At 72.5% G+C, this 55614-nt stretch carries 53 protein-coding genes and 3 riboswitches (2 of these 56 only partly in view); of the genes, 32 read left to right on the forward strand and 21 right to left on the reverse strand.

Annotated features, from left to right (window positions below):
* Positions 1 to 481, reverse strand: the 5' portion of a protein-coding gene (locus tag P3T35_RS05370) for an aminotransferase class V-fold PLP-dependent enzyme (RefSeq protein WP_101379987.1). 923 nt of this gene lie to the left of the window's left edge; the window shows 481 of its 1404 coding nt (coding positions 1-481); the start codon lies at positions 479 to 481; its stop codon lies off the left edge, out of view.
* 350 nt (positions 482 to 831) lie between these two features.
* Here P3T35_RS05370 and P3T35_RS05375 point away from each other — a divergent pair, with 350 nt between their 5' ends.
* The 4 genes from P3T35_RS05375 to P3T35_RS05390 all read left to right on the forward strand — a co-directional run bounded on the left by P3T35_RS05375 (position 832) and on the right by P3T35_RS05390 (position 5322).
* Entirely contained in the window at positions 832 to 1686 is an 855-nt protein-coding gene (locus P3T35_RS05375; RefSeq protein WP_101379986.1) for a cytochrome c oxidase subunit II, read from the forward strand.
* Positions 1683 to 3449 (forward strand): cytochrome c oxidase subunit I, encoded by a 1767-nt coding sequence (gene ctaD, locus P3T35_RS05380; protein WP_101379985.1) that lies wholly within the window; start codon positions 1683 to 1685, stop codon positions 3447 to 3449. Before P3T35_RS05375 ends, ctaD begins: the two co-directional genes overlap by 4 nt.
* Positions 3449 to 3865 (forward strand): cytochrome c oxidase subunit 4, encoded by a 417-nt coding sequence (locus P3T35_RS05385; protein WP_101379984.1) that lies wholly within the window; start codon positions 3449 to 3451, stop codon positions 3863 to 3865. The genes ctaD and P3T35_RS05385 overlap by 1 nt, the downstream gene beginning before the upstream one ends.
* 173 nt (positions 3866 to 4038) lie before the next feature.
* Positions 4039 to 5322 carry an Ig-like domain-containing protein gene (locus P3T35_RS05390; protein ID WP_280704396.1) on the forward strand — a complete coding sequence of 428 codons (1284 nt, stop codon included), beginning with the start codon at positions 4039 to 4041 and terminating at the stop codon, positions 5320 to 5322.
* A 32-nt stretch (positions 5323 to 5354) separates the two neighbouring features.
* On the opposite strand, the gene P3T35_RS05395 is transcribed toward P3T35_RS05390, so the two are convergent.
* The 5 genes from P3T35_RS05395 to P3T35_RS05415 all read right to left on the reverse strand — a co-directional run bounded on the left by P3T35_RS05395 (position 5355) and on the right by P3T35_RS05415 (position 10203).
* The gene (locus tag P3T35_RS05395; protein ID WP_280704398.1) at positions 5355 to 5735 is read right to left on the reverse strand and encodes a GntR family transcriptional regulator; all 381 of its coding nucleotides are present in this window, start codon (positions 5733 to 5735) and stop codon (positions 5355 to 5357) included.
* A 152-nt stretch (positions 5736 to 5887) separates the two neighbouring features.
* The gene (locus P3T35_RS05400) at positions 5888 to 7540 is read right to left on the reverse strand and encodes a cytochrome bc complex cytochrome b subunit (RefSeq protein ID WP_101379981.1); all 1653 of its coding nucleotides are present in this window, start codon (positions 7538 to 7540) and stop codon (positions 5888 to 5890) included.
* Positions 7537 to 8619 (reverse strand): Rieske 2Fe-2S domain-containing protein, encoded by a 1083-nt coding sequence (locus P3T35_RS05405; RefSeq protein WP_280704401.1) that lies wholly within the window; start codon positions 8617 to 8619, stop codon positions 7537 to 7539. Before P3T35_RS05405 ends, P3T35_RS05400 begins: the two co-directional genes overlap by 4 nt.
* Positions 8620 to 8627: 8 nt before the next feature.
* Positions 8628 to 9437 (reverse strand): c-type cytochrome, encoded by an 810-nt coding sequence (locus P3T35_RS05410; RefSeq protein WP_101379979.1) that lies wholly within the window; start codon positions 9435 to 9437, stop codon positions 8628 to 8630.
* Positions 9438 to 9582: 145 nt separating this feature from the next.
* The gene (locus P3T35_RS05415) at positions 9583 to 10203 is read right to left on the reverse strand and encodes a heme-copper oxidase subunit III (protein WP_101379978.1); all 621 of its coding nucleotides are present in this window, start codon (positions 10201 to 10203) and stop codon (positions 9583 to 9585) included.
* Positions 10204 to 10515: 312 nt separating this feature from the next.
* Between P3T35_RS05415 and P3T35_RS05420 the strand changes: the two genes are divergently transcribed.
* The 3 genes from P3T35_RS05420 to P3T35_RS05430 all read left to right on the forward strand — a co-directional run bounded on the left by P3T35_RS05420 (position 10516) and on the right by P3T35_RS05430 (position 13799).
* Positions 10516 to 10938: a hypothetical protein gene (locus P3T35_RS05420; protein WP_101379977.1), complete on the forward strand. Its 423-nt coding sequence runs from the start codon at positions 10516 to 10518 to the stop codon at positions 10936 to 10938.
* Between the two features lie 168 nt (positions 10939 to 11106).
* A complete protein-coding gene (gene trpD, locus P3T35_RS05425) occupies positions 11107 to 12180 on the forward strand; it encodes an anthranilate phosphoribosyltransferase (RefSeq protein ID WP_101379976.1) in 1074 nt (357 codons plus the stop codon).
* 80 nt (positions 12181 to 12260) lie between these two features.
* Positions 12261 to 12380, forward strand: a riboswitch (SAM riboswitch).
* Positions 12381 to 12431: 51 nt separating this feature from the next.
* Complete coding sequence (locus P3T35_RS05430; protein WP_101379975.1) at positions 12432 to 13799, forward strand: aminotransferase class V-fold PLP-dependent enzyme; 1368 nt, start codon at positions 12432 to 12434, stop codon at positions 13797 to 13799.
* A 46-nt stretch (positions 13800 to 13845) separates the two neighbouring features.
* On the opposite strand, the gene P3T35_RS05435 is transcribed toward P3T35_RS05430, so the two are convergent.
* Positions 13846 to 14127 carry an Lrp/AsnC ligand binding domain-containing protein gene (locus P3T35_RS05435; protein ID WP_101379974.1) on the reverse strand — a complete coding sequence of 94 codons (282 nt, stop codon included), beginning with the start codon at positions 14125 to 14127 and terminating at the stop codon, positions 13846 to 13848.
* The gene (locus P3T35_RS05440) at positions 14124 to 14897 is read right to left on the reverse strand and encodes a rhomboid family intramembrane serine protease (RefSeq protein WP_280704406.1); all 774 of its coding nucleotides are present in this window, start codon (positions 14895 to 14897) and stop codon (positions 14124 to 14126) included. The genes P3T35_RS05435 and P3T35_RS05440 overlap by 4 nt, the downstream gene beginning before the upstream one ends.
* A 171-nt stretch (positions 14898 to 15068) precedes the next feature.
* Here P3T35_RS05440 and P3T35_RS05445 point away from each other — a divergent pair, with 171 nt between their 5' ends.
* The 6 genes from P3T35_RS05445 to P3T35_RS05470 all read left to right on the forward strand — a co-directional run bounded on the left by P3T35_RS05445 (position 15069) and on the right by P3T35_RS05470 (position 22082).
* A complete protein-coding gene (locus P3T35_RS05445; RefSeq protein ID WP_101379972.1) occupies positions 15069 to 15314 on the forward strand; it encodes a hypothetical protein in 246 nt (81 codons plus the stop codon).
* 113 nt (positions 15315 to 15427) lie between these two features.
* A complete protein-coding gene (locus P3T35_RS05450; RefSeq protein WP_101379971.1) occupies positions 15428 to 16837 on the forward strand; it encodes an NYN domain-containing protein in 1410 nt (469 codons plus the stop codon).
* 199 nt (positions 16838 to 17036) lie between these two features.
* A complete protein-coding gene (locus P3T35_RS05455) occupies positions 17037 to 18062 on the forward strand; it encodes an NlpC/P60 family protein (protein WP_101379970.1) in 1026 nt (341 codons plus the stop codon).
* A 316-nt stretch (positions 18063 to 18378) separates the two neighbouring features.
* Positions 18379 to 18531: riboswitch (cyclic di-AMP (ydaO/yuaA leader) on the forward strand.
* Positions 18532 to 18534: 3 nt separating this feature from the next.
* Positions 18535 to 19626, forward strand: a complete 1092-nt coding sequence (locus P3T35_RS05460; protein WP_101379969.1) for an NlpC/P60 family protein — start codon at positions 18535 to 18537, stop codon at positions 19624 to 19626.
* A gap of 177 nt (positions 19627 to 19803) precedes the next feature.
* Positions 19804 to 20883, forward strand: a complete 1080-nt coding sequence (locus P3T35_RS05465; protein WP_180356413.1) for a C40 family peptidase — start codon at positions 19804 to 19806, stop codon at positions 20881 to 20883.
* A gap of 62 nt (positions 20884 to 20945) precedes the next feature.
* Positions 20946 to 22082, forward strand: a complete 1137-nt coding sequence (locus P3T35_RS05470; RefSeq protein WP_101379968.1) for a hypothetical protein — start codon at positions 20946 to 20948, stop codon at positions 22080 to 22082.
* A 14-nt stretch (positions 22083 to 22096) separates the two neighbouring features.
* On the opposite strand, the gene P3T35_RS05475 is transcribed toward P3T35_RS05470, so the two are convergent.
* Positions 22097 to 23479: a glycosyltransferase 87 family protein gene (locus P3T35_RS05475; protein ID WP_280704412.1), complete on the reverse strand. Its 1383-nt coding sequence runs from the start codon at positions 23477 to 23479 to the stop codon at positions 22097 to 22099.
* Positions 23480 to 23725: 246 nt separating this feature from the next.
* Here P3T35_RS05475 and P3T35_RS05480 point away from each other — a divergent pair, with 246 nt between their 5' ends.
* The gene (locus tag P3T35_RS05480; RefSeq protein ID WP_101379967.1) at positions 23726 to 24880 is read left to right on the forward strand and encodes a glycosyltransferase family 4 protein; all 1155 of its coding nucleotides are present in this window, start codon (positions 23726 to 23728) and stop codon (positions 24878 to 24880) included.
* A gap of 87 nt (positions 24881 to 24967) precedes the next feature.
* On the opposite strand, the gene P3T35_RS05485 is transcribed toward P3T35_RS05480, so the two are convergent.
* Positions 24968 to 26761, reverse strand: coding sequence for an AMP-dependent synthetase/ligase (locus tag P3T35_RS05485; protein ID WP_101379966.1), 1794 nt, complete (start codon positions 26759 to 26761; stop codon positions 24968 to 24970).
* Between the two features lie 327 nt (positions 26762 to 27088).
* On the opposite strand from P3T35_RS05485, the gene P3T35_RS05490 reads away from it, so the two are divergent.
* The 4 genes from P3T35_RS05490 (at position 27089) to P3T35_RS05505 (ending at position 30161) form a co-directional block, all read left to right on the forward strand.
* Entirely contained in the window at positions 27089 to 27523 is a 435-nt protein-coding gene (locus tag P3T35_RS05490; protein ID WP_101379965.1) for an SRPBCC family protein, read from the forward strand.
* A complete protein-coding gene (locus tag P3T35_RS05495; protein WP_101379964.1) occupies positions 27523 to 28701 on the forward strand; it encodes an ArsA-related P-loop ATPase in 1179 nt (392 codons plus the stop codon). The genes P3T35_RS05490 and P3T35_RS05495 overlap by 1 nt, the downstream gene beginning before the upstream one ends.
* A gap of 56 nt (positions 28702 to 28757) precedes the next feature.
* The gene (locus P3T35_RS05500) at positions 28758 to 29036 is read left to right on the forward strand and encodes a DUF5304 family protein (protein WP_101379963.1); all 279 of its coding nucleotides are present in this window, start codon (positions 28758 to 28760) and stop codon (positions 29034 to 29036) included.
* A gap of 180 nt (positions 29037 to 29216) precedes the next feature.
* Positions 29217 to 30161 carry an ROK family glucokinase gene (locus tag P3T35_RS05505; RefSeq protein ID WP_101379962.1) on the forward strand — a complete coding sequence of 315 codons (945 nt, stop codon included), beginning with the start codon at positions 29217 to 29219 and terminating at the stop codon, positions 30159 to 30161.
* A 61-nt stretch (positions 30162 to 30222) separates the two neighbouring features.
* On the opposite strand, the gene P3T35_RS05510 is transcribed toward P3T35_RS05505, so the two are convergent.
* A complete protein-coding gene (locus P3T35_RS05510) occupies positions 30223 to 30750 on the reverse strand; it encodes a hypothetical protein (RefSeq protein WP_180356412.1) in 528 nt (175 codons plus the stop codon).
* A 27-nt stretch (positions 30751 to 30777) separates the two neighbouring features.
* On the reverse strand, positions 30778 to 31560 hold the full coding sequence (locus tag P3T35_RS05515; RefSeq protein ID WP_101379961.1) for an alpha/beta fold hydrolase: 783 nt from the start codon (positions 31558 to 31560) through the stop codon (positions 30778 to 30780).
* A gap of 167 nt (positions 31561 to 31727) precedes the next feature.
* On the opposite strand from P3T35_RS05515, the gene P3T35_RS05520 reads away from it, so the two are divergent.
* From P3T35_RS05520 to P3T35_RS05530, 3 genes are read left to right on the forward strand one after another with little or no spacing between them, the layout of a single operon-like run.
* The gene (locus tag P3T35_RS05520) at positions 31728 to 32537 is read left to right on the forward strand and encodes a lysophospholipid acyltransferase family protein (protein WP_101384959.1); all 810 of its coding nucleotides are present in this window, start codon (positions 31728 to 31730) and stop codon (positions 32535 to 32537) included.
* Positions 32538 to 32575: 38 nt separating this feature from the next.
* Positions 32576 to 33730: a DUF5931 domain-containing protein gene (locus tag P3T35_RS05525; protein WP_280704418.1), complete on the forward strand. Its 1155-nt coding sequence runs from the start codon at positions 32576 to 32578 to the stop codon at positions 33728 to 33730.
* Positions 33731 to 33735: 5 nt separating this feature from the next.
* On the forward strand, positions 33736 to 34404 hold the full coding sequence (locus P3T35_RS05530; RefSeq protein WP_101379960.1) for a response regulator transcription factor: 669 nt from the start codon (positions 33736 to 33738) through the stop codon (positions 34402 to 34404).
* On the opposite strand, the gene P3T35_RS05535 is transcribed toward P3T35_RS05530, so the two are convergent.
* Complete coding sequence (locus tag P3T35_RS05535) at positions 34371 to 36329, reverse strand: anthranilate synthase family protein (RefSeq protein WP_101379959.1); 1959 nt, start codon at positions 36327 to 36329, stop codon at positions 34371 to 34373. The genes P3T35_RS05530 and P3T35_RS05535 overlap by 34 nt on opposite strands.
* Positions 36330 to 36618: 289 nt before the next feature.
* On the opposite strand from P3T35_RS05535, the gene P3T35_RS05540 reads away from it, so the two are divergent.
* Both P3T35_RS05540 and P3T35_RS05545 read left to right on the forward strand, forming a co-directional pair.
* The gene (locus tag P3T35_RS05540; protein ID WP_101379958.1) at positions 36619 to 37968 is read left to right on the forward strand and encodes a 3-deoxy-7-phosphoheptulonate synthase class II; all 1350 of its coding nucleotides are present in this window, start codon (positions 36619 to 36621) and stop codon (positions 37966 to 37968) included.
* A 131-nt stretch (positions 37969 to 38099) separates the two neighbouring features.
* Positions 38100 to 38429, forward strand: coding sequence for a (2Fe-2S)-binding protein (locus tag P3T35_RS05545; RefSeq protein WP_101379957.1), 330 nt, complete (start codon positions 38100 to 38102; stop codon positions 38427 to 38429).
* Positions 38430 to 38433: 4 nt separating this feature from the next.
* Here P3T35_RS05545 and bfr read toward each other — a convergent pair whose 3' ends face one another.
* Positions 38434 to 38916, reverse strand: a complete 483-nt coding sequence (bfr, locus tag P3T35_RS05550) for a bacterioferritin (RefSeq protein WP_101379956.1) — start codon at positions 38914 to 38916, stop codon at positions 38434 to 38436.
* Between the two features lie 216 nt (positions 38917 to 39132).
* Between bfr and P3T35_RS05555 the strand changes: the two genes are divergently transcribed.
* Positions 39133 to 39762: a sulfite oxidase-like oxidoreductase gene (locus P3T35_RS05555; protein ID WP_101379955.1), complete on the forward strand. Its 630-nt coding sequence runs from the start codon at positions 39133 to 39135 to the stop codon at positions 39760 to 39762.
* A 62-nt stretch (positions 39763 to 39824) separates the two neighbouring features.
* On the opposite strand, the gene pknB is transcribed toward P3T35_RS05555, so the two are convergent.
* The 4 genes from pknB to thiO form a co-directional block, all read right to left on the reverse strand.
* On the reverse strand, positions 39825 to 41792 hold the full coding sequence (gene pknB / locus P3T35_RS05560) for a Stk1 family PASTA domain-containing Ser/Thr kinase (protein ID WP_280704478.1): 1968 nt from the start codon (positions 41790 to 41792) through the stop codon (positions 39825 to 39827).
* A 95-nt stretch (positions 41793 to 41887) separates the two neighbouring features.
* Positions 41888 to 42706: a thiazole synthase gene (locus P3T35_RS05565; RefSeq protein WP_101379953.1), complete on the reverse strand. Its 819-nt coding sequence runs from the start codon at positions 42704 to 42706 to the stop codon at positions 41888 to 41890.
* A 4-nt stretch (positions 42707 to 42710) separates the two neighbouring features.
* Positions 42711 to 42920: a sulfur carrier protein ThiS gene (gene thiS, locus P3T35_RS05570; RefSeq protein WP_180356411.1), complete on the reverse strand. Its 210-nt coding sequence runs from the start codon at positions 42918 to 42920 to the stop codon at positions 42711 to 42713.
* Positions 42917 to 44071 (reverse strand): glycine oxidase ThiO, encoded by a 1155-nt coding sequence (thiO, locus tag P3T35_RS05575; RefSeq protein ID WP_280704425.1) that lies wholly within the window; start codon positions 44069 to 44071, stop codon positions 42917 to 42919. Before thiO ends, thiS begins: the two co-directional genes overlap by 4 nt.
* Positions 44064 to 44176: riboswitch (TPP riboswitch) on the reverse strand. Its footprint overlaps the gene before it by 8 nt.
* A 112-nt stretch (positions 44177 to 44288) precedes the next feature.
* Between thiO and P3T35_RS05580 the strand changes: the two genes are divergently transcribed.
* The 3 genes from P3T35_RS05580 (at position 44289) to thiE (ending at position 46501) form a co-directional block, all read left to right on the forward strand.
* Complete coding sequence (locus P3T35_RS05580; protein WP_101384956.1) at positions 44289 to 45437, forward strand: FAD-dependent oxidoreductase; 1149 nt, start codon at positions 44289 to 44291, stop codon at positions 45435 to 45437.
* Between the two features lie 69 nt (positions 45438 to 45506).
* Positions 45507 to 45854, forward strand: coding sequence for an Rv2175c family DNA-binding protein (locus tag P3T35_RS05585; protein WP_101379951.1), 348 nt, complete (start codon positions 45507 to 45509; stop codon positions 45852 to 45854).
* Positions 45851 to 46501, forward strand: coding sequence for a thiamine phosphate synthase (gene thiE / locus P3T35_RS05590; RefSeq protein ID WP_101379950.1), 651 nt, complete (start codon positions 45851 to 45853; stop codon positions 46499 to 46501). The genes P3T35_RS05585 and thiE overlap by 4 nt, the downstream gene beginning before the upstream one ends.
* A gap of 72 nt (positions 46502 to 46573) precedes the next feature.
* On the opposite strand, the gene P3T35_RS05595 is transcribed toward thiE, so the two are convergent.
* Entirely contained in the window at positions 46574 to 47680 is a 1107-nt protein-coding gene (locus tag P3T35_RS05595) for a polyprenyl synthetase family protein (RefSeq protein ID WP_280704430.1), read from the reverse strand.
* A 122-nt stretch (positions 47681 to 47802) separates the two neighbouring features.
* Between P3T35_RS05595 and metF the strand changes: the two genes are divergently transcribed.
* Positions 47803 to 48717, forward strand: coding sequence for a methylenetetrahydrofolate reductase [NAD(P)H] (gene metF, locus P3T35_RS05600; RefSeq protein WP_101379949.1), 915 nt, complete (start codon positions 47803 to 47805; stop codon positions 48715 to 48717).
* Between the two features lie 72 nt (positions 48718 to 48789).
* A complete protein-coding gene (locus tag P3T35_RS05605; RefSeq protein ID WP_101379948.1) occupies positions 48790 to 49623 on the forward strand; it encodes a hypothetical protein in 834 nt (277 codons plus the stop codon).
* Between the two features lie 11 nt (positions 49624 to 49634).
* Here the strand turns inward: P3T35_RS05605 and P3T35_RS05610 are convergent, their stop codons facing one another.
* Complete coding sequence (locus P3T35_RS05610) at positions 49635 to 51029, reverse strand: NAD(P)/FAD-dependent oxidoreductase (protein WP_101379947.1); 1395 nt, start codon at positions 51027 to 51029, stop codon at positions 49635 to 49637.
* Positions 51030 to 51174: 145 nt separating this feature from the next.
* Here P3T35_RS05610 and P3T35_RS05615 point away from each other — a divergent pair, with 145 nt between their 5' ends.
* The 3 genes from P3T35_RS05615 to P3T35_RS05625 all read left to right on the forward strand — a co-directional run bounded on the left by P3T35_RS05615 (position 51175) and on the right by P3T35_RS05625 (position 53118).
* Complete coding sequence (locus P3T35_RS05615) at positions 51175 to 51666, forward strand: SAV_6107 family HEPN domain-containing protein (protein ID WP_180356410.1); 492 nt, start codon at positions 51175 to 51177, stop codon at positions 51664 to 51666.
* Between the two features lie 45 nt (positions 51667 to 51711).
* A complete protein-coding gene (locus tag P3T35_RS05620) occupies positions 51712 to 52464 on the forward strand; it encodes a methyltransferase domain-containing protein (RefSeq protein WP_280704434.1) in 753 nt (250 codons plus the stop codon).
* Between the two features lie 261 nt (positions 52465 to 52725).
* Positions 52726 to 53118 (forward strand): DUF3040 domain-containing protein, encoded by a 393-nt coding sequence (locus P3T35_RS05625; RefSeq protein WP_101379946.1) that lies wholly within the window; start codon positions 52726 to 52728, stop codon positions 53116 to 53118.
* Between the two features lie 123 nt (positions 53119 to 53241).
* Here P3T35_RS05625 and P3T35_RS05630 read toward each other — a convergent pair whose 3' ends face one another.
* On the reverse strand, positions 53242 to 55614 hold the 3' portion of the coding sequence (locus P3T35_RS05630; protein WP_101379945.1) for a DUF3488 and transglutaminase-like domain-containing protein. Its footprint extends 48 nt past the window's final position; the window shows 2373 of its 2421 coding nt (coding positions 49-2421); the start codon falls outside the window, past its right edge; it ends in the stop codon at positions 53242 to 53244.

A 55614-nucleotide genomic window follows, 5' to 3' on the forward strand; every position in this document is an offset into this window, starting at 1 on the left:
GCTGCACCGTGCCCACCTCGTGGTTGGCCGACTGCAGCACGGCGAGCGCGGTGTCCGGCCGCACCGCGGCGGCGAACTCGGCGGGGGAGACCCGGCCCTGCCGGTCCACCGGCACCGCCGCCACCTCCCCGCCGTCCGCCTCGAACCGCTCCGCGGTGTGCAGCACGCTGGAGTGCTCCACCGCCGAGTGCACCAGGTGACGGCCCGTCCGGCGGCGCCCGCGCAGCGCGCCGAGCATGCCCAGCTGGACGGCCTGGGTGCCGCTGGCGGTGAAGGAGACCTCGTCGGGGCGGGCGCCCAGCGCCTCGGCCACGGTCTCGCGGGCGGCGTCGAGCAGCATCCGGGCCTGCCGCCCGGAGCGGTAGAGCCGGGCCGGGTCGGCCCAGCCCTCGTCCAGGGCGGCGGTCAGCGCCTGCCGGGCGACGGGGTGCAGTGGGGAGGTGCTGGCGGTGTCGAAGTAGACGTTCTCAGTGGGCGGCACATCCGACACGCTATCCGGCCCTCACGGCCCGTCAGCCGAGCCCCGCGACGGTGAGGATTTTGTCCGCTTCGTCCCCACCCGACGGACCGTCACCCGGTCGGCTCTGCGGCATCACTCGATGGGGTGTACGGGCCCGGAAAGCCCGCGATGACCTGGGAGTCCGCACCTGCCGGGGCTGATCGGGTAGGCGGGCGGCGCGTTACCGGGACCTGCTCGTCAGGTCCACATAAGCCTGGAGTAGGGTTTGGCCCGCATAAGCATTCAAACCGTGCCCGTGGGCGGGTCGCCGGGGAGGCTCAGCGTACTCCCGGGGCGGCGCGATCGCGGGCGAGACTTCGGGAAGGCGCTACGTGAGTCCCAACGGCTCCGACCGCTCGCCGCGGCGCACGATGCGGCGGAAGCTGCCTCAGGCGCTGGCACTGGGCCTCGTCATCGCGACCGCTACTGGCTGCTCGTCCAACGACCTGCCCAGGCTTGGCATGCCGAGCCCCGTCACCTCCACTGGACACCTCGTCCTTCAGATGTGGCAGGGGTCCTGGATCGCGGCGCTGGCAGTCGGCGTACTGATGTGGGGTCTGATCCTCTGGAGCGTGATCTTCCACCGGCGCAGCCGCACCGGTATCGAGATCCCGCCGCAGACCCGGTACAACGTGCCGATCGAGGCGCTGTACACGGCGGTCCCCATCGTCATCGTCTCGGTCCTCTTCTACTTCGTCGCCCGCGACGAGGCGAAGCTGACCTCGGTCTCCGCCAAGCCGCAGCACTACGTCAACGTGGTGGGCTTCCAGTGGAGCTGGGCGTTCAACTACGAGAACACCGAGAACCCTGACCCCAACAGCCAGACCGCCGCTTACGACGTGGGCACTCCCAAGGACGTGCCCGTGCTCTGGCTGCCCGTCAACGAGTCGGTGCAGTTCCGGCTGACCTCCCGCGATGTGATCCACGACTTCTGGCCCGTCAACTTCCTCATGAAGATGGACGTCGTGCCGGGCGTGGTGAACAAGTTCGAGGTCACCCCGACCCAGATCGGCGAGTTCGACGGGAAGTGCGCTGAGCTCTGCGGCGTGGACCACTCCCGGATGCTCTTCAAGGTGAAGGTCGTTTCGCACGACGACTACGTGAAGCACCTGCAGGACCTGCGCGCCCTGGGCCAGGCCGGCGCGGTGCCCTCGGGTATCACGAGCATGGGAAGTGAAGAGAAGTGACCCTCCTCAACGAACCCGCCGCGGCCGGCGGGGCCGGGGGCACCGTCGCGGCGGGCAAGGTCAAGCGCCCCCGTACGCCCGGCGCCACCATCATCAAGTGGCTGACCACCACCGACCACAAGACGATCGGCACGCTGTACCTCGGTACCTCGTTCGCGTTCTTCCTGATCGGTGGCATCCTGGCGCTGGTGATGCGCGCCGAGCTGGCTCGTCCCGGGACTCAGATCCTGTCGAACGAGCAGTTCAACCAGGCGTTCACCATGCACGGCACGATCATGCTGCTGATGTTCGCCACCCCGCTCTTCGCGGGCTTCGCGAACTGGATCATGCCGCTCCAGATCGGTGCGCCCGACGTCGCGTTCCCGCGGCTGAACATGTTCGCCTACTGGCTCTACCTGTTCGGCTCGCTGATCGCGGTCGGCGGCTTCCTCACCCCGCAGGGTGCGGCCGACTTCGGTTGGTTCGCCTACTCGCCGCTGTCGGACGCGGTCCGCTCGCCGGGTGTCGGCGCCGACATGTGGATCATGGGTCTGGCCTTCTCCGGCTTCGGCACCATCCTCGGTGCGGTCAACTTCATCACCACCATCATCTGCATGCGCGCCCCCGGCATGACGATGTTCCGGATGTCGATCTTCGTCTGGAACGTCCTGCTGACCGCCGTGCTGGTGCTGCTGGCCTTCCCGGTGCTCGCCGCCGCGCTGTTCGCCCTGGAGGCGGACCGCAAATTCGGGGCACACGTATTCGATCCGGCCAACGGTGGAGCCTTGCTATGGCAACACCTGTTCTGGTTCTTCGGTCACCCTGAGGTGTACATCATCGCGCTGCCGTTCTTCGGCATCGTGTCGGAGATCATCCCGGTCTTCAGCCGCAAGCCGATGTTCGGCTACTCCGGCCTGATCGCCGCGACCATCGGCATCGCCGGCCTCTCGGTGACGGTGTGGGCACACCACATGTACGTCACCGGCCAGGTGCTGCTGCCGTTCTTCTCCTTCATGACCTTCCTGATCGCGGTCCCGACCGGTGTGAAGTTCTTCAACTGGGTCGGCACCATGTGGAAGGGCTCGCTGAGCTTCGAGACCCCGATGCTCTGGACGGTCGGCTTCCTGGTCACCTTCCTCTTCGGTGGTCTGACCGGTGTGCTGCTCGCCTCGCCGCCGATCGACTTCCACGTCTCGGACTCGTACTTCGTCGTCGCCCACTTCCACTACGTGGTCTTCGGCACCGTCGTCTTCGCGATGTTCGCCGGCTTCCACTTCTGGTGGCCGAAGATGACCGGCAAGATGCTGGACGAGCGCCTCGGCAAGATCACCTTCTGGACGCTGTTCATCGGCTTCCACACCACCTTCCTGGTGCAGCACTGGCTCGGCGCCGAGGGCATGCCCCGCCGCTACGCCGACTACCTGGCCTCGGACGGCTTCACCACCCTGAACACCGTCTCGACCATCGGTTCGTTCCTGCTCGGTATGTCGATCCTGCCGTTCCTCTACAACGTCTGGAAGACCGCCAAGTACGGCGAGAAGGTCGAGGTCGACGACCCGTGGGGTTACGGCCGTTCGCTGGAGTGGGCGACCTCGTGCCCGCCGCCGCGGCACAACTTCCTCACCCTGCCGCGGATCCGCTCCGAATCCCCGGCGTTCGACCTGCACCACCCGGACATCGCCCAGCTGGACTACCTGGAGCTGCACGGCCACACGGCCAAGCACCTGGAGGGCGTCATTCCGGCCGAGTACGACAAGCCGGGCAAGAAGGAGGGCGGTGCCTGATGAAGGAACAAGGCAAGATCTTCGCGGGCTTCGCCGCCTTCATCCTGATCATGGCGATCGTGTACGGCGTCTGGACCGACTCGAGCAAGGGCCACCCCGAGGCAGCCGGCACCACGGCACTCTTCCTGGCCTTCGGCCTGTGCGCCTTCATCGCCTTCTACCTGGGCTTCACGGCCCGCCGGGTGGACCTGGGCGCGGGCGACAACCCCGAGGCCGAGGTCTCGGACGACGCCGGTGAGATGGGCTTCTTCGCCCCGCACAGCTGGCAGCCGCTCTCCCTGGCGATCGGTGGCGCCCTCGCTTTCTGCGGCGTCATCTTCGGCTGGTGGCTGATGTTCTGGGCCGTCCCGATTATCCTGATCGGCCTGTACGGCTGGGTCTTCGAGTTCTACCGCGGCGAGAACCGGAACCAGTAAGGTCCGGCATCCGACGCACCGGCGGGACCCCTCTTCGGAGGGGTCCCGCCTCTTTTGTTGCTCCGCCCAGGTGGCAGATTCACCCCGGCGGGTGCAGCGGCGTGCGGGCAGCGGATCGAGGTGCGGTGATGTTCCTACGATCTGATGCATCGTCCGAGCCTCAGGAGGATCCGGTGGCCGTCAGATGGGCAGGAGACCGGGGGAGCAGTACCGCGCGGGGCCGTCGTGGGGCGGTCTGGCTGGCACTCACCCCGCTGCTGGCCGGGCCGCTCGCGGCCTGCTCCGGCAGCGGCGACGGAATAGCCACGCCGCACACGATCGACGCCGGCCGCCTGGTGCACACCTCGGCCGGGGCCGACGCCGACCCGGGCAAGCCGTTCACGGTGACCGCACAGGGCGGCACCGTCACCGACGTGACGCTGAGCGGTCCGGACGGCAAGCAGGTGACCGGCGCGCTGGACCCCGACGGGCACGGCTGGCACAGCACCGCCCCGCTGCTGCCGGCCACCCACTACCGCGCTCGGATCGCGGCCGCCGACCGCCGCGGCGGCCGCGGCCAGACCACCGCGGAGTTCACCACCAAGGCGGCCGACATCACGCTCACCGTGGCGCTCGGCCCCGACCTGGGCCGGGACACCTACGGCGTGGGCGAGCCGCTGACCGCGGAGCTGTCCGAGCCGATCACCGACCCCGCCGACCGCCAGCGGGTCGAGCAGGCCCTCACGGTGACCTCCACGCCCGCGGTGACCGGCGCCTGGTACTGGGTGGACGCCAAGAACCTGCACTTCCGCCCGAAGGACTACTGGCCCACCGGCGCCAAGGTGAAGCTCGGCTGGGCCGGCCAGGGCATGGCGATCGACGACCACGGGATGTACGGCGGCCCGGCCACCGGCGTCGCCTTCACCGTCGGCGACCGGGTGGAGGCCGTCGTGGACGCCGCCAGCGACGAGCTCACCTTCAAGCGCAACGGCGAGGTGGTGAGCATCATCCCGGTGACCACCGGCAAGCCCGGCTTCGACACCCGCAACGGCATCAAGGTGGTGCTCGGCCAGGAGCGCTCGGTGCAGATGAAGAGCGAGACCATCGGCATCGCCGAGGGCAGCAGCGAGGCCTACGACCTCCATGTCGAGTGGGCCACCCGGGTGACCTGGAGCGGCGAGTACGTGCACGCCGCACCCTGGTCGGTGGGCTCCCAGGGCGTCGCGAACGTCAGCCACGGCTGCACCGGCATGAGCACCGAGCACGCCAAGTGGTTCTACGAGAACACCCGGGTCGGCGACATCGTCCAGGTGGTCAACAGCAAGGGGCACCAGATGGAGCCGTTCGGCAACGGCTTCGGGGACTGGAACCTGAGCTGGGACGACTGGCTGAAGGGCAGCGCGCTGGGCAAGCCGGTCAGCACCGATGCCCCGCCGGCGGCCGCGCAGGCCGCCGCCACCCTGAAGCCGCAGTTCTAGCCGCTCCCATGGATCAAGGGCGCTGCTAGGCCCTAGGAGCGCCCCAGCCCCCCGTAGACGAGGTCCAGTGCGCCGGTGACGGTCGCCTGGGCCTCGTCGCGGTCCAGGCCCAGTCGGTGCACCCGCTCGGCGTACTCGTTGGCCGCCGTGCTGGCCAGCCGGTGCGCGGTGTCGCCCACCGCGGCCACCAGGGTGCCGCGCCGGCCGTGGGTCTCCACCACGCCGTCCGCCTCCAGCTCCCGGTAGGCGCGGGCCACCGTGTTGGCCGCCAGGCCCAGTTGCTCGGCCAGCGCCCGCACGGTGGGGAGCTTCAGCCCGGCCGGCAGGGCGCCGGCCCTGGCCTGCTCGGCGATCTGCGCGCGCAGCTGCTCGTACGGGGGAGTGGGGCCGGCGTGGTCGATGCTCAGCTGCACTTGCTGCGGCTCCTTCTGCGGGGGCTGACGAGGCGTCACCATATTGTGCACCCGCGACCGGGCGGCCCGAATATGCCAAGGGCCCCTGCCCGGCGGATGCCGGGCAGGGGCCCTCAGGTGGCTGACGCTGTGCTCTCTGCCGAGAGCGGAGATCAGTGGTGGCCGTGGCCGCTGGTGATCTCCTGGTGCTCCTCGGCGGTCGGCTTGGCGATCTGGCCCTGCTCGCCGAAGTAGCCCTCGGACAGCTTGGCCCGGGTCTTGGTGAGCAGGCCGACCTTGCGGGCGACACCGTTCTCGTCGACCTCGGCGGGCAGCTCGACGGGCTCGTACTGCTCGTGCGAGGTGAGCGTGTGCAGCTTGTCCTGCGGGAGCTGGGCGTGCACCTCGATGAACTCACCGTGCGGCAGCCGCTTGATGACACCGGTCTCGCGACCGTGCAGCACCTTCTCCTTGTCACGGCGCTGCAGGCCGAGGCACCAGCGCTTGGTGACGAAGTAGGTGATGACCGGGACGATGAACGAGCCGGCACGCACGAAGTACGTGATGTCGTTCAGCGACAGGTGGAAGTGCGTCGCGATCAGGTCGTTGCCACCGCCGGAGAGCAGCACCAGGTAGAGGCTGATCCAGGCGGCACCGAGAGCGGTGCGGACCGGGGCGTTGCGCGGGCGGTCCAGGATGTGGTGCTCGCGCTTGTCGCCGGTGATCCAGGACTCGATGAACGGGTAGACCGCGATCATCAGCAGGACCAGCGGGAAGAGCATCAGCGGGATGAAGACACCCAGGTTCAGGGTGTGTCCCCAAGCCCGGATCTCCCAACCCGGCATGACACGGATCAGACCCTCGGCGAAGCCCATGTACCAGTCGGGCTGGGCGTCGGTGGAGACCTGGTCCGGACGGTACGGGCCGTAGGCCCAGACCGGGTTGACCGAGGCGATCGCGGACATCGCCGCGATGATGCCGAAGACCAGGAAGAAGAAGCCACCGGCCTTGGCCATGTAGACCGGCATCAGCGGCATGCCGACGACGTTCTTCTCGGTCCGGCCCGGGCCCGCCCACTGGGTGTGCTTGTGGTAGAAGACCAGGATCAGGTGCGCCACCAGCAGGCCGAGCATGACGCCCGGGATCAGCAGCACGTGGATGGTGAAGAACCGCGGCACGATGTCGGTGCCGGGGAACTCCCCGCCGAACAGGAAGAACGAGATGTAGGTGCCCACCAGCGGGACGGCCAGGATGGCGCCCTCCATGAACCGGATACCGGTACCGGAGAGCAGGTCGTCGGGGAGCGAGTACCCGAGGAAGCCGTCGAAGAAGCCCAGGAAGAGCAGCAGGAAGCCGAAGATCCAGTTGATCTCACGGGGCTTGCGGAACGCGCCGGTGAAGAAGACGCGCATCATGTGTACGAACATCGCCGCGACGAACACGATGGCGGCCCAGTGGTGGATCTGGCGGATCAGCAGACCACCGCGGACCTCGAAGCTGATGTTCAGAGTCGAGGCGTAGGCCTCCGACATCCTGATGCCGTTGAGCGGGGCGTAGGAGCCGTTGTAGACGACCTCACCCATGCTCGGCTTGAAGAAGAGCGTCAGGTAGACACCCGTCAGGATGATGATGATGAAGGTGTAGAGGCAGATCTCACCGAGCATGAAGGACCAGTGGTCCGGGAAGATCTTGCGCAGGTTGGACTTGGCGAGGGAGTAGATCCCCAGCCGGCCGTCCAGGTAGTCCGCGGCGGCCTCGGCCTTGTTGGCGGGCTTGGCGCGGGTGCTGGCCGGTGCGGCCGTCTTGGCGCTGGCCGAGGAACTCATGCGTTGCGCTCCCAGAAGCTCGGGCCGACGGGCAGATCGAAGTCCTGGGTGGCGATCAGGTAGCCCGAGGCATCGGTGGTGATCTTCAGCTGCGGCAGCGGGTGGCCGGCCGGGCCGAAGATGACGCGGGCGCCGTCCGACAGGTCGAAGGTCGACTGGTGGCACGGGCAGAGCGCGTGGTGGGTCTGCTGCTCGTACAGCGAGATCGGGCAACCGACGTGGGTGCAGATCTTGGAGTAGGCGAGCACGCCCTCGAAGCCGAGGCCCGCGGACTTGGCGTCCTTGATGTCGCTCGGCTGGATGCGAATCAGCATCAGCGCGGACTTGGCGATGACCTGCTGGAAGTCCTCGTCGGACTCCTGCAGACCGTCCGGACGCAGCGCCGAGGGGCCGGGCTTGGCGAAGGTCAGCGAGCCGACCGCGATGTCCTCGGCCTTCATCGGCAGGTTGGTGTTCACGTTGATCAGGCGGATCGGGTCGGTCGGAGTGGCCTCCTTCCAAGCCGTGGTGTCCAGGCTCGTCCCCGGCAGCGGGCCGAGGTCGCGCAGCAGCACCACACCGGAGAGCGGGACCAGCGCCATCGAGCCGATCAGCGTGTTGCGGATCATCTTGCGGCGGCCGAAGCCGGACTCGCCGGCACCGGTCTTGAACTGCTGGATGACGTCCGCGCGGACCTCGTCGTCGGCCTCGATCGGGTGGCGCTCGGCCGGCAGCTCGACGTCCGACATCAGGGTGCGGGCCCAGTGCACGGCGCCGGCGCCGATGCAGAAGAGCGCCACGCCCAGGGTCATGCCGAGCGCGAAGTTCAGGGCGCTGATGTGACCCAGCGGGAAGATGTAGACGATCTTCGCCGGGTCGATGGCCACGTACGAGGCGATGAAGCCGACGGTGGCCAGCATCGAGACGATGAACAGCAGCGACACCTGGCGCTCGGCCCGCTTGGCGGCCCGCTCGTCGATGTCGGTCCGCCGCGGCTCGTGGGGCGGCAGGCCCGGGTCCGCGAACGGGTTGTCGGCAGCGGCTACCTCGCCGTGCCCTTCGCCGGCGCCGTGCGCCTGCGGCAGCTTGTCGTCTGACATGTCCTGGCTCATGACTTCTTGGCCTTGGTGGTGTGGGCGGCAACCCAGATCGCGACGGCGATCAGGACGCCGAGGCCGAAGATCCAACCGAACAGGCCCTCGGTGACCGGGCCGAGGCTACCCAGCGAGAGACCACCGGGGTTCGGCGCCTCGTTGGCCTGGTAGCGGACGAAGGCCACGATCTCCTGCTTCTGCTTCTCCGGCATGGTGGTGTCCGGGAAGGAGGGCATGTTCTGCGGGCCGGTCTGCATGGCCTCGTAGATGTGCTTGGGGTCGACGTTCTCCAGCGACGGGGCGAACTTACCCTGCGTCAGCGCACCACCCGCACCGGCGAAGTTGTGGCACTGCGAGCAGTTGGTGCGGAAGAGCTCGCCACCCTTGGAGATGGCGTCCGTCTCGGTCGCGGTGTACTGGTCCTGGGTCGGCGTCACCGGGCCGGGACCCAGCGAGGCGACGAAGGCGGCCAGCTGGTCGATCTCGGGCTGGCTGTAGATGCCCTTCTTACGGGGGACCTGGGCGCCGGGCTGCTGGGCGGGCATCCGGCCGGTGCCGACCTGGAAGTCGACGGCGGCGGAACCCACGCCGACCAGGCTCGGGCCCATGCTGGAGCCCTGGCCGTTCAGGCCGTGGCAGGAGGAGCAGCCGACGGCGAAGAGCCGCTTGCCCTCGTCGATCGCAAGCGACTGCGCGGAGCTGTCAGCCTGGGCCTTCTCGGCGGGCGCGAACGCGGCGTACAGCCCCCCGGAGGCCACGAGGGCGAAGAGTAGGACGACCAGCGCCGCCAGTGGGTGGCGCCGTCGTGCGGAGAGCTTTTTCACGGATTAACCCCGGTGTCAGGATCTGGTCGTCTGGTGGTGGTGGCCCGGTGCCGGTGACGGTACCGGCAGGGGCGTGGGGCACGGGCAAAGGACCCGTCGCCGCTCGGGCATTCGGGTCCGGCCGGCGAGCCAGCGACCTGATCGGTTACTTGATCAGGTAGATGGTCGCGAAGAGGCCGATCCAGACCACGTCGACGAAGTGCCAGTAGTACGACACGACGATCGCCGCGGTGGCCTGCTCATGCGTGAACCGCTTGGCGGCGTAGGTCCGCCCCAGCACCAGCAGGAAGGCGATCAGACCGCCCGTCACGTGGAGCCCGTGGAAGCCGGTGGTCAGGTAGAACACCGTGCCGTACGGGTCGGAGGACAACGAGAGGTGGTCCTTCTTCACCAGCGAGGTGTACTCGTAGATCTGGCCGCCGATGAAGATCGCGCCCATCACGAAGGTGACCGTGAACCACGAGCGGAGCTTCTTGACGTCACCGCGCTCGGCGGCGAACACGCCGAGCTGGCAGGTGAGCGAGGAGAGCACCAGGATCGTGGTGTTCACGGAGGAGAAGGGGACGTTGAGGGCATGCGCCTTCTCGGCCCAGAAGTCTGGTCCCTTCACGGAACGCGCCGTGAAGTACATCGCGAAGAGGGCCGCGAAGAACATCAGCTCGGAACTCAGCCAGACGATGGTTCCGACACTGGTCATGTTCGGTCGGTTGACCGATCCATGCGCGTGCCCGGTTTCTGTTGCTGTTGCTGTCGCCACGACCGACATTATGTCGGTCCCTTATTCCGTCTTCACGCCGGGGGGTCTTCCTCGGAGTGTCCGGTGCGTGCGGTATGCCCGGATGCCCGTACCAGCTGCTTTGCTCCCCTCGGGTGCCCTCGGACGGGCTGTCAGGGCCATCCGCTGACGCTCCATCGCCCGCACGGGTGACGGTGACTCACGCAAGTGGCTCCAGCCGGATCCCGGTGCCGGCGAGGAGATCGTGCCGGATGCTCACCGGGACGGGGGAAGCGGGAGTAGCATCCGGAGGTGGTGGACGTGGTCTGGATCACATTCGTCTGACACATGGGAGCAGGTCCGATGACGTACGGCAGCGACGAGACGCTCACCGTCCTCGTCTACAGCGACGACCGCAACACCCGGGCGCAGGTGACCGCGGCCCTCGGCCGGCGCCCGGCCGCCGACCTGCCGGAGCTGGAGTACCTGGAGTGCGCCACCACTCCGGCGGTGCTGCGGGCGCTGGAGAAGGGCGGCGTGGACCTCTGCGTCTTCGACGGCGAGGCGGTGCCGGCCGGCGGGCTCGGCCTGGCCCGGCAGGTGAAGGACGAGATCTACGGCTGCCCGCCGGTGCTGGTGCTGATCGGTCGTCCGCAGGACAGCTGGCTGGCCGCCTGGAGCCGGGCGGACGCGGCGATCTCCCAGCCGGTGGACCCGGTGGCGCTGGCCGAGGCCGCCGCCACCCTGCTGCGCACCCGGCTGGGCGCCCGCACCCTGTCCAGCTGAGCCGACCGCGTCCGATCCCGCCGGTCAAGACGGTCGGGGCAGCGCAGAGCGCGGCGCCGTCTCAGAGGAAGAGAAGGGCCGCCGTCCACCGGACGGCGGCCCTGCCGCGCTCGTTAGGCTGGCGACGACCTGTTTTGTCCGCACCGGATGCGAGCTGGAGAGTCGGCCATGGTGAACGTGAAGCCTGTGAGTGGCGGTAACCACCCCACGCAGGTGAGCCGCACCTGGCCGGACGTCCTGACGGTGCTGCTCGGCGGCGGCGACCTGAGCCGGGCCGACACCGCCTGGGCGATGGACCGGATCATGAGCGGCGAGGCCAGCCCCGTCCAGGTGGCCGGCTTCATGGTGGCGCTGCGGGCCAAGGGCGAGACGGTCGACGAGATCTCCGGCCTGGTCGAGGCGATGTACGAGCACGCCAGGCCGCTGATCATCCCCGGGCCCGCGGTGGACATCGTCGGCACCGGCGGCGACCGGGCGAAGACCGTCAACATCTCCACCATGTCGGCGATCGTCGCGGCGGCGGCCGGCGCCAAGGTGGTCAAGCACGGCAACCGGGCGTCCTCCTCGGCCAGCGGCTCCTCCGACGTGCTGGAGCGGCTCGGCGTGCGGCTGGACCTGACCCCGCGCCGGGTCGCCGAGGTGGCCGAGGAGATCGGCCTCACCTTCTGCAACGCCGCCACCTTCCACCCCGCGATGCGGCACACCGCCGCCGCCCGGCGCGACCTCGGGGTGCCGACCGCCTTCAACATCCTCGGCCCGCTCACCAACCCCGCCAGGGTGACGGCCCATGCGGTCGGCTGCTTCGACACCCGGCTGGCCGGCCTGATCGCCGGAGTGCTGGCCGAGCGCGGCTCCACCGCCCTGGTCTTCCGCGGCGACGACGGACTGGACGAGCTGACCATCTGCGACAGCTCCCGGGTCTGGCTGGTGCGCGACGGGCAGGTGACCGAGACCGTGCTCGACCCGCGCGAGCTCGGCATCGAGCGGGTGCCGATCGAGGCGCTGCGCGGCGCCGACCCCGAGTACAACGCCCAGGTGGCCCGCCGGGTGCTGGGCGGCGAGCACGGCCCGGTGCGCGATGCCGTGGTGCTCAACTCGGCGGCCGCGCTGGTCGCCCTGGACCTCACCGACGCGCCGCTGGCCGAGCAGCTGGCCGCCGCGATGAAGCGCACCGCCGCCGCCGTGGACTCCGGCGCGGCGATCGGGCTGCTGGACCGGTGGGCGGCGGCCACCGACCGCTGACGCCCCGTCGGCCGACCGGTCGTCCGGATGGTGGAAGCGCGGTTGACCGCGTCTCGACGGTGTGCCTAAGGTCTGCGTCAGGTCATGAGTGACAGCGCGACAAGCCCCAGCTTGCTGTCCGGCAACCCTCCGTCCGTGGCGGGGTGCCCTGGGTGAAGACCGGGCTCGGCGGCGACAGGTCCGCAGGGCAAGCGCGGACCACCGGACGACACGCACCCCCGGGGTCCTGACCCCAGGAGGAGTGCGTTCCCATGACGTCCACCCAGCTGATCGCCGACTGCGCCGCCCCGCTCGCCGTGCTCGGCGCCGACGTCCAGGTGCCGCTGGTCTCCGGTGAGAAGGTCGGCTACGCCGCGCTCGACTACGCCGCCAGTGCCCCCGCCCTGCAGCGGGTCTGGGACGACGTGGCCGGCTACGCCCCGTATTACGGCAGCGTGCACCGCGGCGCCGGCTACCTCTCGCAGCTCTCCACCGACCTGTTCGAGCAGAGCCGGCGGACCGTCGCCGACTTCCTCGACCTGCGCGACGGCGACCAGGTGGTGTTCACCCGGGCCACCACCGACTCGCTCAACCTGCTGGCCGCCGCGGTGCCGCCCGGCACCCGGGTGTTCGCCTTCGAGACCGAGCACCACGCCTCGCTGCTGCCCTGGCGGCAGGCCGGACTGGCCGTCAGCTACCTTCGGGCGCCGCGCTCGCACGCCGAGGCGGTGGCCGCACTGGACGCCGCGCTGGCCGAACACCCCGATGGCCCCCGGCTGCTCTGCGTCACCGGCGCCTCCAACGTCACCGGCGAGCTGTGGCCGGTGGCCGAGCTGACCGAGACGGCCCACCGGCACGGCGCCCGGGTGGTGCTGGACGCCGCGCAGCTGGCCCCGCACCACCGCGTCTCGGTGCGCGAGCTGGACGTCGACTGGGTCGCCTTCTCCGGCCACAAGCTCTACGCCCCGTTCGGCGCCGGTGTGCTGGCCGGCCGCGCCGACTGGCTGGACGCGGCCGAGCCCTACCTGGCCGGCGGTGGCGCCTCGCGGACCGTGGCGCGGCAGGCGGACGGCGCGGTCGCCGTCGAGTGGCACCGCGGCCCGGCCCGGCACGAGGCCGGCTCACCCAATGTGATCGGGGCCTATGCCGTCGCCTCGGCCTGCCGGGCGCTCGCCGAGACCGGCTTCGACCGGCTGCGGGCCCATGAGCAGCTGCTGATCGACCGCCTCACCGCCGGCCTCGCCGAGATCCCCGAGGTCCGGGTGCTCAACCTCTTCGGGGACGGCGCGCCGCGGGTCGGGGTGCTCTCCTTCGTGGTGAGCGGCTGGAACAGCTCGCACTTCGCGGCAGCGCTCTCCGCCGAGTACGGGATCGGGGTGCGGGACGGGCTGTTCTGCGCGCACCCGCTGGTGCGCACGCTGCTGGGGTCCCAGGATGCGGCCCCCTCGGCGTGCGGGGCGCCCGAGCCCTCGCTGCCGGGGGAGGGCAGCCTCAACGCGATCCGGGTCAGCTTCGGGGCCGGCACGCCGGGGGAGCACGTGGACCGGTTCCTGGCCGCGGTGCGCGAGCTGGTCACCGACGGGGCGCGCTGGACCTACCGCAACGAGGGCGGCCGCTGCGTCGCGGACACCCGGCGCTGAGCAGCGGGCACCCGGCGTCGAGTAGCGGACACCCGCCGCCGGGCCGTCAGCTGTCCAGGCCGATGGCGAACGCCGCCTCCAGGTCGTGCTGGGAGTAGGTGCGGAAGGCGATGTGGGTCTCGGTGCTCACCACGCCCGGCACCTTGTTCAGCCGGCCCGGGATCACATCGGCCAGATCGTCGTGCCGGCGCACCCGGACCATCGCCACCAGGTCGCACCCGCCGGTCACCGAGTACACCTCGCTCACCCCGTCGATCGCCGCGATGGCCTCGGCGATCTCGGGGGTCCGGTCGATGCTGGTCTTGATGAGCACAATGGCTGTGATCACGGCGTGGCTCCTGGTTGGGGGATGGGGTCAGGGTATCGGGCCCGGCGGCCCAGGGCCCAGAGGGCCAGGAACCCGCCGGCGAACCCGATCACATGTGCCAGGTAGGCGACCCCGGGCTCGCCCTGGCGCGCCGACCACCACTGCATGGCGAACCAGAGGCCCAGTACCAGCCAGGCCGGAAACCGCAGCGGCAGGAAGAACAGCACCGGCACCAGCGCGGTCACCCGGGCCTTCGGATAGAGCCGCAGGTACCCGCCCAGCACCCCGGCGATCGCCCCCGAGGCGCCGACCAGCGGCCGCAGCGCCTGCGCCCCCGAGTGCGCGGTGACCGCGTAGCCGTAGGTCGCCAGCAGTCCGGCGGCCAGGTAGAAGAGGAGGAACCTGGCCCGCCCGAGCCGCTGCTCCACCGCCGGGCCGAAGACGAAGAGGAAGAGCATGTTGCCCAGCAGGTGCAGCCAGCCGCCGTGCACGAAGAGCGCGCTGACCGCGGAGACCGCGGGCAGCTTGTCCGGGGTGGGCTGCGGTGGGCAGCCCGGCAGCACCGGTGCCAGCCGGGTCAGCTGGGCGGGCGTCAGCGGACGGTCGGTCAGCAGCTCCGCCGGGATGGCACCCCAGCGCTGCTGGTAGCGCTGGGCCGCGCAGGCCCGGGCGGCGGGCTGGGTGCCGTAGGCCGGGTTGACCCCGCTCGGCCCGGCCAGGAAGACCAGGCAGTTCACCGCGATCAGCACGTAGCAGACCAGCGGCACCGGCTGCGCTCGGGTCGGGAGCATGAGCCGATCCATTCCGCGCCGCACCAGTGGTGACACCCCGGTGTACGGCGAGCGGGTGAGCCGTCCAGCAGGTGGACGGTCCGCTGTCCGGCGGCCGGCGCCGGCAGCTCAGGCCCTAGGCTTGGGGCCCTGGCCGGAACCCGCTCCGGACCAGCGATCGAGAGGACCCCCATGCCTGTCCCCGTGCCCACGGCCGAGACCCGCTGGCGCTGCACGCTCTGCGGCAATCTGACCCGATTCGACGTGACCAAGTCCTCCCGGGTCGTCGAGTTCGTCCACCTCGACCTGGCCGGCGAGCCGCAGGTGGAGGAGCGCGAGGTGCTCACCGAGACCCTGGAGTCGGTGCGCTGCCGCTGGTGCAACGCGGTCGACCAGGTGGAGCTGGTGCCCCGGCCGGACGCCGCCGAGGAAGCCTGACACCCTGGACCCGCGAGGGTGCCGTGTCGTGCGTGGTGTTCGTGGCATGCCGCACACGAGACAATTGCACCGAGCGGTGTGTCAGGAGACCAGGGATCGGAGCCGAGGACGCGATGGACGCAGCGAGTCAGGCCGCCGAGCCCGAGGGGCCCCAGCCCGCCGGCGGTGAGCCGCTGCCGGCCGACGTCCCCAGCGAGGCCGGGGCCGGGCCGGCCGAGCAACTGGACCGCCCGCTCCCCGAGGGCGTGCGCCGCCGGGTGGTGGGGCTGGCCGCCGACGCGCTCGGCGGGCTGCCGCTCACCGAACTGCCGGCCACCCTGCGCCCGTACGCCAAGTTCACCGCCGCCCGCCGCGCCCGGTACGCCGGCACCGCGGTGGCCGCGGCGCTGGAGGCGGACCCGGTGTTCCGGACCCGGATAGCGGACCGCCTGCGGGCCGGCCAGCCGGACCTGGTGGCGGCCCTGGAGGCCGGCCAGGTGCCGGGCGCCGCCGAGCCGCTGGACGTGGCCGCCGCCGCCTACCTGCTGCGCACCCGCGGCTGGACCCGCCTGGTGGCCGAGGCCGGCGAGCAGGCGGAGCGGGCCGAGGTGGCCGACGCGGCCGCCGAGGCCGCCCGGCTGCTGGAGAAGCTCCAGGAGGAGCTGGCCGCGACCAAGGCGCTGGCCCGGGCCGACCTGGAGCGCCAGCGCGCCGAGGGGGAGGGGGTGCGCCGGGAGCTGGAGGCGCTGCGCAAGAAGGTGCGCAGTCTGGAGAGCGACACCCGCCGGGCCCAGGCGGAGAGCCGCAAGCTGCAGGGCGAGCTGGACAGCGCCAAGGCGGTGGCCGCCACCGAGCGGACCGGCCTGGAGAGCGAGAACCGCCGGCTGCGCCACCGGGTGGCCGAGCTGGAGAGCACCCTGGAGTCCGGCCGCCGGTCGGCCCGGGAGGGGCGCAGCGTGGCCGACATGCGACTGCGGCTGCTGCTGGACACGGTGCTGCAGTCGGCTCAGGGGTTGCAGCGCGAGCTGGCGCTCCCGGTCACCCAGCTGCATCCGGCCGACCTGGTGGACGCGGTGGTGCCGGGCACCGCCTCGCCGCACGATGTGGCCCGGCGCGGGCTGGCCGAGGACGATCCGGCGCTGCTGGACCAGCTGCTGGCGATTCCTCAGGTCCACCTGGTGGTGGACGGCTACAACGTGACCAAAACCGGCTACCCGACGCTGCCGCTGGAGCAGCAGCGGCTGCGGCTGCTCGGCGGCCTGGCGATGCTGGCGCAGCGCACCCAGGCCGAGGTGACCTGCGTCTTCGACGGGCAGGACCTGGACGTGCCGGTGATCATGGCGCCGCCGCGCGGGGTGCGGGTGCGGTTCAGCCGGACCGGGCAGACCGCGGACGAGCTGATCCGCCAGCTGGTCCGGGCCGAGCCGCAGGGCCGTCCGGTAGTGGTGGTCTCGGCCGACCGCGAGGTGGCCGACGGCGTGCGGAAGGCCGGCGCGCGCCCCGTCTCGTCGGTCCTGCTGCTCAACCGCTTGGCGCGCAGCTGAGCCGCTGTGCGCCTACCGCCGGTTCGACCGTCGCCAGTCGAGCGCCGGTGAAGGCCCGGTAAAGGCCGTTCGACCGAAGGTGGTTCGCGGCCGGGGGAGTAGCGCAGGGTTCTGATGTTCAGTAGGGTCCGGCGTCAAACCTATTTTTCCGGCCACTCACCCGATCAGGTAGGCGGTCGGCAGAAGAAGGAGCGGTCCAGTGGCGTCCCACCGCCGTCCCAAGCAGCCGAGTCGTGCGCGGGTCTACGTGTTCACCGCCGCTGCGGCGACGGCGGTCGCCCTCTCCGCGCAGCCCGGCGCCTGGGCCGACCCCAAGCCGTCGGTGGACGACGTCAAGACGCAGATCGACGGGCTGAACCAGCAGGTCGAGGCGGCGTCCGAGAAGTACGACGGGGCCAACGAGCGCGCCACCCAGCTGCGCCAGCAGGCCACCCAGCTGCAGGACCAGGTGGCCCGCACCCAGCAGCAGGTGACGGACCTGGAGTCCGGCCTGGCGGCGGTGGCCGGCGACCAGTACCGCAGCGGCGGGATCGACCCCGCGGTCCAGGTGATGCTCAACTCCAACCCGCAGACCTACCTGGACCAGACGGCCAGCATGCAGATGGCCACCACCTCCGAGACCGACGCGCTGAAGTCGCTCATGGACCAGCAGCGCAAGCTGGACCAGGAGAAGAAGGAAGCCGCCGACACGCTGGCCGAGCTGGACCGCTCGACCCAGGAGCTGAACGCGGCCAAGACCGATGTGCAGGGCAAGTTGGCGGCGGCGCAGCAGCTGCTGGCCTCGCTGAGCGCGGCCGACCGGGCGGCGGTCACCGCCGGCGACCACGCCTCGCGCAGCGACGTCCGCACGCCGATCGGCCTGCCGCAGGCCGGCGGTTACGCGGGCAGCGCGGTGCAGCAGGCGCTGACCCGGCTGGGCGACTACTACGTCTGGGGCGCCACCGGCCCGACCACCTTCGACTGCTCGGGCCTGATGGAGTGGTCCTACGCGCAGGCCGGCGTCTCGCTGCCGCGCACCTCGCAGGAGCAGGCCACGGTCGGCACCGCCGTGCCCAGCCTGGCCGACGCGCAGCCCGGCGACCTGGTGATCTACGGTGCCGACGCGCACCACGTCGGGATGTACATCGGCAACGGCAAGGTGGTGCACGCCCCGCACACCGGTGACGTGGTGCGGATCGCCGACGCTGCCTCGATCGGCCCGATCAAGACCATCCGCCGGGTCTGATCCGACCCGCTGACTCCCCGTCGATCCGTCTGGCCGGCCCTCCTGCTGAGGGTCGGTCAGCGCGGGTCCGGGCCCGCGTGGTCCGTGCTGTGAGCTGGGACACCTGTTCGTCTGCGTCTTGGTCACCACTGGGTGATGCGCTTATCACGGACAGTCAAAGTTCGTAAGTAATTCCGACAAGGATTTGAACACATCACGGACCTGTTACTAGGGTCGGCTCCAGACCGATGCGATGGCGATCACCCGACCCGGGTGGCAGCGGAGGTCCCGCCGAGTTCGGAAAGCAGCCCGGGCAGTTGACGGCCCGAGGGGAGTCCCTGCGGGGGTGCTGTGGACCGGAGCCGGGGAACCACATGTTCCTCCGGGGTGAATCGGCGCCAGGTCGGCCCGCGGGCCGGTGAGGCGTCGTAGGGCATGCTTCCGGCCCGAACCCGTCAGCTCACCCGGTAGGCGGCCCGAGGAAGAAGGATTCGTGGCGTCCCACCGTCGTCCCAAGCCCGTCGGCCGAACTCGCGCGTCGATCCTGACCGCTGCTGCGGCGACCGCCGTCGCCCTGTCCACCCAGACCAGCGCGCACGCCGACCCGGCGCCGACGCTGGACCAGGTGAAGACCCAGGTCGACGACCTCAACCAGAAGGCCGAGGCGGCCAACCAGGCCTACATGACGGCCCAGTCCAAGCAGCAGACGCTGCAGAAGCAGGTCAGCGACCTGCAGGACCAGGTGGCCCGGCAGCAGGACCAGGTGACCAACCTGCAGAACGGCCTGGCCGGTGTGGCCGCCGACCAGTACGCCAACGACGGGATATCCCCGACGGTTCAGCTGATGCTGAACGCGAATCCGGACAGCTTCCTCAATCAGGCCGGCTCGATCAACCAGCTGAACACCAGCCAGGGTGAGACGCTGAAGGAGCTCCAGCAGGAGCAGCGCAAGCTCGACCAGGACAAGGCCGACGCGAGCGGCAAGCTGGCCGAGCTGGACTCCACCACCGCCCAGCTGAAGTCCGCCAAGGATGACGCCCAGGCCAAGCTGAAGGCCGCCCAGGACCTGCTCAACTCGCTGACCGAGCAGCAGAAGCAGGCCATCGCCGCGCAGGAGGCCCAGGCCGCCGCCGCTGCCAAGGCCGCCGCCGCCAAGGCCCAGGACCAGGCGAGCCAGCAGGACGCCGCCTCCCGCGGCAGCTCCCGCACCGACCTGAGCAGCATCCCGGCCGGCTCGCACGCGCAGGCCGCGATCGCCGCCGCCGAGTCCGCGCTGGGCTCGCCGTACGTCTACGGTGCCGCCGGTCCGTCCTCGTTCGACTGCTCGGGCCTGATGCAGTGGGCCTACGCGAAGGCCGGCGTCTCGCTGCCGCGCACCTCCGAGGAGCAGGCCACGATCGGCACCAACGTGGGCACGGACATCGCCAACGCGCAGCCCGGCGACCTGATCATCTACTTCGCCGACGAGCACCACGTCGGCATGTACGTGGGTGGCGGGCAGATCATCCACGCCCCGCACACCGGCGCGGTCGTGCACTACGAGAACGCCACGGTGATGCCGATCGCGGCCATCATCCGCGTCTGACGCGTCCCTGACGGTTCGTCAGGAAAGAGCCCGGTCCCCGCTTCGGGGGCCGGGCTCTTTCGGCTGAATGTCCGATTCTTGGTCAAATATTCGTATCGGCGGGGGTTTGGACTCGTCCGTCCCGACTCGCTAACGTCGGCGCGGATCTGTTCCGCCGCCGATTGGAGTCGTCAGCCCATGACGATGCCGCAACGCCCGGTGCTCCCGGGCCGCACTCCCCAGCAGGGCGCCGAGCGTCGGCTCTCCCGAGTGCTGGCGGTCACCGCCGCCGCGACCACGGCGCTGGCGATAGCGGCGGGCGGCGCGGCGCAGGCGGCGCCCGGCGGCCCCGGACCGGACCGGGCCGGCGTCAAGGCGCAGGTCGACCAGCTCTACACGGAGGCCGAGCAGGCGTCGGAGCGCTCCACCGCCGCCGAGGACGATGCCAAGCGGCTGCAGCGCGAAGCGACCGAGCTGCAGACGGCGGTGGCCCGGGACCAGGAGGCGGTCACCGAGACCCGCACCGCGCTCGCCGAGATCGCCGCCGCCCAGTACCGCTCCGGCGGGATGGACCCGGCCGTGCAGCTGATGCTCTCCGGCGACCCGACCCGCTACCTGGCCGAGGCCCGCAGCCTCGGTCAGGCGGGTGAGCAGCGGGCCGACTCGCTGCGCACGCTCCAGCAGCAGCAGCGCGCCCTGGACCAGCGCCGCGCCGAGGCGACCGCCCGGCTGGCCCAGCTGGAGGCGGTCCGCAGCACGCTGGCGCAGAGCAGGCAGCAGCTGCAGGACCGGCTGAAGAGCGCCCAGGCCCTGCTCGGCACCCTGACCGCCGACGACCGGGCGCAGCTGGCCGCACAGGACGAGCGGGAGGCCGAGCAGCGCGCCACCCGCGGCACCGACCGGCTCGACCTGGGCAGTGCGCCGCCCTCCTCGGACCGCGCCGGCATCGCGCTGGCCGCCGCGCTGGGCAAGCTCGGGTCGCCCTACGTCTACGGAGCCACCGGGCCCGATGCCTTCGACTGCTCCGGTCTGATGTACTGGGCCTGGCGGCAGGCCGGAGTGACCCTGCCGCGCACCTCCCAGGCGCAGGCGTTCGGGGGGCGGCGGATCAGCCTGGCCGAGGCGCAACCGGGAGACTTGGTGATCTTCTTCAAGGACATGCACCACGTCGGCATGTACGTCGGCGGTGGCACGGTGATCCATGCCCCGCACCCCGGAGCCCAGGTGCGGTACGAGAGTGTCTCGGCGATGCCGGTCGCGGCGGTGGTGCGGGTCTGAGCGCCGTCGAGAGGCTGCCGCTGAAGAGCGCGGCACACCCCGGCGCGGCCAGTGGCACCGGGGTGTCGCGGCGTACCGCGCTGCTGCTGGTGGCGGGGGCGCTCACCCAGCTCTCGCTGCCGGCGACCGCCGCGCCGGGCACCGACCGGCGGTCGACGGACGGCCGGCTCGCCGCCGACCGGCTGACCGCGCTGCTCGCCCGCCGCGCCGACCGGCTGCGGACCGGCGAGCTGGCCGCGCTGCCGCTGGCCGAGCTCGACTACCGGCCGGTCGGCTGGGACGCCGGCACGGTCACCGCCGAGCTGCGGTACCGGCTGCTCGGCTACGACGACTACCCCGCGGTGCTGCAGCGCCGGCTCACCCTGGCCGGCGCGGCGGTGACGGGAGAGGGCGTGGCCCCGGACGCGGCCGCGGCGCCCTGGGACCTGGGCGCGCCCGACCCGGTGCGCGGGGCGCACTGCCTGGTGCTCGGCCCCGCCGGGCCGGCCGAGCTCGGCGCGCTGGCGGCGATCGGCGACCGCGCGGTGCCGGCCGTCAGCGCCGTCTGGGGGACTGGCTGGGCGCAGCGGCTGGTGCTGCAACTGCCCGGCAGCGAGCCGCAGTTCGCCCGGCTGCTGGGGGTCGACCCGGGCTCCTACCAGGACATAGCCGCGGTGACCAGCGCGGCGGCCGGTGCGCCGCTGCACACCCCCGCCGACCGGGTGATGGTCAATCCGGACGCCTTCCGGCAGCTCAGTGAGGTCGGCAAGCAGGTGGTGATCACCCATGAGACCACCCATGTGGCGACCCGCGGCGACACCCACCCCTGGACCCCGCTCTGGCTCTCCGAGGGGGTGGCGGACTGGACCGCCTACCTGACCACCGGCCGCACCGCCCGGCAGATCGCGCCCGAGCTGACCCAGGACGTGGCGGCCGGCAAGCTGCCCACCGCGCTGCCCGCGGACAGCGACTTCACGGCCGGCGCCCAGGGCATAGCGCAGGCCTATGAGCTCGCCTGGCTGGCCTGCGACCTGATCGCCCGGCGGCACGGCCGACCGGCGCTGGTCGACCTCTACCGCGCGGTGGGCGCGGCCGGGCCGGGCGCGGTGCGGGACCAGCGGCTCGACCAGGTGTTCCAGCGGCAACTGGGCTACGGGCTGGCGCAGTTCACCCGTGACTGGATCGGCGAGGTGGAGCGGCAGCTGTCGCCGCAGGCCTGAGGTGGCCCCGGCGGTCAGTCGTCCAGCAGGCTCTGCTCGTAGGCGATGCCCGGGCGCACCGGGTAGGAGGACTGCTCGGGGCCGGGAAGCACCGAGGTGACCGCGGTCGGCTCGGGCCGATCGCCCCGGGTGCTGAGCCAGAGGCGGCGGCAGGAGACCACGGTGGCGGCGACCAGCAGCAGGTTGCGCGCGGTGATGGTGGCCACGCCCAGCGGGTGGCTGTTCACCGTGTCGCCGAAGTTCAGCGGGAACTCCAGGGTGGTCAGCAGCGTGGTGATCAGGATCATGACGGCCACCGGGCGCTGGCTGGTGCCGCGCACGGTCAGGCAGACCGCGGCCAGGCCGACCAGCCACACCATGTACTGCGGGCTGATCACCCGGCTGGTCGCGGTGAAGATCAGCAGCGCGGCCAGCGCGGCGTCGTAGGTGGTGGCCGCCTGCCAGCGGCGGGCCCGCAGCCGCCAGTAGAGCAGCCAGCCGAAGCCGACCGCGGTGCCGGCCAGCGCGACCTTGGAGATGACGCTGACCCAGGGGCCGAGCATCTCCACCGAGCCGTAGTTCATCTGCACCTGGCCGTGCCAGGCGCCGAACAGCCGCGCGAAGTGGATCGGCAGCGCGCCCACCGACTCCACCTCGATGCCGCGGTTGGCCTGGAAGGTGAGGAACTGGAAGGCACCGTTCATGCCGGCGGCGAGCAGGAAGGCCAGCGAGGAGAGTGCGGCCAGTGCGCCGGTCCAGGAGCGGGTGGTGCGGCGCCCGCGCGGGGTGCCGGCCAGGGCGACCAGCGGCCAGAGCTTGAGCAGGCCGCCGAGGCCCAGCAGCATGCCGCCGAGCACCGGGCGGCGCAGCAGCACCAGCAGGCCGATCACCGCGATGGCGGTCACCAGGATGTCGTAGCGGTTGTAGACGGTGGGGCCGAGCAGCGGCACGCCGACCACCCACATCCACCCGCCGGCCAGGCTGCGGCCGCGGCGGGCGCCGGAGCGGACCAGCAGCACCATGGCCGCCGCGTCGAAGATGCCGCAGCACACCCAGAACGAGACCAGGTACGACCACGGCAGCAGGCCCGGCAGCAGTATCACCAGGGCGGCGCCCGGCGGGTACTGCCAGGTCACGTCGTCCATCGGGAAGGTGCCGGTCTGCAGCACCTCGTACCAGGCGTGGTAGATCAACGTGATGTCGGTGCTCACGTCCAGGCCGATCTTGATCACGCCGGTGATCATCAGTACGACCAGGGTCCTGCTGACCACCCAGCCGGCGCTCACGGCCCACAGTGCGCCCCGGGCCGGGGTCGTCGAGCTGATGGCGGTGGCGCCTTCGGCGGGCGGAGCGGTCAGTGCGACGGTGCTACTGCCAACGCTGCCGGCCCGATCGTCCGGGCCGTCCTCCGCCAACACCACTGAGCTCCCTCATTCATCTCGCCATACGTCCGCGCCGGACCAGACCGACGCTGACTGGTCGTACGTCTGTCCGTACGCCTGTCGCCCTGCCTGTCTTCTGCATCTGTCTACCGGTTAGGACTGGCCCGGCAGGAAAACGGTTGCGGCCTGCACGTCCGTTCCCGCCGCGACGGCATGGTGACCTATCGTACGGACCGGTGGGGGAGAACCGTGCACCCCCCGACCGTGCGAGGCGTGGCCAGTATGCCGAAAACCCTCATCGTCACCAACGACTTTCCCCCGCGCCCAGGCGGAATCCAGCGCTTTGTCCACAGCATGGCGGTGCGCCAGCCGGCCGATGAGATTGTGGTGTATGCCTCATCATGGCGCGGCTCGGGCGACGCTCCCGATCGGGTGACCCGGCGGTTTGACGCGGAGCAGCCCTTTCAGGTGATCCGGGACCGGGCCACCATGCTGCTGCCGACCCCGCGCGCGGCCCGGCGGGCGGCGCAGATCCTGCGGGCCGAAGGCTGCGACTCGGTGTGGTTCGGCGCGGCCGCCCCGCTCGGCCTGATGGCGCCCGCGCTGCGCCGGGCCGGCGCCCGGCGGCTGGTCGGCATGACGCACGGTCATGAGGCGGCCTGGGCCCAGCTCCCCGGCTCGCGGCAGATGCTGCGGCGGGTCGCCGAGGGCACCGACACGCTGACCTACCTGGGGGAGTACACCCGGCTGCGGATCGCGGGCGCGGTCGGCCCCGGACCGGCGGCGCGGATGGCGCGGCTGCCGCCGGGGGTGGACGAGCGGGCCTTCCACCCCGGCTCGGGAGGCGAGGCGGTGCGGGCCGCGCTCGGGCTGACGGACCGGCCGGTGGTGGTCTGCGTCTCCCGGCTGGTGCGGCGCAAGGGGCAGGACACGCTGATCGCCGCGCTGCCGCGGATCCTGGCGGCCGAACCGGAGACGGTGCTGCTGATCGTCGGGGGCGGGCCCTATCTGCCCCGGCTGCGCAGGCTCGCCGAGTCGCTCGGGGTGGCCGACTCGGTGCGGTTCACCGGAGAGGTGCCGTGGCCGGAGCTGCCGGCGCACTACGGGGCCGGGGACGTGTTCGCGATGCCGTGCCGGACCAGGCGCGGCGGGCTGGACGTGGAGGGGCTCGGGATGGTCTACCTGGAGGCCTCGGCGACCGGGCTGCCGGTGATCGCCGGGGACTCCGGTGGGGCGCCGGACGCGGTGCGGGAGGGCGAGACCGGGTACGTGGTGCCGGGGCGGGCGCCGGAGGAGCTCGCCGAGCGGGTGGTGCGGCTGCTGCGGGACCCGGCCCTGCGGCGCAAGCTCGGCGAGGCCGGGCGCGCCTGGGTGGAGGCGGAGTGGCGGTGGGAGCTGCTCGCGGGGCGGCTGCGGGGGTTGCTGGTGGCTGACTGAGCGCTTGCTCGGCGCAACGCGCCAGGCGCCTGGATACGACTGAGCGCTTGCTTAGCGCATACCGCTGAGCAAGCGCTCGTCACACCACTACTTCTGGTACAGCGCCTCGACCTCCGCCGCGAAGTCCTTCAGCACCACATTGCGCTTCAGCTTCAGCGACGGCGTCAGATAGCCGTTCTCCTCGGAGAAGACGGTGTCCAGGATGCGGAACTTCTTCACCGCCTCGGCGTGCGAGACGGCCTTGTTGCCCTCGTCCACCGCCTCCTGGAGGGCGGCCAGCAGCTGCGGGTCCTCGCGCAGCTCGGCCACCGTGGCGGGCTGCCGGTCGTTCAGCTCCAGCCACTTGGGCAGGAACTCCTCGTCGACGGTGATCAGGCAGCCGATGAATGGCCTGCGGTCGCCGACCACCATCACCTCGCCGACCAGCGGGTGGGCCCGGATCCGGTCCTCGATCACCGCCGGGGCGACGTTCTTGCCGCCCGCGGTGATGATGATCTCCTTCTTCCGGCCGGTGATGGTCAGGTAGCCGTCGTCGTCGATGCTGCCGATGTCGCCGGTGGCGAACCAGCCGTCCTGCAGCGCCTCGGCGGTGGCGGCCGGGTTGTTCCAGTAGCCGGTGAACACCTGCGGGCCCTTGAAGAGCACCTCGCCGTCCTCGGCGATCCGGCACGCCGAGCCGGGCACCGGCTGGCCGACCGTGCCGATCTTCGGCTTGTCGGCCGGGTTGAAGGCGGTGGCAGCGGCCGTCTCGGTCAGCCCGTAGCCCTCCAGCACCGTGAAGCCGATGCCCCGGTAGAAGTGGCCGAGCCGCTCGCCGAGCGGTGCGCCGCCGGAGATCGCGTGGGTGGCCCGGCCGCCGAGCGCGGCCCGCAGCTTGCTGTAGACCAGCTTGTCGAAGAGTGCGTGCTTCAGTCTGAGCACCAGCCCCGCGCCGCCCTGGTCCTGCGCCCGGCTGTAGGCGATCGCCACATCGGCGGCCTGGTCGAAGATCTTGCCCTTGCCCTCGGACTGGGCCTTGGCCCGCGCCGTGTTGAAGACCTTCTCGAAGACCCGCGGCACGCCCAGGATCAGCGTCGGGCGGAACGAGGCCAGCTCGGCGGTGACGTTCTTGATGTCGCTGACGTGTCCGACCTTGGTGCCGGAGATCGCGGTGGCGATCGGGGCGATCCGGCCGAGCACGTGGGCCAGCGGCAGGAAGAGCAGCACCGACCCCTCGCCCTGGACGAACAGCTGGGGCATCCGGGCCGTCACATTGCCCAGCTCGTGCAGGAAGTTGCGGTGGGTCAGCTGACACCCCTTCGGGCGCCCGGTGGTGCCCGAGGTGTAGACGATGGAGGCGATCGAGTCGGGGTTCAGCGTGGCCCGGCGCTCGGTCACGGTGGCGTCGGCCACCTCGGCGCCCGCCGCGGCCAGCTCCGCCAGCCCGCCGCGCTCGATCTGCCAGGTCTGCCGGAGCTCGGGCAGCCGCTCCCGGACCGACTCGACCACGGCCGCGTGGCCGTCGGTCTCGGTCAGCACCGCGACCGCGCCGGAGTCGCCGAGGATCCACTGCACCTGCTCCGCGGAGGAGGTCTCGTAGACCGGCACGGTGATCGCGCCGGCGCACCAGATCGCGAAGTCGAGCAGCGTCCACTCGTACCGGGTCCGCGACATGATCGCGACCCGGTCGCCCGGCTGGACGCCGGAGGCGATCAGGCCCTTGGCCGCCTGGTGCACCTCGGCCAGGAACGCGGCCGCGGAGACGTCCTGCCAGCGGCCGTCCACCTTGCGGGCGAGCACCGCGTTCTGGGGGCTGCGCTCGGCGTTCTGGTGGATCAGGTCCGAGAGGTTGCCACCGCTTGGTACCTGGTAGAGGGCCGGAAGGCGGAACTCGTCGAGCACTGCTGCTCCTCGTCTGCGACGCTGCGGGACGGCAGGACGTTACTGCCCAGTAGTCGGATTCCGATAGAGGGTCAGGGCGGGTGTTCGAAGTGTCACATCCACGGACGAACCCTGACCGAACGTCGACCGTTGTAATTTGCACGATACGGCAGCGACCGGATGACCTCGGACGGCGGCGGCGCGGTGGCCGTCGGCCGCCCACCGGTGGTGACTCCTCGGTAACCCCCGCAGGCACAGGGGCCCAGCCCGCGCGCGATAGCCTTCGGGTGCATTGACCGGCACTGACGACCGGCCCGGGACACACGCGGGATACACGGAGGCCCACCCATGGCGGAACACACCAGGTCGAGCATCGTCATCGCGGCGACCCCGGCCGAGGTGATGGCGGTGATCGCCGATTTCGAGGCGTACCCCGCCTGGACGGGTGAGGTCAAGGAGGTCGAGGTGCTCGGCTCCACCGAGCAGGGCCGCGCCGAGCAGGTCCGGCTGCTGCTGGACGCCGGCGCGATCCGGGACGAGCACGTGCTCGCCTACACCTGGGACGACGACCGCGAGGTCTCCTGGACCCTGGTGAAGAGCCAGATGCTGCGCTCCCTGGACGGCTCCTACACGCTGGCCCCGGTGGCCGGCGGCACCGAGGTGACCTACCAGCTGGCCGTGGACGTCAAGATCCCGATGCTCGGCATGATCAAGCGCAAGGCCGAGAAGGTGATCATCGACCGCGCCCTGGCCGGTCTGAAGAAGCGCGTCGAGAACCCCTGATGCCGCGTCTGGTGCTGGTCACCGGGGACGCCGCGGCGATCCCCGCGGTGGCCGCCGCGAGTGCCGTGCACGCCGCAGGCCGGGGTGAGCGCACCCTGCTGCTGGCCGCCGACGACCCGCACCGGCTGCTGGACGAGCACCTCGGCACCCGGCTGAGCACCGCCGACACGGAGGTCAGGCCCGGCCTGTGCGCGCGCCGCCTCGACGAGCAGCAGGCGTTCCGGCAGGCCGTGGCCGGCCTGGACGGGCGCCTGCGCACCGGCTACGACCTGCTCGGCGTCGACCCGCTGGAGCCCGACGAGCTGACCGCGCTCCCCGGCACCCGCGCGCTCGCCCTGCTGCACGCCCTGCGCGGCCCGGCCGACGGCCGGGCGTACGACCAGGTGGTGGTCGCCGCCCCGCCGCCCGCCGAACTGACCGCCGCCCTCGCCCTCCCCGAGCAGCTCGACCGCTACCTGGCCCGGCTGCTGCCCGAGCAGCGCCAGGCCGCCCGCGCGCTGCGCCCGCTGCTGGCCGCGGTGGCGGGGATGCCGGCGCCCGCCGAGTGGCTGCACGCCGCCCGCGGCTGGGCGGCCGCCGAGCTGGCCGCCACCCGGTCCGTGATCGAGTCGCCGCACACCTCGGTGCGGCTCGCGGTGAGCGCCGCCGACTGCTCGGTGCGGGGCCTGCGCCGGGCCGCCGCGGGGCTGGCGCTGTTCGGGCACCGGCTGGACTCGGTGGCCGTGCACGGCGCGCTGCCCCGGCGGGCGGCCGACTCCGCCGACCCGTGGCTGGCCGAGCAGGCGGCGGCCGAACGCGACCGGCTGGCCGCCATCGATCTGGGTGTGCCGCTGCTGACCGCCGACCGCAGCGCGCACCAGGTGGACGGGCTGGCGGCCCAGCTGTTCGGCGACCGGCCCGCGCCGGAGCCCGCCGAGCGCTGGCCGTGGACCGCGCAGGACCGCCGCGCCGAGGACGGCGTGCTGGTCTGGCGGCTGGCCGCGCCCGGCGCCGACCGCGCCGACCTGGAGCTGGTGCGCCGCGGTGACGAACTGGTGGTCGGCCTCGGCCCGTACCGGCGGATCCTGCCGCTGCCCGGCGCGCTGCGCCGCTGCACGGTGGCGGGCGCCGCGCTGCGTGACGGCGAGTTGACGTTGCGCTTCGCACCGGACCCGGCCCTCTGGCCCGAGCGCGGGTAGCCGGTAGCGTCGAACTCGAGGATCGCTGGAGAACGATCACTGGAGAGAGACGCGTCATGAACGATTCAAGCCCTGTCGACAACCCTCTGGTCGACGAGGTGCGCAAGCTGGTGTCGGCCGCCGGAGAGCAGGCCCAGCAGGTCCTGGGCCGCTTCCGGGACGACAACCCCGAGGTCTACCAGCACCTGGCGGCCGCCGGGAACGAGTTGCTGGCCGCCTACCGGGCGGTTCTCGACGGCCAGGAGCGCCGCTGGTCGCAGCCCGCGCCGGCGGATTCCGAGCGGATCGACCTGGATGGCGAACCGGACGCCGGGCCGGGCAGTCGAGACGTCTAGACCTTATGACCGTGCGGCATCCGGCGGCTACTGACCGGATCGAATCGTACGACTTTTGAAGCCTCTCGGCGGGGTTCCCAGGACGTTGGCTTCGGATAATGTATGGCGAAGTGTGTACTGGAGCACGGCCGGGCGGTACCGTTTCCGCTCATCGGGCACGAGCGAATGACTGAGGGACACATGGCTCTGACCATCGGCGTCGACGTCGGCGGGACCAAGATCGCGGCCGGTGTGGTCGACGAGAGCGGCGAGATCCTGGCGCGCACCCGGGTGCCCACTCCGGCCGACCCGCAGTGGGCGGTCGACGCCATCGCCCAGGCGGTCCGCGAGCTCAAGGAGGAGTTCCCCGAGGTCGTCGCGGTGGGCGTGGGCGCCCCCGGCTTCGTCGACCGGGACCGCTCCACGGTGATCTTCGCGCCCAACATCGCCTGGGAGAACGAGCCGCTGCGCGGCCGGATCGAGGAGCTCACCGGTCTCGACGCGGTGGTGGAGAACGACGCCAACAGCGCGGCCTGGGCCGAGTTCAAGTTCGGCGCGGCCGCCGACCACTCCGACATGGTGCTGATCACCGTCGGCACCGGCATCGGCGGCGGCATCGTGCTCGACGGCCGTCTGCACCGCGGCCGGTTCGGCGTGGCCGGCGAGATCGGCCACCTCAACATGGTCCCGGACGGCCTGCCCTGCGGCTGCGGCGGCAAGGGCTGCTGGGAGCAGTACGCCTCCGGGCGGGCGCTGCGCCGCTACGGCCGGGAGAAGGCCGCCGCCGACCCGGTGGCCGGCAAGAGGATGCTGGAGCTCAACGAGGGCGTCGCCGAGACCCTGCGCGGCATCCACATCACCGAGGCGGCCGAGGACGGCGACCCGCTCGCCCTGGAGGTCTACGAGGAGGTCGCCGACTGGCTCGGCCGCGGCATGGCCGACCTCGCCGCCCTCTTCGACCCGGGCGTCTTCGTGCTCGGCGGCGGGGTCTCGGACTCCGGCCGGCTGCTGCTCGACCCGGTCGCCAAGGCGTTCGAGCGCTATCTGACGGGCGGCGCGCTGCGCCCGCGCGCCGAGGTGGTGCTGGCCTCGATGGGCTCCGCCGCCGGCATCGTGGGCGCCGCCGACCTGGCCCGCACGCGCTGACGCGCCATCAACACGCCGCTGCCCCCGGGAGGTTCCTCCCGGGAGCAGCGGCGTTCGGGCGTCACACCACCGCGCCGCCGTTCGGGGGCTCGGGGTCGTCGGGGTCGCGGTCCTTGAGGCGGGCGATCAGGGTGACGAAGCCGGCGAGGAAGGCCGGCAGGCCGACCCAGGCCGGCCAGCCGGCGACCTCGTGCCAGAAGAAGACGTCGAACAGCAGCAGGGCCGGACCGCCGAGGACGCCGATCCAGGCGAGCTTGGCGGTGGTGTCGCCGGTCGGCAGCGGAGGCGGCTCGGGCGGGACGAAGTGGCCCTCGTCCGGATCCTCGGCGGCCGCCCAGTCGCGCGGGCCGGCGGCCGGGGTGCGGGGACGCGGCTGCGGCGTGAAGCCGGCCACGTCGGTGCGGCTGCGGATGTTCTCGATCTCGGGCCAGTCCGGGCGGCTCAGGTCGACGGGGTCGTCGAACTGCGCCACCAGGGCGGCGAAGATCGCGTCCTGCTCGGCCTGACTGGGGGTCGGCCGCGGCTCGGTGTCCTTCGGGCGCTCCTCGCCGTCGCCCGCGGGGGTGTTCTCCTGCTCGTGCTCGTGCACTGCCGGCCCTTCGGTCCTGGTGGGCCCTCAGCCCCGCTGGTCGGTGGCCTCGGTGGGCTTCGTCGCCCTGGACAACCGCCGGACGAACCCGAGGGATTCCCCGAAGATCAGTTCGGCGTCGTGGTCCAGGGTCGCCACGTGGAAGCTCTGCTCGCAGAGCCGCTCCGTCACATCGACCGAGGATATCCGGGCGAGGACCAGAGCGGAGTTGGCCGGCGAGACCACGTGGTCCTGCGGGCTGCGCAGCAGCAGCACCGGTTGGCTCACCGCCGGCAGCGCCTGCTGGACCTCGCGCCAGAACCGGCTCAGCGACCAGGCCGCGTGCAGCGGGACCCGGTCGTAGCCGAGCTCCACGGTGCCCGGGCGGGCGATGTCACTGGCGATTCCCGGGCGGCTCGGGATCAGATGGCGCAGCACCGGCAGCAGCGCCGTCGCCGGGTTGTCGGACCGCACCGAGGGGTTGACCACCACCACGCCGCTGACCCGGTCGCCGTGGTCGGCGGCCAGCTTCAGCGCCAGGCCGCCGCCCATCGACAGCCCGAAGACGAAGACCTGCTCGCACTCCTCGGCGAGCAGCAGCAGCTCCCGCACGGCCTCGGCGTACCAGTCCTGCCAGCGGGTGACCTGCAGGTCCTGCCAGCGGGTGCCGTGACCGGGCAGCAGCGGCAGCGAGACGGTCAGACCGGCCGCGGCCAGCCGCTCGGCCCACGGCCGCAGCGACTGCGGGCTGCCGGTGAAGCCGTGGCAGAGGAGCACGCCGACCGGACCGGCGCGGTGGTGGAAGGGCTCGGCACCGGGCAGCAGGGGCATCCGGGGCTCCTCGGCGAGGGATCGGGTAGATCCAGATCGTCCCACGGCACGGGGCGGGCGTACAGACCTCGTGGACGCCGCACCCCCTCGGGTGCGTCCGACGCGCGATCGGGGCATTAGGATCGACCGGTCTGCAACACAGGAGGTCCGGGTTGTTCTACCGACTGATGAAGATGATCGTCGCGCCGATGCTGCGGATCTTCTTCCGGCCGTGGACGGAAGGAATGGAGAACATCCCGGACGAGGGGCCGGCGATCATCGCGAGCAACCACCTGTCGTTCTCGGACTCCTTCTTCCTGCCTGCACTGATGAAGCGTCGAGTTACCTTCATCGCCAAGGCCGAGTACTTCAACACGCCGGGCCTCAAGGGCCGGCTGACCGCGGCGTTCTTCAAGGGCGTCGGCCAGCTGCCGGTGGACCGCTCCGGGGTGCGCGGTGCCGGTGAGGCCGCGATCCGCAGCGCCATCGCGGTGATCGACAGCGGCGAGCTGTTCGGGGTGTACCCCGAGGGCACCCGTTCGCCCGACGGCAAGCTCTACCGCGGCAAGGTCGGCGGCCTGGCCCGGGTCGCGCTGCAGACCGGCGCGCCGGTGATCCCGGTCGCGATGATCGACACCGAGAAGGTGCAGCCGCCCGGCCAGGTGATCCCCAACTTCGGGGTCCGCCCGGGCATCCGGATCGGCCGCCCGATGGACTTCTCCCGCTACCAGGGCATGGAGAACGACCGGTTCATCCTGCGCTCGGTCACCGACGAGGTGATGTACGAGATCATGCGGCTGTCCGGCCAGGAGTACGTGGACATCTACGCGACCGCCGCCAAGCGGCAGATCGCGGACGAGAAGAAGCGCGCCGAGGCCGAGCGCCGGGCCGAGCAGCGGGCCGAGCGGGCCGCCGAGAAGGAGCGCCAGGCGGCCGAGAAGGCGGCCCAGGCCGAGGCCGAGAAGGCCCAGGATTCAGAGCAGGACGGCAAGGGCTAGGTCCGCGATCGGGGGACGGGGACGGGGGCGGGGCGGCGATGGCCGAGCTGCGCAGTGGCGCGAGCGGGGCGGTGGCGGCCGGCGGGATGTCGGTGGAGCTGCCGCTGTGGCGGGCGATCAGCGTCTTCCGGGTGCTCGCGCTCGGCTATGCGCTGGCCCGGTACGGCGCCTCCTACCGCCACTTCGCCCACCCGGTCCCCGGCTGGATCTACCTGGGCGGCCTGGTGGTCTGGACGCTGGCCACGCTGCGCGCGTTCGGCAGCCCGACCCGGCTGTTCTGGCCGGTGCTCGCCGTCGACCTGGGGATCGCGGTCTACGGCGTGGTGCTGAGCGGGCAGATCGACACCCCGCAGCGGATCGCGGCCGGCTCCCTCACCCTGCCCACCATCTGGGCGGCCGGCACCGTGCTCGGCTGCGCGGCCAAGGGCGGCTGGCGCCCGGCGGTGACCGCGGGCCTGGTGATCGGCGCCGCCAACCTGCTCGGCCACGGCGGGATCACCGGCGACAACGTGCACAACTGCGTGCTGCTGCTGGTGGCCGGCTGCGCGATCGGCTACGTCATCGAGCTGGCCCGGGCCAGCGAGGCCACCCTCACCAAGGCGCTCAAGCTGGAGGCCGCGACCAGGGAGCGGGAGCGGCTTTCCCGGGACATCCACGACGGCGTGCTCCAGGTGCTGGCCCTGACCCAGCGCCAAGTGCCCGGCGAGCTGGGCCGGCTGGCGGGCGAGCAGGAGCGGGCGCTGCGCGCACTGATGACGGGCGGGCCGCTGCCCGGGCAGCGCGACGGCGAGCCGGCGGACGGGCCGCGTGATCTGCGGGAGCTGCTGACGCCGTTCGGCGACGAGCGGATCACCGTCGCCGCGCCGGCCACCGAGGTGCTGCTGCCCGCCCAGGCGGCCGCGGAGCTGGCCGCTGCGGTCGGCGCGGCCGTCGACAACGTGCGGCGGCACGCGGGGGACGCGGCCCGGGCCTGGATCCTGCTGGAGGACGAGCCCGAGGCGGTGACCGTCTCGATCCGCGACGACGGCCCGGGGTTCGCGCCGGGCCGCCTCGCCGAGGCGCGCGCGGCCGGGCGGCTCGGGGTGGTCCAGTCGATCGAGGGCCGGCTGCGCGATCTGGGCGGCACGGCGAGCTTTCACTCGGCGCCCGGCGAGGGCGTGGAGGTCGAGTTGACGGTGCCCAGGGAGGGCTGACGGCGATGGACGGGCTGCGGGTGATGGTGGTCGACGACCACCCGATGTGGCGCGAGGCGGTGGCCCGCGACCTGGCGGACGCCGGGTTCGAGGTGGTGGCGACCGCGGCGGACGGGCCGGAGGCGGTGCGCCGGGCCAAGGCGGCGGCGCCGCAGGTGCTGGTCCTCGACCTCAACCTGCCCGGGCTGCCCGGGGTCGAGGTCTGCCGCCAGGTGGTGGCCGCCGACCCGGCGGTGCGGGTGCTGGTGCTCTCCGCCAGCGGGGAGCACGCGGACGTGCTGGAGGCGGTGAAGGCCGGGGCCACCGGCTACCTGGTGAAATCGGCCGGCCGGGACGAACTGCTGGACGCGGTGCGGCGCACGGCGGTCGGCGACCCGGTCTTCACGCCCGGCCTGGCCGGCCTGGTGCTGGGCGAGTTCCGCCGACTGGCCGCCGCGCCGGCCCCCGCCGGTCCGGACCGGGGGGAGCCGCCGGTGCCCCGGCTGACGGCGCGGGAGACCGAGGTGCTGCGGATGGTGGCCAAGGGCCTGTCCTACCGCCAGATCGCCGAGCGGCTGGTGCTCTCGCACCGCACGGTGCAGAACCACGTCCAGAACACCCTGGGCAAGCTGCAGTTGCACAACCGGGTGGAGCTGGTCCGCTATGCCATCGAGCAGGGACTGGACGAGGCCTGACGCGAGCTCAGCAGGTCGGCGACGATCTGCGGGCCCTGAAGGGTGAGCACCGACTCCGGGTGGAACTGCAGCCCGGCGAAGCCCGGGCCGCGCACCGCGACCACATCGCCGGTGGCCGGGTCGTGGGCCACCTCGATGCCGCCGGCGGCCAGTCGGGCCAGGCCGTCGGCGGTGCAGCGGGCGGTGAAGGTGTTGTAGAAGCCGACCGTGCGCGGCGTGCCGAACAGGTCGACCTGCTCCTGGGTGCCCTGGTAGACCTGGGCCTTGCGGTGCAGGTCGAGGCCCAGGGCGGCGCAGAGCAGCTGGTGGCTGAGGCAGACCGCGAGCAGCGGCGCCTGCCGGCTGCCGGAGAGCGCGGCCGCCAGCGCCTCGGCGACGACCGGCCGCAGCACCGCCATCTTCGGGTCCGCCGCGTCGGCCGGGTCGCCGGGGCCGGGCCCCAGCACCAGCGGCCCGGTGTGGGCGGCCACCCGCTCGCGCAGGCCGGGGGCGTCGAACCGGACCACCTCCACCCGGTGGCCGAGCGAGCGCAGCAGATGGGCCAGCATGGTGGTGAAGGTGTCCTCGCCGTCCACCACCAGGGTCGGCTCGGGCTGCGCCGGCGGCAGCGGCTGCTGCATCCGCAGCCAGAACGGGGCCAGCCCGGCCCGTCGGGCGTCCAGCGCGGCCTGCACCCGGTGGTTCTCGGCGAGCCGGGGGGCGGTGCCGTGGCCGGGCAGCCGGGTCGGGGCCGGCCGGGCGCCGAGCGCGGCCAGCACCCCGGCGGCCTTGGCGTGCGTCTCGGCCACCTCGGAGGCCGGGTCGGAGTGCCGCACCAGGGTGGCGCCGACCCGCACCACCAGCGAGCCGTCGGCCGGGTCGATGTCGGCGGTGCGGATGCAGATCGGCGAGTCCAACTGCTGGCCGCCGCCCGCCGAGCGCCCGATCAGCGCCAGCGCGCCCGCGTAGTAGCCGCGGCCCGAGGTCTCGTAGCGGCGGATCACCCGGGCGGCGTTCTGCACCGGGCTGCCGGTGACGGTCGCCGCGAACATGCTCTCGCGCAGCACCTCGCGGACGTCCAGCGAGGTGCGGCCGCGCAACTCGTACTCGGTGTGGGCGAGATGGGCCATTTCCTTGAGCCGGGGGCCGAGCACCTGGCCGCCGAGGTCGCCGACCGCGCACATCATCTTGAGCTCCTCGTCGACCACCATGGTGAGCTCCTCCAACTCCTTGGGGTCGTGCAGGAATTGGAGCAGCGTGTCGAGGGTCGGGCCGCCGGCCGGATAGCGGTAGGTACCGGAGATCGGGTTCATCACCACGGTGCCGCCGCTCTGCCGGACGTGGACCTCGGGGGAGGCGCCGACCAGCAGCCTCTCGCCGGTCGAGACCAGGAATGTCCAGTAGGCGCCGCGCTCCTGGGAGAGCAGCCGGCGCAGCAGGCTCAGCCCCAACTGGGGGGACCAGTCCCGGAGCGTGGCGCGGAAGTCGCGCCGGATCACGAAGTTGGCGCCCTCACCGCGCCCGATCTCGTCCTCGATGACCCGCCGGACGATCCCGGCGTACTCCTCGTCGTCGATGTCGAAGGCGCCGTCGGTCAGCGCCACCGGCAGGTCCGGCAGCGCGGCCAGCACCTCGGCCAGCGGCAGCGCGTACTGCTCGGTCACCGCCAGCGCCTGCAGCGGGGTGCCGTCGTCGTGCACCTCGAAGCCGCGCTCGCTCAGCTGCCGGTACGGGACCAGCGCCAGCAGGTCGTGGCGCGGCCGGCCGTCGGCCGGGGCGCCGGTCGGCAGCGGCAGCTCGGCCAGCGTCTGGTACCGGCCGACCTCGCCGATCAGCAGCTCCACGGTGTCGGGCGCCAGCCGCGGGGTGCGGCGGTGCAGCAGGGCGAAGGCGGGCGCGCCGGGGGCGGTCAGGCGGGCGAGCAGGGCAGCGGCGGAGTTGTTCATCTGCAACCTCTTTCCGAGGATCAAGGTCGCTCCACCGGGCGGGCCGCAGGTGCCGGAAAAACCGACGGCCGCCCGAGGGCGGCCGTCGTGTCGTCTACTGGGAACGCGCGATCCGTGGGCCACCTCGGGGGATGGTCCACCACCAGGAGAAGGTGTGCGGCGCGGTCATGGAAAGGACCATAGCGGATCGGCTCCCCAGGTGAGCCGTGCGGGAGGAATCGTCCACATCGCGTCTCACTACGTGGTTGGGCGACGTAAATCGGTCGACGCACCCCGTAGCCTTGGCTGCGTGACCGTGACAACTGAGACATCTAGGACAGCCTTCCCCTGGCAGTCCCTGCCCGCGGCGCAGCAGCCTGAGTGGCCGGACCCGGAGGCGCTGCGCAACGCCCTTACGGAACTCGCCTCGTATCCGCCGCTGGTGTTCGCCGGCGAGTGTGACCAGCTGCGCGCCCGGCTCGGTGCCGTCGCGCGTGGCGAAGCCTTCCTGCTGCAGGGCGGTGACTGCGCGGAGGCCTTCGACGGGGTCTCGGCGGAGCACATCCGCAACAAGCTCAAGACCCTGCTGCAGATGGCCGCCGTGCTCACCTACGCGGCCTCGGTCCCGGTGGTCAAGGTGGGCCGGATCGCCGGCCAGTACTCCAAGCCGCGCTCCAAGGCGACCGAGACCCGCGACGGCGTGACCCTGCCGGTCTACCGCGGTGACTCGGTGAACGGCTTCGAGTTCACCCCCGAGGCCCGCCGCCCGGACCCGGAGCGGCTGAAGCGGATGTACCACGCCTCCGCCGCCACCCTGAACCTGGTCCGCGCCTTCACCACCGGTGGTTACGCCGACCTGCGCCAGGTGCACGCCTGGAACCAGGACTTCGTGCGCAACTCGCCGGCCGGTCAGCGCTACGAGCGGCTGGCCAAGGAGATCGACAACGCGCTGAACTTCATGCAGGCCTGCGGGGTCACCCCGGAGGAGTTCCGCACCGTCGAGTTCTACTCCTCGCACGAGGCGCTGGTGCTGGACTACGAGACCGCCCTGACCCGGGTGGACTCGCGCACCGGCGAGCTCTACGACGTCTCGGGCCACATGGTCTGGATCGGCGAGCGGACCCGCCAGCTGGACCACGCGCACATCGAGTTCGCGTCCAGGATCCGCAACCCGATCGGCGTCAAGCTGGGCCCGACCACCTCGGTCGACGAGGCGCTGACCCTGATCGAGCGGCTCGACCCGGACCGCGAGCCGGGCCGGCTCACCTTCATCACCCGGATGGGCGCGGGCAAGGTCCGCGACCGCCTGCCGGAGCTGGTGGAGAAGGTCACGGCCAGCGGGGCGCAGCCGGTGTGGATCTGCGATCCGATGCACGGCAACACCTTCGAGGCGGAGACCGGGCACAAGACCCGCCGCTTCGACGACGTGCTGGACGAGGTCAAGGGCTTCTTCGAGGTGCACCGCGCGCTCGGCACCCACCCGGGCGGCATCCATGTGGAGCTGACCGGTGACGACGTGACCGAGTGCGTCGGCGGCGGCGACGAGGTGCTGGTCGACGACCTGCACCAGCGCTACGAGACGGCCTGCGACCCGCGGCTCAACCGCAGCCAGTCGCTGGACCTGGCCTTCCTGGTCGCGGAGATGTACCGCGAGCACTGAGGCACCCGGAGTGTGACGAAGGCCCTGTCCCCGTTCGGGGGCAGGGCCTTCTCGTACCGTCCAGCAGTTCGGTAAGGTAAGCCTTAGCTCACCGGCGCCACGGCGCCCCGCACCACCTGGGAGAGACCGCGATGTATGTGTGCATGTGCCATGCGGTCACCGAGGACCAGGTGAAGCGCGCCATCGATGCCGGCGCCAACTCGCCGCGCCAGATCGTCGCCCAGGGCTGCAAGGCCGGCACCGACTGCGGCTCCTGCGTCCGCCGGATCCAGGCCCTGCTGGGCGAGCACGGCGCCCGCCCGTGCCCGACCGCCCGGCTGGCCGCCAAGCTCGGGCTGGCCGATCCCGGACTCGACCCGCGCAACGCCCCCGAGCCGATCCCGACCCGCGAGCCGATCCCGACCCCCGAGGCGATCCCGACGGCCGAGCCGGTCCGGGCGGCCGGCTCGCGGGCCGCCTGACCGGTCAGCTCTCCTCGGGCTGCTCGATCAGCGTCGACAGGTAGAGTGCCTCGCCGAGCTTCTCCACCAGCTCCAGCTGGGTGTCCAGGTAGTCGATGTGGTCCTCCTCGTCGGCCAGGATCGACTCGAAGATGTTGGCCGAGGTGACGTCGTTCTTGGCCCGCATCACCACGATGCCGCGGCGCAGCCGGTCGATCGCCTCGACCTCCACCTGCCGGTCGGCCTCGAACATCTCCTTGACCGTCTGGCCGATCCGGACGTGGAAGAGCCGCTGGTAGTTGGGCAGTCCGTCGAGCAGCAGGATCCGGTCGGTGAGCACCTCGGCGTGCTTCATCTCGTCGAAGGACTCGTGCCGGGTGAAGGCGGCGAGCTTGGTCCAGCCGAAGTGGTCCTGCATCTTCGAGTGCAGGAAGTACTGGTTGATGGCGGTCAGCTCGGCGGTGAGCTGTTCGTTGAGGAACTCGATGACCTCGGGGTCGCCCTTCATGGTGTGCCTTCCTGCCCTCGATGGGTGCACGCAGCGCCGGACGCGGTGGTGGGACGCATCGTGGCATCGCCATGAGTGGTTTTTCCAGTAAGTTCACACTCACTCGGGTCTGTGTCGGATTGCCCGATTTCGTGGCTATTGCGGCAGCCGCGGGGGCGCGCAGGGCCGGGAAGGGGCGCGCGTCGATCGGCGCCCGCCGTCTGTCACCATGGAGCCATGGGTCGGTCCGAGCAAGCAGCAGCGCAGCCGCCTGACCCGAGGCTCCCGCCCGGACAGCGCCTGCAACGCGGCTGGCCGGTGCTGCACTACGGCCCGATCCCCCGGTTCAAGCCGCTGACCTGGGACCTCCAGGTGTTCGGGGCGACCGCCTCCGGTGCCAAGCACAGCTGGAACCACGAGGAGTTCCACCGGCTGCCCCGCGCCACCGTGCGCGCCGACTTCCACTGCGTGACCCGCTTCTCGATGCTTGACAACGAGTGGAGCGGAGTCGCCGGCGCCACCCTCCTGGACCTGGTGCCGCCGGCCGCCGATGTCACCCATGTGATGGTGTGGGCCGAGTACGGCTACAGCGCCAACCTGCGGCTGGCCGCGTTCGCCGACCCGCGGACCCTGCTGGCCACCCACCACGACGGCGAGCCGCTCACCGCCGAGCACGGTTTCCCGGTCCGGCTGATCGTCCCCGGGCTGTACGCCTGGAAGGGTCCCAAGTGGGTGCGGGCCGTGGAGTACATGACGGCCGACCGGCGCGGCTTCTGGGAGGAGCGCGGCTACCACAACCTGGCCGACCCCTGGCGCGAGCAGCGCTACACCTACCAGGAGGAGCCGGGGGACGGCCCGCTCAGCTGAACGGCCGGCCGCCCCCGCGTCCCGCCAGACATCAGGACGTCAGAACGTCCGAACGTCAAACGTCAGAAGATGATGGTCACCGTGCTGCCCTTGGGCGTCATGGTGCCGGCCGTCGGGGACTGCGAGGAGACGCTGCTCAGCCCGAAGAAGTTCAGGCCGCTGGTCTTCACCTTGAACCCGGCCGCGGCCAGCGCCTTGGTGGCGTCCGACTGGCTCATGCCGCTCACATCGGGCACCGGCACCGGCTGCGGGCCCTTGGACAGCGTCAGCGTCACCGTGGTGCCGGGCGAGGCGGTGCCCGTGACGTCCTGGGAGGCGACGGACCCGGCGGGCGCGGTGTCCGAGTACGCCTGGTCGGCGGCGAGGGCCACCTTGAAGCCGGCCCCGGTGAGCAGCGACTGCGCCTGGTCCACCGGCTTCCCGGTGGCGTCCGGCACCGGCACCGGCGGGGCGCCCTTGCTGACCAGCAGCGAGACCGCCGCGTTCACCGCCAGCTGCTGTCCGGCGGCCGGCGTGGTGGAGATCACCGAGCCCTGCGGCACGGTCGGGCTGTAGTCCTCGGTGGTGCTGCCCGGGGTGAGCCGGGCCTGAGTGAGCGCTTGCTTGGCCTGGTCGAGCGGCTTGCCGGTGACGTCCGGCACGGATATCCGCTCCGGACCCTTGGAGATCACGACCTTCACCGCGTCGCTCTTGCGGATCTTCTGACCCACCCCGGGGTCGCTGCTGATCGCCTGCCCGGTCGGCACCGTCTCGCTGTACGCCTGGCTGAAGCTGCCCCGCAGGCCGGCCCCGCCGAGGGTGGCGGCGGCCTGCGTCTGGGTCTGGCCGAGCACGCTCGGCACCACGGCGTAGACCGCCCCGGAGAGCAGATAGGTGAGGACGGCGACCACCGCGACCACGGCGGCCAGCACCCCGCCCCAGACCACCGAGCGCCGGGACCGCGGCGACATCGGCTTGCGGACCGGCGGCGGCTCGTTGTACGGCCGCTTCGGCAGCAGCGGGGGCGGCCCCGGCCGCTGCGGGGTGAGCACGGCGGTGTGCTCGGCCGCTGGCGGTGCTGGGGGTACCCCCGGCCGGAGGCTGGGGGAGGGCAGCACCGAGGTGGCCTCGGTGGCGGCGAACCGCGGCGCCTGGTGGGTGGAGGCCGGCGGCTCGGCGTCCAGCTGCGCCGGCGTCAGGCCCCGGCGCAGCCGCTGCAGCGCGGCCAGCAGCTCGACCGCGTCCCACGGCCGGGCATCCCGGTTCCGTGCGGTGGCGGCGGCCACTATCGCGTCCAGCTCCGGCGGCAGGCCCGGCACCGCGTGGGACGGCGGCGGTACGTCCTCCTGCAGGTGACGGTAGATCACCTGCATCGGGGTCTCGCCGACATACGGCTTACTGCCCGTCAGCAGCTCGTAGAGCATGATCCCGGCCGCGTAGACGTCCACCCGCTGGTCGGTCGGGCCGGTCGGCTGGATCTGCTCCGGCGCCAGGTAGGAGACCGTGCCCATGATGAGGCCGGGCGTGGTGGTGCTGGAGTCCGAGGGCTCCGACTGGGTGGTCATCCGGACCAGTCCGAAGTCGGCCACCTTGACCAGGCCGCCGTCGGTGATCAGCACGTTCTCCGGCTTGACGTCCCGGTGCACCAGGTGCGCCCGGTGCGCGGCGCCCAGCGCGGCCAGCACCGGCTCCATCACGTCCAGCGCCGCCCGCACCGAGAACGCGCCCCGGTCGGCCAGCACCTCGCGCAGCGTGCGGCCCGGCACGTACTCCATCGCCAGGAACGCGTTGCCGCCGTCCGCGCTCTGGTCGAAGACGTTGACCACATTGGGGTGCGAGAGCCGGGCCACCGCCTTGGCCTCGCGGATGAACCGCTCGGCGAACGCCGGATCCCCCGCGAACTGCGGGTGCATCACCTTGAGCGCCACCACCCGGTCCAGCCGGGTGTCGGTGCCCTTGTAGACCGTGGCCATGCCGCCCACCGCGATTCGCTCCTCGACCCGGTACCGGCCGTCGAGGAGCGATCCGATCAAGGAATCGTTCAGCGTCATGTCCACCCGAGGAGTCTAGGGGCGGCCAGGGCACGGTTGGGTGACCCTGACGTCATCGTTCGGTACGGCCGCGCCCCGGCCGCCCCGACCCGTCGTCAGAACGCCGGCCGCTCCCGGTGGTCCAGGTCGGCGCGCCCGGCCATCGCCGAGGAGGCCTCCGCGTGGAACCTGCGCGGGATCCGCCCGGCCCGGTGGGCGAGCCGCCCGGCCTCGACGGCCCGGCGCATTCCCTCCGCCATCAGCACCGGCTGCTGCGCCCGGGTGACCGCGGACGCCAGCATCACCGCCGAGCAGCCCAGCTCCATGGCCAGCGCCACGTCGGAGGCGGTGCCCGCACCGGCGTCCAGGATCACCGGCACCCCGGCGCCCTCCACGATCAGCTGGAAGTTGTGCGGATTGCGGATGCCGAGGCCGGAGCCGATCGGCGAGCCCAGCGGCATGATCGCCGCACAGCCCACGTCCTCCAGCTTGCGGGCCAGCACCGGGTCGTCATTGGTGTACGGCAGCACCGTGAAGCCGTCGTCCACCAGGGTCTCGGCGGCGTCCAGCAGCTCGATCGGGTCGGGCAGCAGGGTCCGCTCGTCGGCGATCACCTCCAGCTTCACCCAGTCGGTGCCGAGCGCCTCGCGGGCCAGCCGGGCGGTCAGCACGGCCTCCCCGGCGGTGAAGCAGCCGGCCGTGTTGGGCAGCACCCGGATGCCGTTGCGGACCAGGACGTCCAGCACCGAGCCCTGGGTGTCGGCGTTCACCCGGCGCATCGCCACCGTGGTCAGCTCGGTGCCGGAGACGATCAGCGCCTGCTCCAGCACCTCCAGACTGGGCGCGCCGCCGGTGCCCATGATCAGCCGGGAGCTGAAGGTGGTGTCACCGATGATCAGACCGTCTTCCAGCGTGACAAGCGCAGTGTCGGCCATGTCGTCAGCCTCCCTGCACGGCGGTGAGGATCTCCACCCGGTCCCCGGCGGCCAGCCGGGTACCGGGCCAGGCGCCGCGCGGCACCACCGTCTCGTTGACGGCGGCGGCCACCCCGGTGGGGGCCGTGCTCAGCTCGGCGACCAGCTCGGCGAGGGTCGCGAGGTCGGAGACCTCGCGCGGCTCGCCGTTGACGGTCAGGGGGATCTGGTTCATCGGGGGCTCCTGGCGAAGCGACTGGGCGAGAAGGGGGCGGCGAGGGCGGGGACGGTGCCGGTGGCCAGGTACTCGGCGATCAGGTCGGCGGTCACCGGGGCGAGCAGCACGCCGTTGCGGTAGTGGCCGGTGGCGGCCACCAGGCCGGGCAGCGCGGTGGGGCCGAGCAGCGGGGCGTTGTCCGGGGAGCCGGGTCGCAGACCGGCGGAGCTCTCCACCAGCGGCAGCTCGGTGATCCCGGGGACCAGCTCGTGGGCGTCGCGCAGCAGCTCGTAGACACCGCCGGCGGTCACCGTGGTGTCGTAGCCCTGCTCCTCGACGGTGGCGCCGATCACCAGCTCGCCGTCGGCCCGCGGCACCAGGTACAGGTGGCCGCCGCGGACCACGGCGCGCACGTTGCGGGACAGGAACGGGCCGTAGGCGGGCGGGATCCGCAGCCGCAGGATCTGGCCCTTGACCGGGCGGATCGCGGGCAGCACGCCGTCGGGCAGGCCGGGCAGCTGGTGGCTGCGCGCGCCGGCCGCCAGCACCAGCTGTTCGCCGGTCACCCGCTCGCCGGTGCTCAACCGGACGCCGTGCGCCCGGTCGCCCTCGACCAGCAGTTCCACCGCTTCAGCCCGGTGCAGGGTGACGCCGGCCAGCTCGCAGGCGCGCAGCAGCGCGGTCGACAGGCGCCGCCCGTCCACCTGGTGGTCGTCGGCCACGTGCAGGCCGCCGCGCACGCCGGGGGCCAGCATCGGTTCGAGCTTGCGGGCCTCCCGGCCGGTCAGCCAGCGCGAGTCCAGGCCGAGCCGCTGGTGGAAGGCGTGCAGCTCGCTCAGCTCGGCCTTGTCGTCGGCGTCCAGCGCGACCGCCAGGGTGCCGGTGGCGCGGTAGCCGGTGTCCAGGCCGGTGGCCGCGGTGAGCTCCTTGCAGAAGTCCGCGTAGCGGGTGTTGGAGGCGATCCCGAGGTGCAGCAGCGGCTCCTCGCCGTACTGCAGCTCGGTGACCGGGGCCAGCATGCCGGCCGCCACCCGGGCCGCGCCGCCGCCGGGGGCGGGATCGACCACGGTGACCGACAGGCCGCGCTGGGCCGCGCGCCAGGCCAGGCCGAGACCGATGATGCCGCCGCCGATCACCACGACGTCGTCATGGGATTTCGAGCACGCCAAGACCATGTCTCCCTTCGCCGGAATGACCCGGATCAGGTTCGGACGGTCGCAGGCCGCCGCAGCCCGCCTCTCAGCCCGGTGCGCCGGGCTCCCGTGAGGATGACCCCACCATAACGCCGGGTGAGCGCCGGGCTGAAGGCCGACCGTGGGCCGGGCGCCGCCCGCTCGCTACAGTGGCCCGGTGACGGATGAGCGGGTGGTGATCGTCGGCGCCGGAATGGCGGGGGCGCAGTGCGCGATCGCGCTGCGGGAGGGCGGCTGGCGCGGGCCGGTCAGCCTGGTCGGCGCGGAACCGCACCGGCCCTACGACCGCCCGCCGCTCTCCAAGGACGTGCTGCTCGGCCAGGCCGACACCACCGCCTTCGACCTGGACTGGGACCAGCTCGGCGTGGAGCTGCTGCCCGGCCGCACCGCCACCGGACTGGCCGACGGAGCCCTGCACACCGACGCCGGACCGGTCGGCTACGACCACCTGGTGATCGCCACCGGCGCCCGGGCCGCGTCGCTGCCCGGCGCGGCCGACGCCCACCTGCTGCGCACCATCGACGATTCGCTGGCACTGCGTGCGGTGCTGCGGCCCGGAACCAGGCTGGTGCTGATCGGCGCCGGCTGGATCGGCGCCGAGACCGCCACCGCGGCCCGCAAGCTCGGCTGCGAGGTGACCGTGCTGGAGGCCGCCACCACGCCGCTGCCCGGTGCGCTGCCCGCCGCACTGACCGAGCCGATGCTCGACTGGTACCGGGAGGCCGGCGTTCAGCTGCGGCTCGGCGCGGCGGTGGCCGCCGTCGAACCGGGCGCGGTGCGGCTCGCCGACGGCACCGAGCTCGCCGCCGACCAGGTGGTGGTGGGCATCGGCGCCCGCCCCGACACCGCCTGGCTGGCCGGCAGCGGAATCGCGCTGGACGCGGCCGGCGCGGTGCTCGCCGACGACCGGCTGCGCACCTCGCTGCCCGGCGTCTGGGCGGCCGGCGACTGCGCGAGCTACCCGTCGGCGCGGTTCGGCGAGCGGATCACCGTGCAGCACTGGGACCACGCGCTGCACTCCGGACGGGCCGTGGCCGCGGGCCTGCTCGGCGGCGACGCGCCCTACGACCCGGTGCCGTACTTCTGGTCCGAGCAGTTCGGGCGGATGGTGCAGTACGCCGGCCGGCACGCGGCGGGCGACCGGCTGCTCTGGCGCGGCTCGCCCGCCGAGGCGTCCTGGAGCGCGCTCTGGCTGCGCGACGGGGTGCCGACCGCGCTGCTGGCGGTGGACCGGCCGCGCGACCTGGCGCAGGGGCGGCGGCTGATCGAGCGGGCGGTGGCGGTCGACCCCGCACTGGCGGGCGACCCCGAGGTGCCGCTGAAGGCGGCGATCGCCGCCTGACGTGTGGGGTTGGTGCGAGCGCGGCCGGATAGATGGCAGGCTGGTGCCGTGAGTAGTGAGACGGAATCCATGATTGAGCGGCTCGTTCCCGAGTGGCTGTACCTGCCCGACATCTCCGAGCGCTGGGGTGTGGCGGTCACCGAGGTCCGCCAGATGGTCAAGGACCACAAGCTGATCGCGGTCCGCCGCGGCCCCAACAACGCGCTGCAGGTGCCGGCCGCGTTCATCGAGGACGACGGCCTGGTCAAGCACCTGGCCGGCACCCTGACGGTGCTGCGCGACGGGCGCTTCAACGACGAGGAGATCCTCGAGTGGCTCTTCACCGAGGACCCGTCGCTGCCCGGCAGCCCGATCCAGGCGCTGCGCGAGAACCGCGGGACCGAGGTGAAGCGCCGCGCCCAGGCGCTCTCACTGTGACCCCGGACCTGCGTGCCCGACTGGCCGACGCGCGGCTCTACCTGTGCACCGACGCCCGGCGCGAGCAGGGCGACCTGGCCGAGTTCCTGGACGCGGCGCTGGCCGGCGGCGTGGACATCGTTCAGTTGCGGGACAAGGGTCTGGAGGCCCGCCAGGAGCTGGCCGCCCTGGAGGTGTTCGCGGACGCCGCGGCCCGGCACGGCAAGCTGCTCGCCGTCAACGACCGGGCGGATGTGGCGCACGCCGCTCGCCCCCAGGCGCTGCACCTGGGGCAGGACGACCTGCCGGTGCCGGCCGCCCGGGCGATCGTCGGCGACGAGATGCTGATCGGCCGGTCCTGCCACGCCGAGTCGGAGGTGGCCGCCGCGATCGCCGAGCCGGGTGTGGACTACTTCTGCACCGGCCCGACCTGGCCGACCCCGACCAAGCCGGGCCGCCCGGCCCCCGGGCTGGGCCTGGTGGAGTACGCGGCCCGGCAGCGGAGTGACCGGCCGTGGTTCGCGATCGGCGGGATCGACCTGGGCAACCTGGACCAGGTGCTGGCCGCCGGCGCTCGGCGGGTGGTGGTGGTCCGCGCGATCACGGCCGCCGAGGACCCGGGAGCCGCGGCCGCCGAGCTGGCCCGGCGACTGCGCGCGGCAGGCTGAACGTTTCTGTGAACTGGCGGGCCGTTCACGATAGTTGACGGCCCGCCAGGTCACTCTCCGGGAGGCGGCTGGTCAGTACCGCCGCACGGTGGCGGCCTCGGCCAGCGCCCGCAGCGCCTGCCGGGCCGTCTCGTCCGCCAGCGGAGCCGCCTCCAGCGCGCCCAGCGACTCGGCCATCAGCTGCTCGATCCGCTGCTCCACCTGCTCGGCGGCGCCGCTGCGCGCCACCAGGGCGCTCAGCTCGGCGATCTCCTCGCCGGTCAGCCCGGGGGCGCCCAGCCGGCTGTCCAGCTCCTTGGCGTCCACCTGGTCCAGGCCGCGCAGCGCCAGCGCCACCAGCAGGGTGCGCTTGCCCTCGCGCAGATCGTCGCCGGCGGGCTTGCCGGTGACCGCCGGGTCGCCGAAGACACCGAGCAGGTCGTCCCGCAGCTGGAACGCCTCGCCCAGTGGCAGCCCGAACGCCCCGTAGGCGGCGACCAGTTCGTCGGACGCACCGGCCAGCCGGGCGCCCACCTGCAGCGGCCGCTCGATGGTGTACTTCGCCGACTTGTAGTGCAGCACGGTCTGCGCCCGGGTGAGCGCCAGCTCGTCCATGGAGTCGCCGGCCACCGGCTCCAGCACGTCCAGGTACTGGCCGGCCATCACCTCGGTGCGCATCAGGTCGAAGACCGGCTTGGCGGCCAGCACCGCCGCCGGCTCCAGGCCGCAGCGCACGAACAGCTCGTCGCACCAGATCAGCAGCAGGTCGCCGAGCAGCACCGCGGCGCCGGCCCCGTACTGCTCGCGGTCGCCGCGCCAGCCGCTGGCGCGGTGCCGGGCCTCGAACCGGCGGTGCATCGACGGCAGGCCGCGGCGGGTGTCGCTGCGGTCCATCAGGTCGTCGTGCACCAGGGCGCTGGCCTGCAGCAGCTCCAGCGCCGCGGCGGCCCCGGCGATCCCCTCGCTGTCCGCCGCGCCGCCCGCACCCCGCCAGCCCCAGTAGCAGAAGGCCGGCCGCAGCCGCTTGCCGCCGTCCAGCAGGAAGTCGCGCAGTGCCTCGGCGACCGGCAGCAGGTCCGGGGATATCGAGCTCAGCAGTGCGTGCTGCTCGGCCATGAAGCGGGCGAGCGCGGAGTTCACCCGGTCGCGGACCGCCTCCAGGTCGAGCGGCAGCACGGGGGCGGGGCTGGGCGAGGTCAAGAGGCGCTCCGGGGGTGAATGGGGATCCTGAAAAGACTAGCCGAACCCGGGTTCGGACTATTCGGTCTCAGCTGCTGGACCGGGTTTGTTTGCCGTCCACCTGTGACGGCTAACCTGCGGACATGGCACTCGGCGTCTCCTCGACCAGAACCGATCACGCGGCGACCGTCCGCGACCTCCTGGCGGCCGGCCGGCGTTCCTTCTCGTTCGAGTTCATGCCCCCGCGCAGCGAGGCCGCCGAGCAGAAGCTGTGGTCCGCGATCCGCCGGCTGGAGCCGCTGAACCCCAACTTCGTCTGCGTGACCTACGGTGCGGGCGGCTCGACCCGCGGCCGCACCGTCAACATGGTCGGCCGGATCGCCGGCGAGACCACCCTGACGCCGGTGGCCCACCTCACCGCCGTCGACCACTCGGTGGCCGAACTGCGCAACATCATCGGCCAGTACGCGGACCAGGGCGTGCGCAACGTCCTCGCGGTGCGCGGCGACCCGCCGGGCGACCCGATGGGGGAGTGGGTGACCCACCCGCGGGGCGTCACCTACGCGTACGAGCTGGTCGAACTGATCAAGGGGATCGGCGACTTCTGCGTGGGCGTGGCCGCCTCGCCGAACATGCATCCGCGCTCCACCGACTGGGACCAGGACATCCGGCACTTCGTCGCCAAGGTGCGGGCCGGCGCCGACTACGCGATCACCCAGATGTTCTTCGAGGTCGAGGACTACCTGCGGCTGCGCGACCGGGTGCAGGCGGCCGGCTGCGAGGTGCCGATCATCCCGGAGATCATGCCGGTCACCAACGCCAAGCAGCTGGTGCGCTTTCCGCAGCTCAGCGGCTCGGAGTTCCCGCCCGAGCTGGCGGCCCGGCTGGAGGCCGTGAAGGACGACCCGAAGGCGCTGCGCGAGGTGGGCATGGAGCACGCCACCGCGATGAGCGAGCAACTGCTCTCCGAGGGCGCGCCCGGCCTGCACTTCATCACGCTCAACGGCTCCACTGCGACCCTGCAGATCTACCAGAACCTGGGCCTGCACAGCAGCTGACCGGGATGTGGGACGGCGAGCGGATACCCGGTACAGTCGCGACACGCGCCGCGCACGTGCTGGAGGACGCCGATGGGCATCGGGATGCTGGTGTTGTACGCGGCCCTCGCCGTGGTCGGACTGTGGCTGACCGCCGAGCTGCTGCTGCAGGGCCGGGCGCCGCTGCACTGGCGAGCACTCGCGCTGGGCGGGTTCCTGCTGGTGGTGGCCGGGATGGCGGTGCACTCGGTCCCGGTGATCGGCGGCGGGGCGGTCGGCTTCGCGGTCGGGCAGGTACTGGTCACCACCGCGGTCAAGCGCGGCGGCAAGCCCGCCTGGTCGCTGCGCCGCAGCAACGGCGAACTGCCCGGGGCGCTGGCCAAGGTGCCGCTGCTGGCCGCCGCGACCAGCGGCACCGAGGCGGTGCTGGCGGCGGAGCCGCCGCGGGTCGGCGAGGTCGGCCCGATCGAGGTGACCGAGCCCGAGGCCGAGCTGCTGCCGGAGCCGGAGCTGGCCCAACTGCCGGTCGATGACGGCGACTTCGGCATCTACGAGACCGGCTACCCGCAGACCGAACAGCAACAGCCGTACGAACAGCAGCAGTTCGCCTACGGGTACTACCAGCAGGAGCCGTACGAGCAGCAGCAGCCCGCCTACGGCTACTACGAGCAGCAGCCGCAGTACCAGGGCTACCAGGGTCACGACGGCTACCAGGGCTACGACCAGCAGCAGTGGCAGCCGCAGGCGCCGGCCTACGATCCGGGCTCCTACCAGCCCGAGTACGGCGGCCAGCCCGAGTACGGCATGCCCGGCATCCCGCAGCAGCAGCCCCCGGAGTACTACCAGCAGTACCAGCCCCAGCCCCAGTACCAACCCCAGTACCAGGAGCAGCCGCAGGAGCAGGGCAGCTGGCAGGGCTGGCAGTAGCCCGGCCGTCGCTACGCCGGCCCGATCAGCCCCGCCACCACGCAGGCGGACATCCCGGCCCGGGCCAGCCCGCCGCCCGGGTGGGCGGCCTGCCCGAGCAGGTAGTGCCCCCGCCGGTCGGTGGTGTTGGCGGGCTGCAGGAAGCCGCCGCCGGCGCCGGGCAGCGCCGGGCGGGCCACCGCGCCGCCGGGGGAGAGGGTCTCCCGTTCGGTGTCGGCCGGGGTGCGCGCCACCTGCCACAGGATCCGGTCCGCCAGGTCGAGCCCGGCGGCCTCGACGTGGGCCAGCATCGTGTCGGCGAACGCGTCGGCGACCCCGGGGGCCGTCCAGTCGACCACGGCCTGCGAAGGGACGGTGCAGGTCAGCACCACCGCCTCGTGCTGGTCGTCGGGCGTAAGTGACGGGTCGTCAGGTCGCAGCACCTGGACGGTCGGGAAGCCCGGCGGCGCCGGCTCGTCGAACAGCGCGGCCAACTCGTCCCGCCGGGACGGCGTGTGCACCACGGTCCGCTGCGCGGCACCGGTCGGGCGCGGCCCCGCCAGCGCCAGCAGCAGGCTGAACCGGCCCGGCAGCTCGGCGTCCGGCGGTTCGGGGCGCAGCACCAGGTCGGCCTCGGGGAAGTCGTCCGGATGGACCCGGGCGCCGAACCGGAACTCCACCCCGCGCTGCTCGCAGCGCTCGACCACCGCGGCCACCAGGGCGTGCAGACCACCCCGCACCGACCAGACGCCGAAGGTCTGCTCCACGTACGGCAGCACGGTCGCGCTCGCCGGAGTGGTCCGCGGGTCGAAACCGAACCGCAGCACCGACTCGGTGAGCAGCGCGGTCAGCGCCGGATGGCCGCCCAGCTCGCGCTGCGCCACCTCGTCGACGGTGAGCTGCCGGGAGCCGCCGAACAGCCGGGCCAGGCCGCGCCGCGGTGCGGCCGGATACGGGTCGGTGCCCAGCGGCCCCGGGTCGGCAGGCAGCGGCTCCTCCAGCAGCGGGCGGCGGGTGGCCTCCCAGACCGTGCGGCCGCGGTTCATCACCTCGCCCCAGAGCCGCCCGGTGTCCGCGCCGAGCGCCTGGTCCAGCGCCTTGGCGACGCCGCCCCGGGAGGCGTTGGGCAGGGTCAGCTCGGTGCCGTCGGCGAACAGGTGCCGGCTTTCCGGGTCCACCGGGGCCAGCTCCAGCAGCTGCTCCAGCGGCTCGCGGCCGGTCTTCAGCGCCAGGTCCCGGTAGACGGCCGGCAGTGTCAGCAGGGTCGGCCCGGTGTCGAAGGCGAAGCCGTCGCGGCGGTACTGCCCGAGCATCCCGCCCGGGCCCGGCGCGGCCTCGCAGACCGTCACCCGGTGACCGAGGGTGGCCAGCCGCGCCGCGGCGGCCAGGCCGCTGATTCCCGCTCCGATGATGACGATCCGTGCCATGGGGCGTGATCTTACTTTTCGCGGCCCGGTGGTCCGTCCCCGGACGGCTGTCCCGGTCGATTGTCAGTGCCGGGCGCGAGCATGGCCTCAGCGGGCGGCCGACCGGCCCGCCCGATGCCTGCCGAAGGATCCGGGGGTACCGACCATGACCGTCACCGACCTCCCGCACCGACCCTGCGACGATCACTCCGACCAGATCCCGCTGCGCTCCGTCGACGTCCATCCGGTGCTGCTGCGCGCCGGCACCCCGCCGGCCGCCCGGGACCTGCTGGCACAGGCCGAGCGCACCCTGCTGGCCGCCGACGCCGCCGAGGACCCGCTGGAGCGGTACGCCACCGCGCACCTGGCCGCGCTGCGCACCACAGCCGCCGTGCTGGCCGTCCGGGGCCGCCCGGAGAAGAACCCCCGCCGCCGCAAGGCGATCCGCAGCGCCTGGGAGGTGCTGCCCGAGGTGGCGCCCGAACTGGCCGAGTGGGCGGTCTACTTCGCGGCCGGCGCGAGCAAGCGGGCGGCCGCCGAGGCCGGGGTGCGGGGCGCCGCCTCGGCCCGCGACGCGGACGACCTGGTCCGCAACACCGCCGTCTTCCTGCGGCTGGTGGCCCGGGTGCTCCGGCTCGACGGCAACAGGAGGCAATAGGGTGGGAGGGTCCGGCCAGCCCGCCGCCCCCTGAGGAGCCCGCTCGTGTACCCCTCGCGTCCCCGCAGCGCCCTGCGCACCGCCGTGGTCTGGGAGGTGGTCCGGACGGCCCTGGAGCGCCGGGTCGCCGAGCTGGACCAGCCGGTGCTGGACGTGCTCGACACCGGCGGCGGCACCGGCAACTTCGCGGTGCCGGTGGCCAAGCTGGGCCACCGGGTGACCGTCGTGGACCCCAGCCCCGACGCGCTGTTCGCCCTGGAGCGCCGGGCCGCCGAGGCCGGGGTGACCGAGCTGGTCCGCGCCGTGCAGGGGGACACCCAGACGCTGCCCGAGCTGATCACCCCCGACTCGGTGGACGCGGTGCTCTGCCACGGCGTCCTGGAGGTCGTGGACGACCCGGCGGAGTCGCTCGGCCACCTCGCCGGCACCCTGCGCAAGGGCGGCCTGGTCAGCCTGCTGGCCGCCAACCGCAACGGCGCCGTGCTGGCCCGGGCGCTGGCCGGCCACTTCGAGGAGGCCCGCACCGTGCTGGGCGCGCCCGACGGCCGCTGGGGCGCCGGCGACCCGATGCCGCGCCGCTTCACCACCGAGGAGCTGCACGGCCTGGCCCGAGCCGCCGGCCTGCGGGTCGAGTCGGTGCACGGGGTGCGGGTCTTCGCCGACCTGGTGCCCGGGGTGCTGGTGGACACCGAGCCCGGCGCGATGGAGGCGCTGCTCAAGCTGGAAGAGGCGGCCGCCGCCGAGCCCGCCTTCCACGCGGTCGCCACCCAGCTGCACCTGCTGGCCGCGCTCGACTGACGGCGGCGGGCCCGCCGTACCGACCAGGACGGGCCCACCGTACTGACGGAAACTTCACAGCCACCGGGAGCGTTGCACGGGTGCGGGGGCCGGCGTGATGTGTCGGACACGACGGAACGCGGCCCCCTCCGGATCCCCTCGTCGGACCGTATGATCTGGGTAAAGCCAGAACGCATGACGGCCAGACGCATGGGGCATATGGACCACGACAGGGCCAGGTGGCGGACCGGTCGCCCCGCGACCGACGAGTAGGAGGACTCCGTGCCGCTCTCGGAGCACGAGCAGCGACTGCTCGACCAGATGGAGCGAGCGCTGTACGCCGAAGATCCCAAGTTCGCGTCGGCGCTTGAGGGAACCGGCCTGCGCACCTACACCCGGCGACGGGTGTACCTCGCGGCGGCGGGATTCGTGCTGGGAGTGGGCCTCCTGATGGGAGGCATGATCGCCCAGCCGCAATTCATCTGGCTGAGTGTGGTCGGCTTCCTGGTGATGCTCGGCTGCGCCGTGCTGGCGGTGGCCGGCTGGCGGCGGCATCCGGTGGCGGGCCCCGGCAGCGGGCTGGGCGCCGCCCAGCCGGTGCGGCGCAAGGCCGGCGTGATGGACCGGATGGAGCAGCGCTGGCAGCGCCGGCGCGATGAACAAGACGGCTTCTGACGGAGCTCGTCGCCCCGCACGGACTTCTTGACGGACCGGCCCCATCGACCTCGGCGGGCGGGTGATCCACCAGGATCACCCGCCCGCCGCCGTTTTGTGCCGCTACCGTGCCGTTCTGTGCCGCTACCGCCGGCGCCGCAGCCGGCCCACGGTCCGCTCGCCGAGCCGGGCCAGCCGAGCGTGCAGCCCGTCCCGCAGCGCCCGCCTGCGGTCCCCGGCCCGCCACAGCACCCGGGCCGCCGACGGCGGCAGCAGCACCGCGCGCAGCCGCCGCCGACGCCCCGCGCCGGCCCGCAGGCCGTCCCGCGCGGCGCGCACATCGCCGGCCAGCGGCGCGGACAGCCCCGGTTCGCGGGCGTACAGCACCCGTTCGGTGGCCAGCGCCACCCGTCCGGCCGCGGCCGAGCCCTGCTCGTCCAGCCCGCCGGCCTCGCTGATCCGGCGCGCCGTGTGCCGCGGGCTGAGCGCCTCGTCCGGCGGGATGCCCAGATCCCAGGCGCTGTCGATCAGCTCCTGCCAGGCGGCCAGCACCTGAGCCTCGGTCAGCTCGCCGCCGCCCGGGCCACCGGGCCGCCGCCGCCCGCCGCCGAGCCGGCGTCGCCGCACCCGGTCGCGCCACAGCATCGGGCTCAGCAGCAGCAGGACCACCACGGCGATCGCCGCCAGCAGCGCCGGCAGTTGCCACGCCATCCCGTTCGTGGTCGGTGCCACCGCCACCGCCGCCGCCGACTGCTGGGACTGGCAGCCGCCCTGCTTGCGCAGCGCCGCCGGGCAGTTGGCCGCGGACGAGGCGGTCGGGCCGTCCTGGGCGGTGGGCTGGGCGCTCGCCTGGGTGGGGGCGCTGGTCGGCTGCGGGGCCGTCTGCTGGGTGCTGTAGCTCGGGGCCACGCCGACGCTCGGGGTCGGCTCGAAGCGCAGCCAGCCGACGCCGGAGAAGTAGAGCTCCGGCCAGGCGTGGTAGTTCTTGGTGGTGACCTGGAAGTCGCCGCCGCCCAGCGGGTCACCCGGGGCGAAGCCGACCGCGACCCGGGCCGGGATGTGCAGGGTGCGCGCCATCGCCGCCATGGTGGCCGCGAAGTGCACGCAGAAGCCCTGCTTGTCCTGCAGGAACTTGGCGATCGCCTGCGGCCCGGTACCCGCGTCCACGTTGGTGTTGTAGCGGAAGCCGCCGGTGCTGGTGAACCAGTCCTGCAGGGCCACCGCCTGGTCGTAGGCGGTCTCCTTGCCGGCCGTCACCTGGCGGGCGAGGTCGGTCACCATGGACGGCAGGTCGTCGGGCAGCTTGGTGTAGCGATCGGTGATCGCGGTGGGCGCGGGCGCGGCCTGCCGCAGCTGGTCCGGGGTGGGACTGACGTTGTACGAGGTCACGCTGTAGGTGAGCCCGCCGGCCTGCTGGCCGCTGCCGGTGATCACCGAGCGGGTGTCCGGCTCGAAGCGCCAGCCGTCGCCGCTCAGCTTGATCCGGCTGATCGGGTACGGCGCCGGCAGCCACTGGGTGCTCAGATCGCTCTCGAGGCTGATGCTGGTGGTCATCTCCGGCGCGCTGACCGACGGGTCGAGACCGTCCGGCGCCGGGAAGGCGGCCTGCGGCACCGGCTTGAGGTCCTCGTTGCCGGGCTTCCACTCGACGCCGTCGAAATCGTCCAGCGCGGTGACCCGCAGATACGCGTCGCGCAGCACCGGGTCGGTGCCGTGGTAGTGGAGCAGCGGCTGGTTGGTCGGCCGGCGCAGCCCGTCGGCCAGCGAGACCAGAGGGCTGAGCGCGTTGATGCTGTGGCCGCCCGGCCCGCTGCCGTCGCCGCCGCCCAGGCCGCCGCCCAGCAGGTCCAGCCCCTCGGTGGCGGGCAGCGCCGCGCCCAGCACGGTGGCGCAGACCAGCGCCAGCACGCCGATCCGGTGGCCGCCGGTGGGCAGCCCGCCGCGGCTGTCGGAGGTGCCGGAGCCGCGGAAGACCCGGCCCCAGCGGGACAGCCGGTCCCGCCCCTCGGCGAACAGCAGCGCCAGGTAGCCGCCGCCGGCCAGCAGGAACCAGAGCCAGGGCACGCCGCCTTGGCCGGTGGGGTTCAGCCCGCTGCCCACGCAGTAGAGCGCCAGCAGCGGCAGCCCGGCCAGCGCCGCCTTGCGGAAGGTCACCGCCAGGGTGTCGACCAGCACCGCGATCAGCGCGGTCGAGCCGACCAGCACGAACCGCAGGCCGGGGGTGGCCGGGGCCGGGATGGTGTAGGTGCCGATGTCGCTGCCGGCGCTGGTCAGCAGGTCGGAGAGGGCCTGGACGGCATGCGGCCCGGGCAGCACCCCGAAGGTCAGCGCCGACCGCACCGAGCCGAGCATCAGCAGGTAGACCACCAGCAGCAGCTGGATGAGCGGCACCAGGGCGCGGGGCATCGGGAGCCGGCGCAGCCCGGCGCCGGCCGCCGCCACCACGGTGATCTGCAGCGTCGCGGGTATCACCCAGTTGTTGGGCTCCAGCAGCGGGGTCAGGGTGGCCATCGCCAG

Origin of the sequence: Kitasatospora sp. GP30 (assembly GCF_029892145.1) — a bacterium.
Lineage (GTDB): Bacteria > Actinomycetota > Actinomycetes > Streptomycetales > Streptomycetaceae > Kitasatospora > Kitasatospora acidiphila.

Bases quoted from the DNA above. Each gene is read 5' to 3' on its own strand.
- P3T35_RS05580 (WP_101384956.1), top strand. From the start codon at position 44,289: ATGGCGGGGGCGCAGTGCGCGATCGCGCTGCGGGAGGGCGGCTGGCGC.
- P3T35_RS05385 (WP_101379984.1), top strand. From the start codon at position 3,449: ATGAAGGAACAAGGCAAGATCTTCGCGGGCTTCGCCGCCTTCATCCTG.
- P3T35_RS05420 (WP_101379977.1), top strand. From the start codon at position 10,516: ATGACGTACGGCAGCGACGAGACGCTCACCGTCCTCGTCTACAGCGAC.
- P3T35_RS05450 (WP_101379971.1), top strand. From the start codon at position 15,428: ATGGACGCAGCGAGTCAGGCCGCCGAGCCCGAGGGGCCCCAGCCCGCC.
- P3T35_RS05490 (WP_101379965.1), top strand. From the start codon at position 27,089: ATGGCGGAACACACCAGGTCGAGCATCGTCATCGCGGCGACCCCGGCC.
- P3T35_RS05440 (WP_280704406.1), bottom strand. From the start codon at position 14,897: ATGCTCCCGACCCGAGCGCAGCCGGTGCCGCTGGTCTGCTACGTGCTG.
- P3T35_RS05415 (WP_101379978.1), bottom strand. From the start codon at position 10,203: ATGTCGGTCGTGGCGACAGCAACAGCAACAGAAACCGGGCACGCGCAT.
- P3T35_RS05400 (WP_101379981.1), bottom strand. From the start codon at position 7,540: ATGAGTTCCTCGGCCAGCGCCAAGACGGCCGCACCGGCCAGCACCCGC.
- metF (WP_101379949.1), top strand. From the start codon at position 47,803: ATGGCACTCGGCGTCTCCTCGACCAGAACCGATCACGCGGCGACCGTC.
- P3T35_RS05430 (WP_101379975.1), top strand. From the start codon at position 12,432: ATGACGTCCACCCAGCTGATCGCCGACTGCGCCGCCCCGCTCGCCGTG.
- P3T35_RS05530 (WP_101379960.1), top strand. From the start codon at position 33,736: ATGGACGGGCTGCGGGTGATGGTGGTCGACGACCACCCGATGTGGCGC.
- P3T35_RS05445 (WP_101379972.1), top strand. From the start codon at position 15,069: ATGCCTGTCCCCGTGCCCACGGCCGAGACCCGCTGGCGCTGCACGCTC.
- P3T35_RS05515 (WP_101379961.1), bottom strand. From the start codon at position 31,560: ATGCCCCTGCTGCCCGGTGCCGAGCCCTTCCACCACCGCGCCGGTCCG.
- P3T35_RS05525 (WP_280704418.1), top strand. From the start codon at position 32,576: ATGGCCGAGCTGCGCAGTGGCGCGAGCGGGGCGGTGGCGGCCGGCGGG.
- P3T35_RS05565 (WP_101379953.1), bottom strand. From the start codon at position 42,706: ATGGCCGACACTGCGCTTGTCACGCTGGAAGACGGTCTGATCATCGGT.
- P3T35_RS05605 (WP_101379948.1), top strand. From the start codon at position 48,790: ATGGGCATCGGGATGCTGGTGTTGTACGCGGCCCTCGCCGTGGTCGGA.
- bfr (WP_101379956.1), bottom strand. From the start codon at position 38,916: ATGAAGGGCGACCCCGAGGTCATCGAGTTCCTCAACGAACAGCTCACC.
- trpD (WP_101379976.1), top strand. From the start codon at position 11,107: ATGGTGAACGTGAAGCCTGTGAGTGGCGGTAACCACCCCACGCAGGTG.
- P3T35_RS05585 (WP_101379951.1), top strand. From the start codon at position 45,507: ATGATTGAGCGGCTCGTTCCCGAGTGGCTGTACCTGCCCGACATCTCC.
- thiS (WP_180356411.1), bottom strand. From the start codon at position 42,920: ATGAACCAGATCCCCCTGACCGTCAACGGCGAGCCGCGCGAGGTCTCC.
- P3T35_RS05465 (WP_180356413.1), top strand. From the start codon at position 19,804: ATGACGATGCCGCAACGCCCGGTGCTCCCGGGCCGCACTCCCCAGCAG.
- P3T35_RS05615 (WP_180356410.1), top strand. From the start codon at position 51,175: ATGACCGTCACCGACCTCCCGCACCGACCCTGCGACGATCACTCCGAC.
- P3T35_RS05520 (WP_101384959.1), top strand. From the start codon at position 31,728: ATGAAGATGATCGTCGCGCCGATGCTGCGGATCTTCTTCCGGCCGTGG.
- P3T35_RS05555 (WP_101379955.1), top strand. From the start codon at position 39,133: ATGGGTCGGTCCGAGCAAGCAGCAGCGCAGCCGCCTGACCCGAGGCTC.
- P3T35_RS05610 (WP_101379947.1), bottom strand. From the start codon at position 51,029: ATGGCACGGATCGTCATCATCGGAGCGGGAATCAGCGGCCTGGCCGCC.
- P3T35_RS05500 (WP_101379963.1), top strand. From the start codon at position 28,758: ATGAACGATTCAAGCCCTGTCGACAACCCTCTGGTCGACGAGGTGCGC.
- P3T35_RS05535 (WP_101379959.1), bottom strand. From the start codon at position 36,329: ATGAACAACTCCGCCGCTGCCCTGCTCGCCCGCCTGACCGCCCCCGGC.
- P3T35_RS05480 (WP_101379967.1), top strand. From the start codon at position 23,726: ATGCCGAAAACCCTCATCGTCACCAACGACTTTCCCCCGCGCCCAGGC.
- P3T35_RS05505 (WP_101379962.1), top strand. From the start codon at position 29,217: ATGGCTCTGACCATCGGCGTCGACGTCGGCGGGACCAAGATCGCGGCC.
- P3T35_RS05405 (WP_280704401.1), bottom strand. From the start codon at position 8,619: ATGTCAGACGACAAGCTGCCGCAGGCGCACGGCGCCGGCGAAGGGCAC.
- pknB (WP_280704478.1), bottom strand. From the start codon at position 41,792: ATGACGCTGAACGATTCCTTGATCGGATCGCTCCTCGACGGCCGGTAC.
- P3T35_RS05545 (WP_101379957.1), top strand. From the start codon at position 38,100: ATGTATGTGTGCATGTGCCATGCGGTCACCGAGGACCAGGTGAAGCGC.
- P3T35_RS05495 (WP_101379964.1), top strand. From the start codon at position 27,523: ATGCCGCGTCTGGTGCTGGTCACCGGGGACGCCGCGGCGATCCCCGCG.